The organism is Herpetosiphon sp. NSE202 (genome assembly GCF_042688385.1).
Taxonomy (GTDB): Bacteria; Chloroflexota; Chloroflexia; order Chloroflexales; family Herpetosiphonaceae; genus Herpetosiphon.
The window spans coordinates 57672-115342 of record NZ_JBHUPY010000018.1 but is presented as its reverse complement, the minus strand read 5'-3'; the positions used below and the strand labels follow the sequence as shown (position 1 = coordinate 115342).

The window sequence follows — 57671 nt, the reverse complement described above, 5'->3', positions numbered from 1 at the left end:
GCCAGCCCACGGTGCGCCAAGTAAACAGCTTTGCGAGCCAAGTTGTGGCGCAATATTAAAGCCGCCAGCAATTGCCAAATAGCAGCGTGCGCCGCTCCGCCGCTGGTTAAATGTCAATTCGCTATTGGGTCGCACTAACCATGCCATGCCAAGCGCAATTGGTTGACCATCAAGCTCTGCGCCTAAATCGGCTCCAACCAAACTAATGATTGTTAACTCGCTGAAATGCAGCCGTGCGCCTGCGCCAGTAATTTCGAGGCTAGCTAAATCGGCTGAATTACCAACCAAGCGGCTAGCGAGGCTATGCGCCAGCCAATCGAGTGCGCCGCTGGCAGGCACGCCCCAATGCCGCAGGCCAGCACGCCCCGTATCCTGCAAGCTTATCAACATGCTCGTTTGGCGAATCGTCAACATAGGCCTAAGTATAAGCCGAAATTAAAAGTCAAAAAGAACAGAGCGCAAAGAACATAGGATGAAATCAAAAGTCAAAAGTCAGAAGTCAAAAGTCATAGCTTTAACGCAGAGGCGCAGAGCGACCGAAGGATGAATTATGAAGGATGAGGGATGAAAGCAAAAGCCCATAGCCTATAGCTCTAATAGTTCATTGGGTTGGCAACCATGTGCATGCCCTCACCCCCAGCCCCTCTCCCACTGAACGCGGGCGAGGGGAGCACTGATTCAGCGGTTCCCCCGCTCCCGTCGAACGGGAGCGGGGGCGAGGGGGTGAGAGGATCAGGCCATGGTTAACGCAATGAACCATTACAGCTATGTTCTATGCTCTCTGTTTTTCGTGTCTTTCGCGCTCTTCGTGTTCTTCGTGGTTTCATTCTTCGTGTCCTTCGTGCCCTTCGTGGATCAAAACCTGATCCCTCGCCTCCCGAAAGATTGCGCGTATAATGATGCTACACATTGTTCTGTTAAGTTGATTATCTACTATCGAATGTCGTTTTTTTGGCGATTGTACTTGTTGGAGGCAAGCCCATGACTACTCGTACCCTTCGGATTGTGCTCCTGCTGGGGTTGTTGCTGCTTTTTTTTGGTGGCTCGTATACGCAAGCGCGTGAGCTGCAACGTCCAATGCTCCGACCACAAATTACTTTTGTCCCAACAATTTACATCGACCAAAGCTTCGATAGTCCCATTTTTCCCCCTGCCAATTGGGCAACCACGATCATCACCGCAACTGATACGCCTGAGCCTGAATGGACGCAAGTAACCAGCGCTACCCGCCCAACCGCTCAGTCCCACAGTGGTGCGGGTATGGCTCATTTCAATAGTTATTCGACGAGCAATGGCAATGCAGCGCGCTTATCAACCGTGCTTACGCCAACCACCAATGTGCTGCGGGCAAGTTTTTGGTATTACCATAGCGCAATTTTTCCAACCTCAGCTGATACGCTGTTGGTTCAAACCAGCAACGATGGCCAAAACTACACGACGCACGCTAGCTATCCACGCTATCGGGCAACTGATGGCTGGACGCAATATCAGCTTGATTTGCCATTTGCCAGCATCGGCCAGCCGTTTTACTTGGGATTTTTGGGTATCAGCGATTTTGGAGCCAATCTTTTAATTGATGATGTGCTGATTCAAGACACGCCGCCGATTGAAATCTTTGGCACGACCAGCAACCAAGGCTGTGCTGGCGATACATTGCTCTATCCATTAAGCGTGCGCAACAACTATCCCAATTCGCAAACGATCAACCTTAATCTTGGACCCAGTGCTTGGCCAAGCAGTTTACCTTTTAATACGCTGACGATTCCGGCTCAAAGCAGCCGGCCAATTACGGTGAGCGTACATATTCCGGCGACGGCCCAACCACGTACCAGCGATCAAACGACCTTACAGTTAAGCAACGAATTGGTTGAGCTTAATCAAGCTCTTGTGACCAATTGTAGCCTTGGTCATTGGCTTGATCGCGAAGATTCATTGCTTGCCGCCCGCTATTCGTCGGTTGTTAGCGCCGATGGTGCGCTGTTTCAAATTGGTGGGCAAGGGCCAAATAATAATTCTCCTGCCTTGCCCAATACGTTGCGCTATCAGCCAAATACCGACAGCTGGCAACAACGTGCGCCAATGCCGATTGCAACTTTTGGCACTGATGCGGCTACGCTGAATGGCGAAATTTACCTAGTTGGTGGCTATCGCACTGGCGGCGGCTCAACCACCACAGGTTTGATTAGCGACCTGCAAATTTATTCACCAACGCTCGATATTTGGCGCAGCGGCCCAAGTCTACCAACGCCATTGGCCTACTATCAATCGGCGGTGCTTGCTGGCAAACTATATATTATTGGCGGCTCGAATGGCACTAATGTCTTAGCCAGTGTTTGGATATTTGACCCAGCCAGCCAAGCATGGACTGCTGGCCCAGCGATGAGCACGGCGCGGGCGTTCGCCTCGGCGGGAGTGGTGGATAACAAAATTTATGTGGCTGGCGGCACGGCCACCATCAGCAACCAAACTGCCTTGGATACGATGGAATTCTATGATCCAAATGTAAATGCTTGGCTGGCTGCGCCAAACTTGCCCCGTCGCCAAATGCAGGGCAGCGATGCCCAAATTCTCGACCGCTTTTTTATCATTACAACAGGTTATTCGATGCCAGTCGTGGCATCAAACTCAAGCCTAATTTTCGATCAGCAGACCAACGAATGGTCGGAAGTGTTGCTCAACAGTTCGCGTTATGGAGCAGAAGCTGATAGCATCAACGATACAGTGTTTGTAGTTGGTGGTCGCCAATTTGCCAACAATAGCTTTACGATGAGCAGCCGCAATGAATCGTTCCAAATTTGTCGTTTTGTGCTAACGACGGCCACGCCAACTCCAACTAGCACTAATACTGCCACCGCAACCAATTCGCCAACCAACACCAATACGCCGACAATCAGCTTAACTCCGACCAATACCGCAACCAATTCGCCAACAATCAGCATAACCCCAACGATAACGACCACACCGCCAAGCAGCACGCCGACTCATTCGCCGACCGCGACGCTGAGCCACACCCCAACAACCTCGGCCACGCCGCCGACCAATACGCCGACCGCGACCCAACCAATTGGGCTGCGCAAGGTATTCTTACCGCTGATTGGGAGTCAGTTGCGCTAGTAAAGAGCATAGAACATAGAACATAGAGCATAGAGCATAGATCTATTGGTTCAGCAGGTTAACCACGGCTTGATCCCCTCACCCCCTGGCCCCCTCTCCCATCGAATGGGAGAGGGGGAACCACGCAACCCGTGCTTCCCTCACCCGCGTTCAGTGGGAGAGGGGCTGGGGGTGAGGGCATGCTTCTGTTGCCAATCCAATGAACCATTTCACATAGCGCATAGAAATTTAACGCAGAGGCGCAGAGGAATTAGGGCTATGGGCTATGGGCTATCGGAAGATAATCACAATAATCTATGCCAATCTGTGGCTAAAATAGCCTTCGCGCTCTTCGCGTTCTTCGTGGTTTCAAACTGCGCGCTTTGCATCCTACATGGCCCAATCGTCGTCCTATTTATAGGTGCTTAAATCGTACGATATTAAAAAAATAGGTTGACAATAAAAAGTTACGCATGGTACAGTTTGTGATATGGAGATCACGATTGACGCAATTCAATTGAATCGGCCAGGAGGAAAGAACGATGGATGATTTGATTGAGGATCTACTTGCGCATCCCAAAGTGCTGGAAACCCAAACCCATCTGCACCATGGGATTGCAAAATACGAACATTTAATGCGGGTTACCCGCTATTCATATCGTATTGCCCGTTTGCTCAAAGCCGATGTGCGGGTTTGTACGCGCGCGGCTTTGCTCCACGATATTGATTCGCGCTATGGCACGCTGGAAAATCATGGCGCTGTGGCGGCACGCTGGGCCGAAGAACAAGGCGAAGATTCGGCTGTCTGCCAAGCAATCGTTGGCCATATGTACCCGATTGGCCCTGCACCCATGACCCGCGAAGGCTGGATTTTGTCGTTGGCTGATAAGGCTGCTTCATTGGCCGATTTGACCGCCTACGTGCGGGGCTTGGTCAATGGTCGTTCGCAAAAAATGAAACGCGATCTGCAAGCCAGCGATCCATTTTATCGCCCACGGCGCAAACCAAAACGCCGCGAACAACTGCGCAAAATGCTCGATATTGATATTAGCTAAATTTAAATATTGAACGATAGATCGAATTGTGTAACAGTTTTGTTGCACAATTTTTGTATTTAAAATACTACGTTTAGTCTATGATTCCTCATGATATTTCTAGTTTATAAGGAATTATAGCTATGTATACTATTCCAAAAGCCGATAAAATGCCTAAAAGAAAATCATTTATTGGTTTTATAGTGAAAAATACGATTCTTATTTCATTAATGACATCAATTCCAATTGGGATATTGATGGTTTACGTCAATAACTATTTTCTATCAATATTGGTGTTTGTTTATTGTATGTATTTGTATGTTCCAATAGGTTTAGTTTTGGTAACTGCACATAGCTTGTTAACAACATTTTGCATTAAACTTCTTGGCGATAAGAATCGAAAACAATTAACTATCATTTGTACAATTATTGGAATGCTCTTAATCATGGGTGTCTCTCTTTATGGGCCACTTAAACAGCCAGCTTTGGGCGCAGAACTGGTTGTGTTCAGCAGGTATTTTGGCGGATTAATCATGCCAGCGTTGCTCTAAGTTGGCTCTGTTATCTGGGCTATTTGGCATGATCCAGACCCTTGGGATTTGTTGGGCGTTGGATCGCCCGCTGCTTAATCCAATGAGCATAATGTGCTTAAATAGAACTTAATATTTTTGACCGAATCTACGGAGCGGCGTATTATAGCACTATATGCTTGGATCACAATACGAGCATATCAGTGTTTTAGGAGGATTGAATGATGCGTTTGCTACGTGCGTTCGCGTTGTTGCTATTGGTGGCTGTTTTGGCTCCGCTCGGCTTACAGAGCGGTGTCGTCAAGGCCCAAAATGAGCAACGCACGGTCACAATTTTGGAAACCAGCGATATTCACGGCAATTTGATGGCCTGGGATTACTACACCGGCAAGCCTGCCGAATGGGGTATGACCAAGGTCGCAACCCTGATCAAACAAGAACGGGCACTCGATCCCAATCTGTTGTTGGTCGATAATGGCGATACGATTCAAGGCACGCCCTTGACCTACTACTACAACGCAATCGACCAAAATGCCGCCCATCCAATGGCTGCGGTGTTTAATGCGCTTAAATATGATGTTGCTTCGTTGGGCAACCACGAATTCAACTATGGCTTGGATGTGCTGAATCGTTATATCAGCCAAGCGCAATACCCCGTAATGAGTGCCAACGTGCGCAAACGCGATGGCAGCGAAGCCTTCAAGCCCTACATCATCAAAGATGTTAATGGGGTGAAAGTTGGCTTTTTGGCTTTGACCACGCCAACCGTGCCAACTTGGGAAAAGCCAGCCAACATTGCTGGCTTGCAATTCGCCGATCCGGTGGAAATTGCCAAGCAATATGTGCCGCAAATTCGCGCCGAAGGGGCCAACATCGTGGTCTTGTTGCAACACACTGGTTGGGAAAAACAGCCTGCTGACGCTACCAAGCCCGAAGCATGGCTGACCGACCCCAGCACATGGCGCGATACTGGCTCGTTGCCAGGTGAAAACGTCTCGATCAAATTGGCTCAAGAAGTACCTGGCGTTGATGTGATTTTGACTGGCCACTCGCACTTGAGCGTACCTAAAGCGGTGATCAACAACGTGTTGCTGATCGAGCCATCATACTGGGGCCGCTCGTTGGGCAAGGTTTCGATTACGGTTGAGAAGAATGGCGATAGCTGGAATGTGATCAACAAAGATTCAACCAACATTTCAGTTACTAATGTTGCTGAAGATCAAGAGATCAAAGCAATTGCCCAGCCTTACCACGACCAAACCTTGGGCTACATCAGCCAGCCAGTTGGCACAGCCAGCGCCGAATTTTCTGGCGGCCCCAAGGCTCGTTATCGCGATAGCGCCTTGGCCGACTTGATCAACAATGTGCAAAAGCAAGCTGCAGCTGACGCAGGCTACCCTGTCGATCTCTCGCTGGCAGCGATTTTCACCGATGGCGGCATGATTCCAGCTGGCCAAATTACCCTGCGCGATGCCTACAGCATTTACATTTACGACAACACGCTGTATGTGATGGAAATTAATGGCGATATTTTGCGCCGCGCGCTAGAACGTAACGCCGAATATTTCCGCCAACTTGATCCCAATGCCTTGCCAAGCGATCCCAAGGCTGTGGTCAACGATAATGCCCGCGATTACAACTGGGATTTGTATACCGACATCGAATATAGCTACGATTTGACCAAGCCAGCAGGCCAGCGCGTGACCAAGCTCCAATTAAATGGGGTTGACATTGCGCCTGAACAAACCCTGCGGATTGCAATCAACAACTATCGAGCTGGTGGCGGCGGTGGCTTTGCCATGTTCCGCGAGGGCAAGATTTTGTATCAATCGACCAGCGAAATTCGCGATTTGATTGCAGAATCGGTTAAAAACGCTGGCACAATTGACCCAGCGGTGGTGAATAAAGTTAACTTTACGTTGGTGCCCGATTTGTATGCGCACTATTTTGGCAACGCGACTCAACCAAGCGCTACGCCAGTGCCAGCAGCGCCAACCGCCACGCCAGCGCCAAATGTGCCAATTACCTTGCCTGATACCAGCAGCACTCAACCAAGCTATGGCTGGGTTTGGGCCTCGGTTGCCATGCTCTTGCTCGCGTTGGGCTTGATTGTGCGCCGTAAGTAAGGTCAAAAGGCAGAAGTCAAAAGTCAAAAAAGGGAGAGAGAGAGAGAAGGATGAGGGATGAAGGATGAAATTTAACCGCGAAGAACGCGAAGAGCACGAAGTTGTTGTTGATGCGATGCTTGCATAACCAAGTTTAACGCAGAGGCGCAGAGCGACCGAAGGATGAATTATGAGGGATGAAAGCAAAGCTAATAGCCTATATCCTAGATGTAATGGTTCATCAGGTTAACCACGGCCTGATCCCCTCACCCCAGCCCCCTCTCCCACGTGGCGGGCGAGGGGCTTTCATCCCGTGGTTCTTTCGCATGGCGTTGGTAAAAACGGCTGCTCCCCCTCGCCCGCGTCCAATGGGATCGGGGGCTGGGGGGTGAGGGAACACGGTTGCCAATCCAATAAACCATTACACCTATAGCCAACAGCCTATCGTCCTTCGTGCGCTTCGTGCTCTTCGTGGATCAAAACTCTGACTTCTTGCCTCCCTAAACCCCCGCAAGCCCATAGCCGATAGCCAACAGCTTATCGTCCTTCGTGCTCTTCGTGCTCTTCGTGGATCGCCAACCCCTATGCTCTATGTTCTCTGTTCTATGCTCTTCGCGCCTACACATCCTCTAGCAACAGGCGTAGCGAGGCCGCATCGAGGTCTTTTTTATCGAGCAAGGCTACTGCACCAACCGCCAAACCACGTCGATGAAACTCGCGATCAGGATAGGCGCTGACCAGCAAAACCCGCGTATTCGGTGATTGCTGCTTGATTTGAGCGGCACAGCCGATGCCATCTTCATCTCCCAAAACCACATCGACCAAGGCTAAATCTGGCGTGCGTTGACTGACTGCTGCCAAGGCTTCTGCTTGATGCGCGGCCTCGACCACAGCACAATTGGGCTGCATTTTGCTAATCATGCGGCTAACATGTTGGCGATAGCGCAAATTATCATCAACAATCAATACATTTAGGGCTTGACTGGGAACAAGATTTTGGCTGCTGGTTGGCATCATTGGCAATTGCGGATGTTGAGCTGCATAATGCACAGCTTCAAGTCGACTTTGCACCCCAATTTGGCGATACAAGCGGGTTAGGTGATTTTCAACGGTTTTGACGCTTAGGCCAATCCGGCGGGCGATTGCGTGATTATCGTCGCCCTGCTGCAAACACCAGAGCAATTCGCGTTGGCGCGGCGTGAGGCCAGTATCAACCAAGGGCACGCCGCGCATCAGCTTGGAAAGCAAGGGCGTGCAAACCCAGCGCTCGCCAGCAAGCACCCGTTGCAAGGCCAAACGAATATCGGCCAACGGTTGATCCTTGAGTTGGTAGCCATCAACGCCCGCTTGCAACAAACCCTGCACATACACATCGTCGTCGTAGGCGCTGACGACGAGAATTTTGAGTTGGGGATAGTACATGCGAATTTGGCGAATCGTTTGCAACGGCTCGAATTGCGGCATGCTCACATCGATCACTAAGGCATCTGGTTGTAGATCAAGCGCTGCTAAAACCCCTGGGCCATCGCCAACCTCGGCCACAATCTGCACATTGGGCAAATCGCTTAGGGCCGTAGAAATGCCCGCTCGCACCACAGCATGGTCATCAGCGACCACAATTCGGATCTGACGCTCGCCATTGAGTTGCATGAAATTCCTCGCTTTAGGGGAAATCCCCCCATTGAACTAGGGGAAAGACCCTAGGAAGATTGGGGGATTGGGGGTTTGGTTGACCAACGGCTTTGGCGTACACTTGGGTTACATCAGTCAGCACGGAATATCGTGCCATAAGCGGCGTATTTACGCAACTTAGGCAACCCACCATCAACCAACTATCCAGCATGGCAAAACTACACCTACAGAAAAAAAGCAGTGGTTCGCTCAACGTAGCTTTTGGTGCTGGTATAGGGCATTGGTGCGCTCCTGCAAGGCGCAGGTTCGGTCGATTTAGTTGGCTTTTTGTTCGGACAACTCGGTATCAATGATGATTGTAGGTCTTAACAGACGAAGGAGTCCACTCTATGAACGTGCGGCGTAGCGCATTCACCTCCCTCTTGCTTGTGCTTCTCTCAGGCGTGATTGCAGCCTGTGGCAGCGAAAGCGCAACCACTGCTCCAACCACGGGCACTGGTGGCACGACCAGCGGTGGCGGCAAAAAAGTTGTTGCCTTGTTCTTGCCCGATGCAAAGACAGCTCGCTATGAAACTGCCGACCGCCCCTACTTCGAAGCCAAAATGAAAGAGCTTTGCCCCGATTGCGAAGTACTTTACAACAACGCCAATCAAGATGCTAACTTGCAATTGCAACAAGCTGAAGCTGCTTTGACCAACGGAGCCCAAGTTTTGGTGCTCGACCCAGTTGATTCAGCTGCTGCTGCCTCGATTGCCGACAAAGCTAAAGCCCAAAATGTGCCAGTCATCGCCTACGACCGCTTGATCCTCAACTCAGATGGCGTGAGCTACTACATTTCATTCGACAACGAATCAGTTGGTAAATTACAAGCCGAAAGTTTGATCGCTGAATTGACCAAACAAGGCATTGCCAACCCAACCATCGTGATGATCAACGGCTCGCCAACCGACAACAATGCAAAATTGTTCAAAGCTGGTGCGCACAGCGTGTTTGATCCATTAGTCAGCGCTGGCAAATTGACGATTGCCAACGAATATGACACCCCAGACTGGAGCCCAGACAAAGCCCAAGACCAAATGCAACAAGCCTTGACCAGCCTTGGCAACAAAGTTGACGGCGTGTATGCAGCCAACGACGGCACTGGTGGCGGCGCAATTGCAGCCATGAAGGCCGGTGGTCTGTCGCCATTGCCTCCAGTAACGGGCCAAGATGCAGAATTGGCAGCCATTCAACGGATTTTGGCTGGCGACCAATACATGACCGTTTACAAAGCGATTAAGCCCCAAGCTGAAGCAGCAGCCGAATTGGCCTTCGCCTTGATCAACGGCAAAACCTCCGACAAGGCAACTGGTAAAGTCAACAACGGCAAAATTGATGTTCCTTCAATCTTGCTGACCCCAATTTCAGTGACCAAAGCCAACGTCAAAGACACGATTGTCAAAGACCAATTCCACAAAGTTGATCAGATCTGTGCTGGCGATTTCGCCAAAGCCTGTACTGATGCTGGAATTCAATAGTTAGCCTCCTCGCCGCTGGGTTGGCATGGCTCACAACGCCAGCCCAGCGGCCACTCCACTGACCCACAGCAAAAGGAATAGAGTCATGACAGCAACAGAAGCAGCGATGCCTGTCTTGCAATTGCGCCAAGTTAGCAAACGCTTTGGTGCGGTTCAAGCCCTCTCCAACGTCGATTTCGAAGTTTATTCGAATGAAGTGGTGGCGCTGGTTGGTGATAACGGCGCAGGTAAATCGACGCTGATTAAAACCATCGCCGGAGCCTACAAACCAGACGAAGGCGATTATATTTTTGAAGGCAAGGTCGTTTCAGTCAATAGCCCACGTCAAGCAACCGACCTCGGGGTTGAAACGGTCTACCAAGATTTGGCCTTGTGCGATAATCTCGATGTGGTTTCCAACCTCTACCTTGGCCGCGAAAACGTGCGCCGCAGCGGCCTCAAATCCATGGATTTGTTGAATGAAACCGAGATGGAGCGGCGGGCAACTGAAGTGCTGCGTGATCTGAGCGTCAAAATTCCTAGTGTGCGGGTTCAAATTGCCAATCTTTCTGGCGGTCAACGCCAATCGGTGGCGGTGGCGCGCTCGGTGATGTGGAACTCCAAAGTTGTGTTGCTTGATGAGCCAACTGCTGCGCTGGGCGTTGAGCAAACCCGCCAAGTCAAAGATTTGATTTTGCGTTTGCGCGAACGTGGCTTGGGCGTGGTCGTGATTAGCCATAATGTTGCTGATGTGTTTGAAGTATCCGATCGCATTATTGTGATGCGGCTGGGGCGGCGGGTTGCAACCTTCCACACAGCGCGCAGCACCAACGAACAAGTGATTGGCGCGATTACCGGGGCAATGCTGCCCGCCAATGCCTATGGAGAAGCTGAATGAAGACCCAACCAACTAATCTCGCTGCTGCGCCAAACAACTGGCGCGAAGCATTAACAGAACGCTTTCGCCAAGGCAATTTAGGCTCGCTGCCAGTCATTATTGGCCTGATTATTATTGCGATTGTGTTTCAAAGCATCAACAAAAATTTTCTTACGCCACTGAACCTGACCAACTTGATGGTCCAAATTGCTGCAATGGGCACCATTTCAACTGGGGTTGTGCTGATTTTGCTGCTTGGCGAGGTCGATTTATCGGCGGGCCAAGTGAGCGGCTTGGCAGCAGCAGTGATGGCGGTGTTGGTTTCGCGGCATAATCTGCCTGCTGGCGTGGCGATTGTTGGGGCAATTGTGGTTGGAGCCTTGGTTGGCCTCTTGCAAGGCTGGTGGATCGCTTCCTTCCGCGTGCCCTCGTTCGTGGTGACCTTGGCAGGCTTGCTTGCTTGGCAAGGGGCGCGCCTGCGGGTGCTTGGCGACACTGGCAGCATCAACATCACCAATAAATTTATTATTGATATTGCCAACTTTCGGCTGCCAATTTGGCTGGGCTGGGTGTTTGGCGTGGTTGGCGTGGTTGTGTATGCCCTGATTGTGTTCAACGAATATCGCAGCCGCCGCGCTGCCGAATTGCCAGTTGGCTCGCTGAACGGCGTGCTGTGGCGGGTTGGCGTGGTTGGGGCCAGCGTTTTGGCTGGGGTTGCGATGATGAACGTCAACCGCAATGCCAACGCTGCTGGAATTCCAATTCAAGGTGTGCCAACCGCCGTCATCATCTTTATGACCTTTTTGATTATCTTCGATTTTATTACCCAGCGCACGCGGTTTGGCCGCTATGTGTATGCAGTTGGGGGCAATACTGAGGCTGCTCGCCGCGCAGGGATCAATGTTAATCGCATCCGAATTACGATTTTTATGCTGGCTTCGGCCTTAGCTGCCTGTGGCGGGATTTTGGCGGCTTCACGTTTGAACGCAGCCAATCAATCATCAGGCGATGGCGATGTGCTGTTGAACGCAATTGCGGCAGCGGTCATCGGCGGCACGAGCTTGTTTGGCGGGCGGGGCCGCATTTGGTCGGCCTTGTTGGGTGCATTGGTGATTGGGGCAATTGCCAATGGCATGGATTTGCTGGCGCTCAAATCATCGATCAAATTTATTGTGACTGGCGCGGTGTTGTTGCTGGCAGTTACAATCGATGCGGCCTCACGGGCACGCCGCGAAAATAGTGGACGTTAGATCCAAAATCATTTATTAGAATTAAAGTCATTTCGCCACCCTTCCGTCCCTCCGCCGGAGGGAAACGCCGGGGGTTTTCAGCCCCCGGCACCTCCAAATATTTGTTTTATGGATTATTGTTGTGTGTCTAATACCCCATCCTTCGTGTTCTTCGTGGTTTCTGTCTCTCCGCTTCCTGACCCCTAGCCCTGACAACTAGTCCCTTAAGTTCCTGGTTCCGTGCTAAAGTGCTGATAGATGATTTAGCAGCGAGCGAGTGTATGAGCAACGAATTTTTGAGCGCAATTTATGAGACCCTCAAGCAAGTACCCACAGGCCGAATTGTGAATTATGGGCGTTTGGCCTTGGCGGCGGGCTACCCTGGCTATGCGCGGGCCGTTGGCAAAGCGCTCCACTCGTTGGATGAGCAATATCCTGACGTAGCATGGTGGCGCGTGGTGAATCGCGAGGGCCGAATTTCGACCAATTGTCCGGTGCATACGGCGATTGAGCAACGCCAGCGTTTAGAAGCTGAAGGCATCAAGTTTGATGATCGGGGCTATATCAGCTGGAAGCGTTATGGTTGGCTGGAAACCAGCGAACTTGAATTTTGAACTATCCCTCACCCCAACCCCTCGCCCGCGTTTTCGTAGGCTGGCTTTCAAGGGTCGGTTGTTAAGATCCCCTCACCCCAACCCCTCTCCCGTCCAACGGGCGAGGGGCTTCAACGCGCTGGTTCTCCCGCAATTCCTTGGCGAAAAATGGTCGGCTCCCCCTCGCCCGCGTTCAGTGGGAGAGGGGGCTGGGGGGTGAGGGAACGCTCCACCGCCGACCAATCGCTCAAAACCGACCCTTGAAAGGCTGGGGGGTGAGGGAATAACTTACTTCACCAATATCACGCCCGATTGAGCTGAAACGGGCACAGTTAGTTGGCCATTGCTAACGGTGTAGCTGCCGCCATTCAAGCGATCAGTCAATACCGTGCCATTGGCTAAGTGGCTCACGTCGATGGTGGCGGTTTGGTTGGCCGTGCCGTTATTGAGCACAACGACTGCTTCTTGCGTGCCTTTCCAACGCCGATAGCCATACAGTTTGCTTGCGTCATTAACCAGCAGGGTTGCAACATCGCCGCTGCTCAACACTGGATAGGTTCGGCGTAGGCCGATTAGTTTTTTGAAATGGGTATACATCGCTGTATCGGGGCTGCCGCCTTTATCGGCCCATGGATAGGTGCGGCGATTGTCGGGATCGCCGCCGCCAGTTACCCCAACTTCATCGCCATAATAGACCGATGGCGCGCCTGGCAAGGTCATTTGCAACAACACCATCAATTTCATGCGCGCTTTATCGTCGTTGAGCAAGCGCAAGGCGCGGGTCGAATCGTGCGAGCTGACCAAGTTCATCATGCCAAACCATGGCGTGGCAGGCATTTGAGCGCGGAAAGCATTGTAGCTACTGTCGAATGAGCTTGGCGCATTGCCATTGGCAAAGCTCACCGCCCAATCGCGGAAACAATAATTCATCACTGAATCAAGCTCGTTTTGGTTGAGATAGGCACGATACAAGCCCCAATCACAGCCGCCAGTCACCTCGCCAAGCAATAAACTTTCGCTATCGCCATAGCCATTTTTGACGTAGGGCCGCATATCGCTCCACCAAGCGTGGGTGATGTCTTGGGCGACATCGAAGCGCCAGCCAGCGATGCCGCGTTCGAGCCAGAAGCGGGTAACTGATTTGCCATTCGGGCTTTGGGCGCTGCCATCGCGATAGAAGAATTGCTTAACTGGGTCGTTTTCGATAAATTCGGGAATGGTTTCATACCCATACCAACCCTTCCAGCCCCAGCTGCCAGCACATGGATACGCGCCGCTCGTGCCTGCTGAGCCTTGGGTAAACCAGCTGCGGTAGGGCGATGCAGTCGATTCGCATGCACCGTTGATGCCTGTCCAGCGGTCGGTTTTATAGCCTGGGTATCCTTGCAAATAAATGCTATCCATACCTGCGTGGTTGAACACACCATCGAGAATCACTTTGAGGCCTTTGGCATCGGCGGCGGCAATCAGCTCGTCGAATTTTGCCAAATTGCCAAAGCGTGGGTTGATGCCATAATAATCGTTGGTATCGTAGCCATGGTTCGATGAAGCATCGAAAATCGGGTTGAGATACAACACATTTACGCCTAGATCGTTGAAGTAGCCAGCATTGATTTTATCGACGATACCTTGTAAGTCGCCGCCATAGAAATCGATGCCATAGCCGGGCGTGGTTGGGGTTTCGTTCCAATTGCTGTGAATCGAGGCCACACAATTAGGTGCGCCTGCGCCACTATAACCATTGCAGGTGTTGGGGCCATAGACGCGCACATTGTTGAAATTATTGGTGCTATCGCCATCACGAAAGCGATCAGGGAAAATTTGGTAGATAACCGCATCTTGCAGCCATGTTGGCACGGCGTAATCTTGGGGCGGGGCTGGCACAGTGCCCAACTTCCACGAACGATCAAGTTCCGTTGCGCTCCACACGCCCGGGCCAGTGTTGCTGGTGTTGGCAACCACATAATAGCCAAGCGTCGCGCCATCGTTGAGTTTGAATTGATACCACTGATCGGTTGAGGTGCTGGGTGCTGGCACGCTGGCCTGCCACATGGCGTAGGTTCCATCATTGCTGACCACGCTCAAGGGATAGTTGAATGATGGTTGGCTGTAGGGCGCGCCAGTTAACCACACCGACAAACTCACGGCGCTGACATCGTTGCTACAAGTGCGCAAACGAATGCTGGCCGCTTGGCCTGCTTGCAGCGAGCCAAGCGGATCGCGGTAGACGCTGTTGGTGCTATCGTGATAAACTGCGCTGCTGATGATGGTGTTATTGCCGACTGCTGCGCCGCTACAAGCCCCGGTTGGTGTTGCTGAAACCGTGGGGATTGGCGTGTTAGTTGCGGTTGGCGTGCGTGATGGCGTTGCAACCGTGGTTGGCGTTTTGGTCGCGGTCGCGCTTGGAGTTGGCGTGCGAGTTGCAGTTGGGGCAATGGTTGGCGTGGCAGTTGGATTCGTGCCACTTTGCACGATAAAACTATAATCGTCGGGATCGTAGTTTGTGCCGCGTACATGCTGGCCGCGTGGATTAACATAGGTGCCATTTTGGGCTTTGAGCAACGCCAAAACGCTGCCATCATAGACCCGAACCCGATAATAAACCGTCGTACCAGCGGCTTGGGCTGGAATTGTGCCGCGCCACAGATCGTAATTCGTATTGGCTGTATTTCGGAAGCTAGCGCTGAGGGTTTTGACTTTGGTCATCGCCACCAGCTGCTCACTGCCGTTCCAATAGCGAATTTGGGCACTGGTCAAATCGCCAGCCAGCGCCAAAATTGAAATTTGAACATTGGTGGTTGAAACAATCGTGCCATTGCTCGCCCCTTGTTGAAAGCTAAAACTCTCACCTGGCACAAGTTCGGTGCGTGGGTTGGCGTTGGGAGCAGCATGATACAGCTCATCCCAATGCACATTATTATCACCAGCAGCGACCGACTTGGGCGTTGGCAGCAATGCCAAAACCAACAGCACCAACGCGAGCAATCCGCCAAATCGTTTGTTGCGCATGAATAACTCCGTTTACATCGTTGTTAGAGTATTTGTCGTGAAACACCAACGTTTCAATAGGAGCCGTGCGCCAAATTTTAGGCACACCAAACCTAGCGTCGAGCGCTCGGCTTCCTATGCTCTCTGTTGGTGCTCGCAACGATGGCGGCCTAGACCATCCTCACAACAACCAACAGAGCCTCACCATTGAGCGGTGCAAAACGGGGTATCGCGCTGGCTAGGCCAGCGACAATACCCCGACACCATTATCGGTATTCAATTAGCGGGCAAGAATGAGAGTTAGTTGGTTCGTCCAACGATTGGCAGGAAGATTTTGAAGCCTTCGCGACCAACCGTGAAGCGTACAACGTAGCGTTGTTGCATTGGCGATGGATCACCAATGACCCGCCGAACATTGAATGCAGTTAGCGTGTAGGTTCCGTTTGGCAGTGGTGCTGCGGGGATGAAGCTGAAGGTTGTAGGGCTGGTAGCGACCACTGTTCCAGCGACGGGCTGATTTTGGGCGTTGGTCAAGACCAAGACGTTGCTAATTGGCATGGTTGCGGTAACAACTTGCGACCATGTAATTGAGAGATTGGCGGTTGGTGCAACCTCAACTGCGTTGTTGGCAATTGAGCTGCTGCTGACCAAGGGGTCGCGCCAAGCTTGAACAGCCTTGCGGTTGTCGTCGCCAGTGCCCCAGTTGGTATTGGTATCGTTCACGATGAAATGGCCGTCGTTGCCATATTCAATCGTCACACGGCGATTGTTGAAGCCTTCGATCGTGCCCCACGATTCGACCCGTTCCCATGTGCCACGCGTGTATTTGTAATCCAAGACCGTGCCTTCGAGAATTGGCTTGCTAAATTCCCAAGTATCGGTCAGCACCCGTTGCAGAATTTGGCCGTTGGCCGACCAAGCGCCGTTGAAGACCGCGCCATCGTTGCCAGCGATATACACGCTTTCGTTGGCGGGCGTTTCAGCGGGCACTTTGACCCGGAAGGTCACATCGACGACTCGTTGTTCAGCACGAATATCGACGCTATTCGAGAAGCCCGATTGATTGAACGAGCCATCAAGCGCCTTCAATTGATAGGTATAGGTAATGCCAGCCGTTACTTCGGTATCGGTGAAGATTGTGGTTGGGTGTAATACCGAGGCAATTGCGTTGCCATCGCGATACACATCGTAGCGATAGGTATCGTTTGAGCTTGAAACATCCCAGCCAATGACAATTTGTGCGGCTGAGCGGCGCACTTCACGCAAGTTAAGTGGCGCGCTTGGTGCGGTTGTATCGCTGCTGGCCTGCACCAACAAGCTTGCTGCTTGGGCTGGCGAGTAGCCATTGGCCGAGCCATCAAGGTCGGCGTAAATCCAGCTTGTGCCGCCATCGGTGCTATAGCGATAGGCAACATCGAAGCTACCAACGCTGGTGGGCAGCAGATTGCCGACAAATTCGTCGTTATTGCCATTTTGTACATTGAAACTGGCATCGAACCATTGCCAGCTAGCAGCGCTTGGCTGCGAGCCATCGGGGCCATAGCCAACTTCTGCCAACAAGCTCGGCGTTGCCCCAGCTTCGCTAGTCACACCTTCGATGTAGACCTGACCATAAATGTTGGTCGTTGGGTTGGTAATGCTGATCGTGTGGGTAATTGCTGCTGGGAATTGCAGATTCGACCAGTTAATCACATACGCTGGCAAGCCCGAAACTTCGTTGCTGGCGGCGCTTTCTAAGCCATTGCGCAGAGCTTTGACGACATAGTAGTAGCGTTGGCCTGGCGTTAGCCCAGCATTGCTAAAGTTGGTATTGGTGGTGTTGCCAACCAGTTCGTAGCCACCACCGCTGACAATTGAGCGATAGATGTTGTAGCTTTGGGCAGTTGCCACGCTATTCCAGCTAAGCTCGATGCTTTGTGACAATTGATTGGTCACTTGCAAGTTGGTTGGCGCAGCAGGCGCGCTCATATCAACGCTATCAGGAGTCAACCAAATGCCAACGCTTTGCGGCGCAACGCTGAAGGTATAGGTTGTGACATCGGTCGCTGGCAACAAGCCAGTTTGGCTCAATGGCATAGTCCGGGTCAGCACGGTGCCTGTTGGCACGTAGCCAGCCAAATTCAACTCGACCGTATGCGCTTGGCTATCGCGGTTGAAGACCACAATTGCCGCGCCATTTTCGTCTTTGCGGCCATAGGCCAAGACTTTGTTGGCATCGTCGGCGCTCAGCACATCGAACGAGCCAGTGCGCAAGTAGCTGTAGTCGCGGCGCAATTGACCGAGGCGTTGGTAGGTCGCCAACAAATTGGTGTCTGCTTTGCGCCATTCTGGCAAGCTGTTGTAGCCTGCTTGGTCAGTCCAAGGGTAGGGTTGGCGGTTGTATGGATCGTCGCGTGGCACATCGAAGCCATAGCCAGTTAAGCCAACTTCATCGCCATAATAGATGGTTGGCGCACCTGGCAAGGTCATTTGCAAAGCTGCAACCAACGACAAGCGATGGCGCGCATCAACAAAATTATCGACTGGTTGGCGATCGTAGCCCTCGCCAGTAAAGCCCAATTCGTTCAGCACATGCACGGCCCGATTGGTATCGTGGCTGTCGATCAAGTTCATTGCTGAATTGTAGGCTGGCGCTGGATAATCCTCGCGGATGGTTTCAAAGCTGTTGACAAATTGGCTTGGCAAAAGCGGATCGATCTCTTGGCCACCGTCGCCATCGACCCAGCGGGTATCGCGCAAGAAGCCCAAGACCGCGCGGCGATAGCGATAGTTCATGGTGCTGTCGAATTCATCGCCAAGCACCCGATCGCGCACATCGCCTTCGCTCCAAGTTTCGGAGTAGAGCACAGAATCGGGATTGGCGGCTTTCATCACGTCGCGCCACGTTTCGAAGAAGGTTGGGTTGACCCCAATCACATCGGGCACAACGTCGATGCGCCAGCCGTCGGCTTTGTTTTCGCCATCGACCCAGTAGCTGGCGGTGTTGGTTGGCAAGTTGGGGTTGCCGCCAGGCGTGCCAAACCAATAGGCCATTACTTCTGGGTGGTTGGTGTTGATTTGGGGCAGGGTTGCTACGCCAAACCAACCGCGATAGTTGCTATCGCCTGCACATACGCCCGTGCCTGGCTCAGCAGCTGGTTCAAAGAAGAACCATGTGCGATAAGGGCTATTGACGCTTTCGCATGCGCCAACTTCTGGGTGGCGGCCAAAGCGATCAAAGAATGGACTATCGCTGCTGACGTGATTTGGCACGCCGTCGAGCACCACCGTCATGCCCCGATTGTGGGCATCTTCGACCAAATCATCAAAGGCTTGTTGCCCACCAAAAGCTGGGTCGACCGTGCGATAGTTGCGACCATCGTATTTGTGGTTCGATGGGCTATCGAAAATTGGGTTGAGATAGAGCGTGGTTACGCCCAACTCTTGCAAATAATCGAGTTTATCTTGGACCCCGTTCAAGTCGCCACCATACATGGTGCTGCTGTAAGTCGACCACCATGGGTTGCTTGGGTCGGTAAATGGTTCTGGATCGGGCACAATCGAGTTCCACGGCGTGACTGGGAAGCGATGGCCGCGCTCGGTTGGGTAGAACCAGCCGCGCCCGGGGTAGGTCGTGTCGGTTGCTACACCGGTTGGGTCGTTGCCAACATCGCCATTGCGAAAGCGCTCGACGAAAATTTGATAAATCGTGGCGTTTTGCGCCCATTCAGGCGTGGTAAACGCTGGGTCGTAGATGTAGATATTCCACGAGCGATCAGCGCTGGTGTTGACCACCTCTCCTAAGCCACCATCGAACAAGCTATCATCTTCGTAGAAGACGGTTGTGCTACCATCTTCGAGGATGAAACGATAGTAAACCACGCCCAGCACAGTTTGGGCTGGCATGGTGTATTCCCAATAGTCGTAGCTTTCGTCGCTAGCAACTTTGGTCATACGTTGAATGCTTTGACCGTTGTTGGCGGTGTAATACAAACGAATCCGCGCTTGAGTGATGTCGTGAGCAGCGGTGCGCAAGCGCAATTTGACCGCTTGATTGAGCGGAGCAGCGCCGAATGGCACGCGATAGAGCGATTCGCGGCTATGGTGCTCGATTGCATCGCGATTGATCAAGCCATCGCCAATGACAGAATCGGGAATTTGGCCATCACGTTGCGGCGTAATCGCCACGCGGCCAGTGCGATTATCCAAATAAAACACAACGGTTTCATTCAATGTGGTTGTCGTAAAGCCGATTGGAGCCGGCTCACCAGCATCAAAAACCCGACCCTGAGCATTGTATTGCTCTGTCCAAGAGCCGGTGCGGGTGAACTTAGCGCCATAATCGCCAGGTGCGGCCACGGTGTAGCGTAGTACAAATTGATTGGATGCGATTTGGCTCATCTTGGTGGTGGGATTGTTATTGCTCCAGCCTTGGAATGCACCAACTACCGTGAAATCATTTGATGAATCGAGTGCATTGACAATGTTTTGGCTTGGCAGCAAATCCCAGCCGTTATCATTTGCGTGATTGTTGCTATCGAACAACAATTTTACGGTTTGATTTGGCTCGGTTGTGTAAATCCAAGCGTTGGCAGCAGGGAAGGCAGTTGCCCAATTACACGCATTAACCTTCCATTCGTAGGTGCCAGCGGTTGGCACGACAACATCGCGGCTGAAAACGCCGTCGCCGCTTACCAAGTCGCCTTGAGTGCCGTTATCGACCAATGGATTGCCAGTTTCTTGCCAGCCCGGGTTTTGGTAACTGCCTGGCGCACACCAAGGGCCAGTGTTGCCAGCAGTTTGTGGGCGAATCGTCAGGCGGCTGGTGTTGGTATCGAGCAAAAACGTTACTTTTTGATTGGCTTCGGTGGTGGTAAAGCCAATGTTGCCTTGATCAATGGCGCGGCCAAGGGAATTGACTTGGGTTGTCCAATCGCCAGTATGAGTTGCTTTACCTTCATACGTACCAGCGCTTGGCACGGTATAGACCAACGAATACCAGCCGTTGCCAATGTTGGCCATGGCTGTGGCAGGGTCGTTGTTTGTCCAAGAAGCACTTTGGAAGGTACCAACAGCCGTCCAATTGGCAAAGCCTGAATCGTAGGCGTGAACGATATTTTGGCTTGGCACGCCATGATTGCCAGCATTATTGCTGTAATTGTTGGTATCGAGGGTCAATTTGACTGTTTGATTAGCTTGGGTGGTATTCATCCAAGCATTGGGGCCAGCAGGAACCGAGGTTCCCCAATCGCCACAAATGACGGCCTTCCATTCTGAGCGGCCAGCAGTTGGTACAACAGCATCAAATGAATAGATGCCATCGCCAGCGACTAGATCGCCATTGAGACCTTCATCATTGGCTTGGGTTGCACTGTTGTTCCAGCCTTGGAACGCACCAGCGAAACACCAATTAACTTGAGCATTGGAAACAGTGGGAGCGTTGGTTGCGGCCAAATCAACCTTGCTGGGTTGAGCGGCAACCACGGGAGTTTGAGGACTAAGCGTGGGGATCATTAACGCCAATAGCATACTAATCAGCAGCATTCGGCTGATTAGGCTCCGACGATGGGCTGTGTCACGCATGGACGGCTCCTTTGGTAAGGGTTTTTATTTGAACTGCATTGTCCTTGATTTGTTGCGTCGTCAAACAAACTTTAGCGGTGCTGCGATCATAGCCTACTGCTAATACTTTGTCAACTGAACGAACGAGGTTTTAAATAACGTAAAAATGCTTACAATCAATATAAAAATAGATTGCTATAAAGGGATAAAACGATTTTAATTGATAGATGTTTTGACTGTTTTGAATGCTCAATTGGTAACTAAAATCTGATCGATTTTGATCGCAACTATGTTTCACGTGAAACCTTGATTGAATTGCAAAGTGCGTAAGAATGAAATCACGAAGAGCGCGAAGGGTTAATTGGCTACAGGCTATGGGCTATCGGAGATCCTTGGTATATAAACAATTGTTCCGCTGGCCAATAGCCATATGCTCTATGTTCTGTGTTCTGTGCTCTGCGTTAACGAAGGGCTGAAACCACGAAGGACGCGAAGGCTGTTTTCGCCACCGATTGTACAGATTGCTTTGATTATGTTCCAATAGCCCATAGCCCAAAGCCATCAGCCAATAGCTATCGTCCCTCTGCGCCGCTGCGTTAATCGTTGCCCTTTGCCTTCATCCTTCATACATTCCCCTGTGTTCTATGCTCTATGTTCTATGTTCTATGTGTACTGGTTCACTGCGTTAACCTTCGATTGTCCCCTCACCCCCTAACCCGCCTGCGAGGCGAGGGGGAACCGCTGAATCAGTGCTCCCCTCGCCCGCGTTCAGTGGGAGAAGGGCTGAGGGTAAGGGCATGAATCTCGTTGCCAACCCAATGAACCAGTACATCTATGCTCTATGTTCTATGCTCTATATTCTATGTTGTATGTTCTCTATTCCCACTATAATAGATTGCAACGACTGATCACTACCTGAGGTATTTATGGCATATACCCTTGAATCAACAGGCTTATTGGTGTTTCAACGCGATGATGAAGAGGTGCTGACGATTCAGCCCTATTTGGCTCAATATGGCTCGCAGTTTGCCGCAATGGGCGTGCAAATCCAGCCAGATACAGTGCAATACACTAGCTTCGATAACCAAACCTTTGAATTGAATCTCGAAACTACACCAACAGGCTATCGCTTGGTGTTTCACGTGAAACATCAAGTTGCCCAAATTGGCCTTGCAATCGGCATTCAGCCAGCAGGCTCGTGGTATGGCATGGGCGAACGCGTGATCCAAAGCTGGCCGCTCAATTTGGCTGGCGTGCAAAGCCAACCCTTCATTACCTACGATCACGCCGATGATGGCACGCTTAATATTGTTACGCCAGTTTGGATTGGCGCGAATGGCGTGGCGTTGATGGTTGCCGAAGATACTGGCCCATTGCACGTCACGATCGATAGCGATCCTGCTGGCCTCATTCGCCTATTGCAATTTCCTTCGCCAACTCCATTTGGTGCTGGCTTGGATGGCAGCGAAATACATTATGCAGGCACGCGCTTGGTACTCGATCTGGTGATTGCTGAGAATGTGAGCCTCGCTGCCCAACAGATTATTCAAAAACTTGGCTATCCCAAAGTCGCGCCGCCCTTGGCCATGTTCAGCAAGCCAATCTGGACAACCTGGGCACGCTATAAAATGGATATCGATCAAGCTCAAACCTTGGCCTTTGCCCAAGAAATCATCGATCAACAGTATCCCTACTCCGTGCTCGAAATCGATGATCGCTGGCAAACAGCCTATGGCGATTTAGAATTCGATCTGGGCAAGTTTCCCGATCCCAAGGCAATGGTCGATCAGTTGCATCAGCTTGGCTATAAAGTAACCTTGTGGATTCCTCCATTTTTCGATCCCAAGAGTGCAGCATTTGCCGAAGCAGCAGCCAACGGCTATTTGGTCAAACATCCTGGCAATGATCAACCCTATTTAACTCGTTGGTGGCAAGGTTGGGGCGGTCTGTTGGATGTTTCGAATCCAGCGGCATTGGAATGGTGGCAAGCAGGCTTAGAACGCTTGCAAAGCTTGTATGGCATCGATGGCTTTAAATTCGATGGTGCTGAAGGCAATTTCTTGCCAGCTGAAGCCAAAACCCATCTGCCAATGACTCCCAATCAATATAGCGATCGTTACGTTGCCTTCGTGGCTCAATCGTGGCAATGGACGGAGGTGCGCACTGGTTGGCGCTCGCAACAACAGCCAATTTTCTTCCGCGAATGGGATAAATGGAGCCGCTGGGGCATGGATAATGGCTTGCATGCGGTTGTCACTCAAGCGCTTACTATGAGCGTGATCGGTTATCCCTATGTTTTGCCCGATATGATTGGCGGCAATGCCTATAATGGCGAGTTTCCCGAACGTGAATTGCTAATTCGTTGGACCCAAGTTACTGCGCTCTTGCCAGCCATGCAATTCTCAATTGCGCCTTGGCAATATGATGCTGAAACCAGCCAAATTTGCCAGCGTTATGCGCAATTGCACGCTGAGCTAGAGCCATATATCGCTGAATTGTTGCAAGCAACCACAACCGACGGCACGCCGCTGGTACGGCCTTTGTGGTGGCACTACCCCGACGATGCCAGCACACGCTTTATTGGCGACCAATGGTTGTTTGGCGAGCAATATTTGGCTGCGCCGATTCTCCAAGCCAAGCGCTACCAACGTGACATCTACTTGCCCGAAGGTGGTTGGCGCGATTATTGGACTGGTGAGAAATTCGATGGCGAAACTTGGCTCTACAATTATCCTGCGCCCTTGGAAACCATGCCTTTATTCGAACGGCTGTGGTAGAATTTTAGCGAGTTAGCAGTATTTGGTGTGTAAGGAGATCATTTCATGGCCAACACGACCATCACTTGGCTTGGTCACGCCAGCTTTTTATTCGTCACGCCCGAAGGCAAACGGATTATTCTTGATCCTTGGTACGAACATAATCTAAGCTTTCCTGCTTCGGCTAAGGCTGAGCTTGAGCATGTTGATGCGATTTTGCTCACTCACGGTCATAGCGACCACACCGGTAACGCGGTTGAGCTTGCCAACCAAAGCAAAGCGCCAATTGCTGGCATTGCCGAATTAATTGGCTGGGTGCAAGGCCAAGGTGTCGCTGCGACACAATGTATTGGCTATAATAAAGGCGGTTGCATCGAGATTGCTGGCATCAAAGCAACATTAACCACAGCACACCATAGCAGCAGCATCACCAGTGGCAATATTTCACTCTATTTGGGCGATCCATGTGGTTTTATTCTCGAATTTTCCGATGGCTGTGTGGTCTATGTGACGGGCGATACCTGTATCCACAGCGATATGGCCTTGATGGGCGAAATCTATCAGCCCAACGTAACTATTTTGCCAATTGGCGATTTCTATACCATGGGGCCACGCCAAGCAGCTCATTCCCTCAAATTAATCGGCTCGCAATTCGCAATTCCAGAGCATTACGGCACGTTCCCTGCCTTGCATGGCAACCCTGAAGCCTTGCAAAATGAGTTGAATAAGCTTGAGTTGAAAACAGAAATTGTGGCCTTGCAACCAGGTCAATCTTGGACGTACCAGGCCTAAATGTTTCCCGTGAAACATTTAAAGTATTGAATCAACAGCGTGCTGCCTAAACAACAGCACGCTGTTTTTATAGCGTGCGAATTTACTCGATCACATGTGAAGATATGCACGACTATCCGCAATTGCTTAACCGCGAATCAACCTTAGCGCCTAAAATGGCCAAGTTATACACATTTCCCACAGCTTTTCCACATTAGCAATTAACCAAAGTTATCCACATGCTGTGGATAACTTCTTGATAACTAAGTTGCTTTAAGCCAAAACTTGATTGTTTCACGGGAAACAATAGAACATATTTGCGACCCAGAGGTCAAATTTAAGTAAATTGCTGCCCTGAGCAGATTGAGGTATCATGACGAACAAAATCGACACGAGAAGTCGAGAGTTTTTGGCAAAAGAAAAAACATTGATCTTGATGGAGTAAAACGGAAAATGACGTTTAGCGATGAGCAGTTATCTGCGCCTTCCGAGCGATGGATGCGTTTAGATTTACATATCCATACGCCAGCATCTGAAGATTATGCCGAACCTGAGGTAAGTTATCTCGATATTTTACGGGCCGCCGCCGCCCATCAACTTGATATTATTGCCTTTACCGACCACAACACGATTCGCGGCTATGAGCAATTTCGCGATGAATTAGCCTTACTCGAACGCTTTGTGCAAGCCGACCGCTGTACACCCGAGGAGCGCGAACGCTACGGCGAATATCAACAATTGCTGGCTCAACTGACTGTGCTGCCAGGCTTTGAATTTACCAGCCACTATGGTTCGCATATTCTGGCCCTTTTTGCCCCAACCACTCCGCTCAGCGTGCTTGAAGCAGTCTTGTTGCAATTGGGTATTCCAGCTCAAGAATTAAAGGCTGGCTCATGCTCAATCTCCAACACCAAACACGTTACCGAAGCCTATGAGATTATCAATCGGGCTGGGGGCATCGTAATTGCCGCCCACGTTAATGCCCATTCTGGTGTGGTCAGCGAATCAATTCGCTTTGGCAATAGCGGTCAATCGCGCGTCGCCGCAACCCAAAGCCCCTATTTACACGCTCTCGAATTTGTCCATTTCTACGCTTCACACGAAAGTTACCTCAGCCCAACCTTTTATAATGGCCAACATACCTACTACGAACGGCCAATGTTCTGTATTCAAGGCTCCGATGCTCATCGCATCAATCGCGCCGCTGCCGACGACCAAGAAAGCAAAAAACTCTATGGCGTTGGCGACCGCTATTTCGAGGCACTTTTGTCCGAAGCTTCATTCGATGCCTTGAAAACTTTGTTGAATAGCAAGCAAATCGATAAGGTGCGCGTGCCACGCCGCGACCAAAAGCAATGGGAGATTGATAACGTGCGACTGAATGGCGATTCGCGCCACTTAATTGCCCGTCCGGCAACCGAGGAGTATCTGGCGCAAGTTTGGCACGATGTGGCAGCCCTTGCCAATGCTGATGGCGGGGTGATCTTAATTGGCACCGATGGCGAGCAAACAGTCTCAGCAAGCAGCATAAGCGAGCAAATTAAGCAACTTGTGGCTCAAAACCTCGACCCGCAACCAAATCTCAGCCTCGAATTAATGCAATATCAAGAACGCGATGTTGTGCGGGTTGAAGTTAAGCCCGATGAATTGCCACCCTATGTTGCAAGCAATGGCGCAGTCTATGTGCGTCGCGACGATCAAACGCAGGTCGCCAACCGCGAAGAATTATTGCAACTTGCCCGCCGCGCTTTGGTTCGCAGCATGATGTCGCCACTTGATAATGGCGAAGATCTCGAATTGCCACGCTCAGGGGTCGAAATTGTGAGCGAGCAAAAACGCAACTCAGTTTGGACCTACGAAGTGCGTGATTTGCGCACCACCACCGGCGTTGAACGCGATCGCGCTCAAGGGTTGTGGGCTTATGCCATCTCGCGCCACGAAGAATTGCGCGATGCCAAAATTGACCTCAACGAAGATGTGCGTTGGTATGGACGGCTTGGCGTTTGGCGCACCTTCCAGCAAGGCAATCGCACCAAATACGATCTGATTCATCGCGATGCCTCAGGCGTAATCGACCATATTTTCTATGGCGTTTCTGAATGGGGCCTTGGCGAGGGTTGGCGCGCGCTGCTCGGCATCAACGATAGTTTTGCGGTCGATGCCAACGATAACGACGATCATGCGCCAATCAGCGCACCACGCAGCTTTAGCCCGCCAATCGACGATGCAGAAGCTGACAACGAAGACAATTGGCTGCCTTGGGGCGACCGTAAATATCGTTGGAAGGGCCGCGGCGGCTTATGGCGCATCTATGGCAACGACGAAAAAATGCGTTTCGACCTTGCTATGAAAAACAAAGAAGATGAAGATTTCCAAACCTTCAACGATGTAACCCGCGCCAAATTGACCGAAGCATGGCTCAATTTGATTCGGGTCAAGCCACCAACCACAGGCATCGAAGTTGTGGCAATGGAAGAAAGCGATTTTGGCCGCTCCTTCCGCTTCCGCAATTTGCGCAGCGGCGAGGTCAGCGACCCATGGCGCGATTTGGATCTTGAGCAAGGTACGGTGCGCGAATATGCCGCCCGCATGTTCCTCGAAGATCTGCCAATTGACGAGGCTTCGGTGCGCTGGTGGGGCAATATTGGCTATATGCGGCCAATGCGCTCGCAGGTCGATCTCGTCTATCGCGATGAAGATGGCGTTGACCATATCTACTATGCTGCGCGCCGAGAAGAGTTGGAAAACGAATGGCGTGAATTGCTGGAGCTTTGGGACGATGAGTAAGCGTTTGCCGGTGGTGGTTGGGGTTAGTGGTGCAAGCGGTGCGGCGCTAGCCAAGCGCGTGATCGAACGATTGATTGCGCTCGAACACCCAATTGAGTTGGTTGCCACCTCCTCAGCGCGGATCGTTTGGCGCCAAGAACAAGGCGAATCTTGGGCCGAAGCGGTTGCTGCTTGGCAGGCTTCGGGCCTAATCACCGAGCATAATCCCAACAATCAGGCGGCAACGATTGCCAGCGGCTCGTACCCAGTTTATGGCATGCTAATTGTGCCCTGTTCGATGGGCACGGTTGCGGCCTTGGCTGCTGGCCTCGCCAACAATTTGCTGTTGCGCGTGGCCGATGTGACCCAAAAAGAGGGACGGCGCTTAGTCGTCGTCCCGCGCGAAACGCCGCTTTCGAGCGTGCATTTGGAAAATATGTTGCGTTTATCGCAGCGCGGCGTGCGGCTTGTACCGCCAATGCCCAATTTCTACGCTCGCCCAACCACGGTTGCCGAAGTCGTCGATTTTGTGGCGGCCCGCGCTTTAGTTGCCTTGGGGCTAAGCCCTGAGCTTGATAGTGACCAGCAATGGGCTGGCTTGGAGCTTGAATAATGTCTGTCTTGCCACAATCCGCTGAGAAAGCAGTCTATGTTAATGCCATGTTCACAGCCATTGCCGAACGCTATGATCTGATGAATCGGCTAATGACCTTTGGGCTGGATCAAGGCTGGCGGCGTTGGGCAACCAAACGCATCAAGCAACAACAAGCTACGTGGGCCTTGGATGTTGGCTCTGGCACAGGCGATTTTCTGCCAATTTTGCAACGTGCCATGCCGCAGATTGGCGTAGTTGGGTTGGATTTTACTTTTGCCATGATGGCGGCGGGCCAAGCCAAACGCGACCAAGACACAACTGACCATAGTTTTGTTAATGGCGATGGGATGCAACTGCCATTCGCCGACGAATCGTTTGATATTGTGACTACTGGCTTTGCCATGCGCAACATCGTGGATATTCGCCAAGCGTTTAGCGAAATGGCACGCGTCACCAAGCCAGGTGGCAAATTGGCATGCTTAGAAGTTGCTCGGCCCAAAAATCCCTTGGTGCGTTGGGGCCATCAATTCTATTTCAACAACATTGTGCCGATTATTGGCAGCATCGTTGGCGGCAACAATCGCGCGTATACCTATTTGCCTCAATCTGCATCGATCTTTCCGCAACCACCTGAGCTAGCCCAAATTATCGCCGAATGTGGCTGGCGCGATGTGACCTGGAATCAATTGGGCTTGGGCGCAGTTGCCGTGCATATTGCCACCAAATAAACACCTTGCGAGGAGAGATGTTTAATTACCTATAATGCAAGTTCCATCTGGGTTGAAATAATTAGTTTGATCAATATAATCAAAATAGCAACTGAGCGGACTCTGGCAATCCTTCGGTGGCAACATCGGAATTTCAGCTACTGGATAGATGTTGTTAAGCTTTTGACATACAGGGCATGCTTCTGGGCTAGCCACAATCTCAACCGTGGTATCAATCCAATCCTTCGTATAGATCTGGATGGTTGCAATATGAAACGTATAGTCATTCAACAACTGAGCTAGCTGGGCAGCGCTAAAACGATTATCTCCAGCTATAGCATTAGGCAACCAGCGGGTTAACTCATTGCCCCATAAAAAGCGCATTGCCGTAGCAAGGCGAATAGCGTATTGATGGGCATCTTCAAGCTGATCGAAATAACTAAATGGATGGGTCATAAAGATGCTCAACAAGAGCGCTACGTCATCATTATAAAAATCTATTGGAAACACACCCGAATGATACTCATGCAATGCAATCTGCTCAGCTCGATAGAATTCACCCTCGTTCAATGCAGCCATACACGCTGCTTCTGCGATGACTCGCTGTTGGGCCTCATACTCAAGAAAGGGTTCAACCAGTGATTCCCCATAGTCGCTTAGGATAAGCAATGGGTTATCTGCTACAATCGCAGCCATTCCCGCCGGATCAGCCTCAATCAAGCGAGCAATAAGGTCAGCTTTTTGGCCAGATCTATCTAAATCCCGTTCTTGAGCCAATGTTTTGAGTTGCAGCTCAGTCAATTCGTCAAGTAACGTGTTGATTGAAGGGCGAACCAAGATTCCATCCTGAATCCAACGCTCAATCGTGAGTTTTGGAGGTTCGTCGAGGACTGAATACCAAAGTTCGCCTACACTAACCTCGGCAAAGATTTGTGGATTTGTAGCAGATCGAAATTCGTTCAGGAACATAAAGTGAGCAGGGAATTTGCGCCAATCATCAAGGATTGTTAGTTGATTAGGCTCAACGGGAGTTGGTTGGGCTGCTTGATTAGCGCTATTATCAAAAGGTTTTTCGAAAAAGTCCATACTATCCTCACTCAAAAGTAGCATTAAGTATAACAATCTATCGCGTGTTTTGCATCATGCAGCTCTATTTAATCCAACTTTCTGCTTCGGCCATAGCATTTGCGAGGAGAGATGTTTAAGACCTCAGCGCCTGAAATTAAAAAAAGCCCGCTGGATTCGTGAAGAATCCAGCGGGCTTTGGGTTGTCTGCCAAAAAAGTTGAAACCTAGGCAGCGCTTGGAGCAAATTGGCGTTCTTGCTCCATTTCGTAGCGCGCCTTCAAGATATTTTGAATCTCATCTTCGGAAATTCGCCAGCCACGCCCAAGTTGATACGCGCCAATCAACTTTTTGCTTACCCAACGCCGCACGGTATCTTCGGAAAGCTGCATTAATCCGGCGGCTTCTTCGATTGAATAATCATGGGAACGCATATGCGCCTCCTCTAGATAGCTCATCGTTAGAATCCACCACATTGGGGTTCGTTGCCACCGTTGGCATAGGCCTTACTATAGCATAAAAAGATTAAGCGCCTGTTATGCAAACTACACAAAAAAGCGCTTAATCGCTTGGCACTATTGCACAGTTTGGGCTAAAGTTTTTTTGTAAAACTCCATAATTTGGTCGCCAATCACTTGCCAGCTATAGCCTTTGGCCTGTTGGCGATTCGATTGGCCAATTTTTTTGCGCGCTGCTGGGCTGGCGATAAAGCTGGCAATTGCCCCAGCCATTGCCCGTGGATCGCGCGGTGGCACGGCTAAATTACCTGGATGATTGACCAAAACGCCTGCATAGCCCGCATTAGCTGCCGCCACGACTGGCAAACCAAGCGCCATCGCCTCGACAATCACATAGCCAAAACTCTCTTGACCAATTGCTGGCGCACAAAAAATATCGGCGCTTGCCATCAAATGCGGCAAGGCCAAATCGGTCACATAGCCAAGCCATTCTACATTTTTCAAGTGCAATTGGTCGGCTAGGGCATGCAATTCTTCGCGCAACGGCCCATCACCAGCAATTACAAGGCGTAGTTGGTTGGGATAATCTTTTTGCAGCAAGGCATAAGCGCGCAGCAAATACTCCACACCTTTGCGCTGCTCCAAACGCCCAAGCGTAAAGAGGGTAATTTTATCGTCATCATATTGGCGTAGGCGAGGCAAATTGGCTGCATCCTCAAAGCGCTCAAGATTGATGCCGCTCGCAATGACCGTGTATTCATCTTGCTTGCCAAAAATCGCATGCGCCGTCTCCATTGCTGCCTGCGAACCAGCAATTCGGCCATGCACATGGCGAAAGAAATCGGGCAAGATATGCTTGGCCATGCGCAAAGCCTGTAATTTCCATGCTTCATCAACCCGATTATGAAAGGTCGAGATATGGCAAGCCTTAGAATTGGCCAAAATTCGCCCACCCATTGTTGGCGAGTGCAACGTCTGAATATGCAAAATATCGCAGTTCTCGGCCTCTAACAGCTCGCGCAACCGCCGATTGGATTCAAGGCAGATTGGCAACGAGGTATTCGAGCCGCTGCCATAGGTTGGCAACGAAATGCCCAAAGGAATAATCCGCTCGGCCAATTTAGCGTTATCAAACTGGCTACCACCAGCAAAAATCACCACTTCGTGGCCTAGGCTCTCAAAATAATGGTACAAACCCCGAATATAAACCTGAATGCCACCAATCCGGTGCATGTGATCATCAAAGACAAAGCCAATTTTCATAGTGCAACCTCAACACAATTCTGGTTCAATCTTCGTCACGATCGCCAAAATGTCAAGCAGAAAAGTTAGGGATTAGGGGCAGGTGTCAGGGTCAGCAACCGGAACCACGAATGGGATGAGGCTAATGGCTTTTGGCATGAGTCTATCGGCTTTGGGGCTTCTGCCTTTTGATTTTGACTTCTGGTTTTCATCCCTCATCCTTCGGTTACTCTGCGCCTCTGCGTTAAGCATTTGATCCACGAAGATCGCGAAGCACACGAAGGCGAGGTTTTTTAGCCACAGATTGGCACAGATTCGTGGGATTATGATCGTGCCAGCCCAAAGCCAATAGCCAATAGCCAATAGCTGTACTAGTTCATTAGGTTAACCACGGCTTGATCCCCTCACCCCAACCCCTCGCCCACGTGGCGGGCGAGGGGCTTTAACGCCGTGGTTCTTGCGCAATCCGTCGGTAAAAACCAGTGCTCCCCCTCGCCCGCGTTCAGTGGGAGAGGGGGTTGGGGGGTGAGGGAACATGGGTGCTAATGCAATGAACTAATACACATAGCCAATAGCCAATCTTATGTTCTCTGTTCTCATCCTTGCCCCATTCTGCCTTTTGATTTTTGCCTTTTGATTTGTTCTCTGTTTTCTGTTCTCATCCTTGCCCCCAACTCCCAACAACCAATCCCTAGCACCCGATCCCCAATAACCAATTAACATTCTGCTAAATTGGCTGCCAATTTGATTGACAAGCCCTAAACAGCGTGTTATGGTTTATACATACCCCCCCTGGGTGGGGGGGTGATCAATAAGGAGTAAGCAATGAAAACCGAAAGCTTCAACGTTCCAGGCATCTCATGCCAACACTGTGTCAACGCAATCAACACCGAAGTAAGCGCCGTCGCTGGGGTTCAAAATGTTCTGGTCGATTTGGCTAGCAAAACCGTCAAAGTCGAAAGCAACGAGCAAGTGAGCCGCGACCAATTGGTGACGGCAATCAGCGAAGCTGGCTATGATGTTTCGCCATTCGCTAATTCAATTCCATTAAATTAGGGGCTTGTGGCTGGGTCGGGTTGCGCAGTCAGCCCGCCATCCCACTCACTACGCCAGATCTGAAGGTATAGTTATGGATACAAAGACTCTTACGTTGCCAGTGACCGGCATGACCTGCGCCGCTTGTGTAACTCGCGTCGAACGCAATTTGAAGAAAGTAAGCGGCGTTGCTGAGGCCAGCGTCAATTTAGCCAGCGAATCAGCGACCGTTGCGTTTGATCCGGCGGCTGTTACGCCGACCAGCTTAATTGCGGCAGTCGAAAAAGGCGGCTACGGCGTAATTACCGCCGAACGCACGCTGCCAATTACGGGCATGACCTGCGCCGCTTGTGTGACGCGGGTAGAAAAAGCGGCGCGCAAAGTCGATGGCGTATTGGATGCAACGGTCAATTTGGCAACCGAAAGCGCAAGTATCCGCTATTTGCCTGATCAGGCGAGCCTTGAGCAAATCAAAGCAGCAATTAGCAAAGCTGGCTATGGCGTTATCGATACTGGCGAGGATGAGGATGCTGAGGATAGCGAAACCCAAGCTCGCCAAGCTGAGCTCAAGCGCAAACGCACCAATCTGATGGTGGCGCTCGTGCTGGGCGTGCCATTGATGATTCTCTCGATGATGCATGACTTTAGTCTGATTAGCCCAATTTGGCTGGGTAGCGCTCGCGATATGGGCGATATGGGCCATCATATGCCAGCGTTCTACAATCTCTGGCCTTGGCTGTTTGGCCTGATGGCAACGCCGGTTGTGTTTTATAGTGGCCGCGATTTCCTGCGTGGAGCGTGGGTTAACCTCAAACATGGCAGCGCCAACATGGATACGCTGATTGCACTTGGCTCGCTTACGGCCTATGGCTTTAGCTTGGCGGTCTTACTATTCAAGCTCAGCGGCCACGTCTACTTTGAAACCGCCGCGATGATTGTGGCTTTGATTTTGGTTGGTAAATATCTCGAAGCCAAAGCCAAAAGCGCCACTTCGTCGGCAATTCGCGCCTTGATCAATCTGCAACCGCCGACTGCTCGGGTTTTACGTGGCGGGGTTGAGGTTGAGTTGGCAGTGGCTGATGTACGAGCTGGCGAGATTGTGGTGGTGCGGCCTGGCGAGAAAATTCCGGTTGATGGCGTTGTGACTATGGGCCAATCGGCAGTCGACGAATCGATGCTGACAGGCGAATCGTTGCCAGTTGAAAAGCGGGTTGGCGATAGCGTGTTTGGCGCGACGCTCAACAATGCTGGCAGTTTCCAATTACGCGCAACGGCGGTTGGCAAGGCCAGCGCTTTGGCCCAAATCGTCAACTTAGTCAAAGCCGCCCAAGGCTCCAAAGCGCCAATTCAGCGCCTAGCCGACCAAATTTCGGGCGTGTTTGTGCCGATTGTGATCGTGATTGCCTTGCTGACCTTTGGGTTGTGGTATTGGGTTGGCGGCGTTGGCTTCACTCAATCGCTGATCTTTGCTGTCGCCGTGTTGGTGATTGCTTGCCCATGTGCTTTGGGCTTGGCCACGCCGACGGCAATTATGGTTGGCACTGGGGTTGGGGCACAACATGGCATTTTGATCAAAAATGCTGAAAGCCTCGAACGTGCTGTGCGCTTGCAAACAATTGTGCTCGATAAAACTGGCACGATTACCGAAGGCAAGCCAACTTTGACCAATATTCTGGCCTTGGCTGATGAAGCCAATTTGCTGAGCCTTGCTGCAACCGCCGAACGTGGCTCCGAGCATCCGCTGGGCAAGGCAATTGTGCAAGGCGCAACTGCTCGCGGCGCAACCCTTGGTCAAGCTGCAAACTTCAAGGCAATTGTTGGTGGTGGCATCGAAGCCGAGGTCAATCAACAAAAGGTTGTGATTGGCAGCCCGCGCTTGGTTCGCGAGCAAGGCTACGATTTGAGTACTCTTCAATCAACAATCGATCAATGGCAATCCGAAGGCAAAACCGCGATGGTTGTGGTGGTTGATCAACAGCTTGCTGGCGTGTTGGCGGTTGCCGATACAATCAAAGCTTCTTCGCCAGCAGCAATCAAACAATTGCGCAATTTGGGCTTGAAAGTTGTGATGTTGACTGGCGATAATCAACGTACCGCCGAAGCGATTAGCCGCGAAGCAGGCGTTGAACATGTAATTGCCGATGTGTTACCAGCAGACAAAGCCGCCAAAATCAAGCAATTGCAAGCAGAAGGTGGCTTGGTGGCGATGGTTGGCGATGGCGTGAACGATGCGCCAGCCTTGGCTCAAGCCGATGTTGGGGTGGCGATTGGCACTGGCACTGATGTGGCAATCGAAGCCAGCGATATTACCTTGCTGCGTGGCGATTTGGTTGGCGTGGCTCAAGCAATTGAGCTTTCGCGCCGCACCATGACCACGATTCGCTGGAATCTGTTCTGGGCCTTCATCTACAATGTGATTGGGATTCCAATTGCTGCTGGCGTGTTCTACAACCTAACTGGCTGGCAACTCTCGCCGCTCTTGGCCGCTGGCGCGATGGCCTTCTCATCGGTGTTTGTCATTACCAACTCGCTGCGTTTGAAACGAGCAGCTACATTGCCGAATGCTCAGCCTAGCTCAACCAACGAGCCGCTGCAACCAGCTCGCGCTTAATCAACAGCAACAGGAGCTTCATCGCTTGATGAGGCTCCTACTGTTTTAGCCCCAAGCGCTGGCCAAAATGGCGTAGCGCCACCAAGCCCGCAAGCGCGGATCTGCGCCACCCAACAGTTTTTGGCTTGGCAATAACGTTTCTAAAGCCAGTTTGCGCCAAGTCTGCGGTTGCCAATGCCATTCAATTGCTGAATTAAACCATTGCTCGGCCAAGCGCAAAACTCCCCAAAGTACATGCGCCAACCTCCAATGTTGAGCTTCGTGCCAAACCTGCTGCCAATCGAAATCATAGGTTGCAATCAAGCGATCAATATCAGTCAGCATGCGGCCAATGCCAGCGCCAAATTGATTGCCAATCACCAAGTGATGGGCAGTATGCAGCAGTTGGCTTATCGGCTCCAAAACTGGCAATGCCAAGGCTTGATACTCTGCATGCTGAATTTGCCACGCTGGATAAGCATGCAAGCCAGCCCAGCGCGACCAATGCCCCGCAAACAGCCACCAATGCAGTTCCAGCGTTGCGCCGCTCGCAGTTTGCAAGCGTACCTCGCCACCGCTGCGCCGCTGCTGCGGCCATGTGTTGATTGTATATTCGCTGAGGCCGTAGCCAGCAGCAAACAACACCGCGCAAGCTCGTTGCAGCTCATCACGCCGAATCAAGAGATCAATATCGCCCATTTGGCGCTGGCCAAGCGAGCGATATATGGTTGGGGCGAAGGCCATGCCTTTGAGCAACGCCACCTCGATTGATTCAGCCTTGAGCAGTTGTTGAATGCGCTGAAATTCTTCCAAGCGCAAATCGTTGCGCAAAGCAGCCAGATAATAGCGTTCGCGCCAATGCTCAGCCAAGGCTGGCGGCAGGGCTTGTTGGCGCAATCCAAACCAGAGCAAGCCCTCGACCTCGTGATAATTGGCTAAGCGTCCGAGTGTTTGCCAATCGTTGGGGCCGCAGGCAGCACATAATTTGGCTAAATTTGGCTGTGGTTGGCTCGACCACGCCGCCAGCAACAACGCCAATGCTGGCTGGCTCATTGCTTGATTGATTCGCGCTGGTTGACCCATGGCGTTTCCAAGCGCAACAATGGCGCATTATCAACATTGGTCAAGAATTTATGGTTGTTATAGGCTGAGTCGTAATAATCGCCAATTGTGCCTTTGCGCAAGGCTGCTTCGATTTCGCGCACGCCATCTTCAACTGTGTACTGCGGGCTGAAATCGAGCACTTTGGCAATTTTGGCAAACGAAACGCGATAATTACGCTTATCAACATCGCTGCCTTGCAACACCAACTCAGCCTCAGGAATTAACTGGCCAATTAATTCGCCGATTGCGCTGATCGTATAGTTTTGCGCATCCGAGCCAACATTGAAAATCTCGCCTCGCACTGCTGCTAATGGGGCATTTAAGCTCATCACAACCGCGCGGGCTGCATCGTCGGCATGAACAAATGGCCGCCATTGATCGCCGCCAAAGACCGTAATTTTGCCTTCGCGCACAGCTTTGGCAGTAAGCAAATTGACTACTAAATCAAAGCGTGGCCGTGGCGACAAGCCATAAATCGTTGAAAAACGCAGAATTGTGGGGGCAAATTGCTGGTCGGCCAAGCCCAACAAGATTGTCTCGGAGTCGATTTTGGTTTGAGCGTAGAGCGAAACCGGATTGAGCGCCGACCGTTCGTCGAGCAATTCATCAGACGCGCCATAGACGCTACAGGTCGAGGCAAAAATAAAGCGTCGAATGCCGTAGCCTTTGCAGGCTTCAGCCAACATGCGGGTGGCAATCAGATTAATTTCGGTGCTGAAATCGGCATCAATCGCACAAGCCGGATCGCCAACAATCGCCCCAAGGTGAATCACCGCATCCATGCCAACCAGCGAGCGCACGACAGTTTCGATGTGGCGCATATCGCCATGGACAAACTCAAATTGCGGGTGGTTGTACAACTCGCGAATCGCCCCATCGCCATACATCAGCGAATCGACCAAGCGCACGTGATAGCCTTGATTGAGCAAGCGTCGCAGCACCAACGAGCCAATATAGCCCGCCCCGCCAATCACCAACACATGCTTAATCGGCTGATCAGTTTTGGGTGTTTGACGTTCCAAGGCATCGACGGCGAGCACAACATTGCGCGCAATCCGAATACCAATGATCAACCCCGAGCTAAAGACCCAACTCAGCACCACCACCCCACGCGGAACAAACGGCAAGAAGCGCAGAAAGAAAAAGCTGAATCCATAGGCAAGGTGGGCTAAGGTGGTGGCTTGGAGCAAGGTCATAATTTTGAAGCGCCGCGCATAACTGCGCACATGGTGATAAACCCCAAACATCCAGAGCAAGCCTAGGCCAAGGCTGGTCAATAACCAACTTGTGCTCAAAAATTGGTTGCGATAATCCAAGATCAAGCGTTCGGCTAAATGTGGTTCGTGCAACACAATCGTGATATAGCGCACCACAAAGGCCAAGAGCAAGCCGCCATTAATCAAGATTGCATCGACCAACAGCCTTGTTGCAATTGCACGTGAAAATTTCAAGGCAGTGCTCCTTTTCTAGTTGCAATAATTGGCTATAGGCTATGGGCAATAGGCTCTAGGAATGGTTTTGATTGCCTATCGCCCATTTATTTGAGCCTTAACCGTGTTTTTTGAAGCAAAGAAGCGTTTGGAACTCCCCAAAATAGCCCATAGCCTATATCTGTACTAGTTCATCAGGTTAACCACTGCCTGATCCCCTCACCCCAGCCCCCTCTCCCACGTGGCGGGTGAGGGGCTTTCATGACGTGGTTCTGCCGCACTCCATGACAAATGCGGGCTCCCCCTCGCCCGCTACGTGGGAGAGGGGCTGGGGGGTGAGGGAATATGGTTGCCAATCCAATGAACCATTCCATATCGCCTATAGCCAGAGCACTATTGCTTGGCGGCGATTTCCTCGCCATAGGCACAAATCAGCTTGATCGCATTGCACACAGTTTCGATTGTATCGAACTCCATTTCAGAGTGCATTGGCAAGCTTAAACTGGCCTTAGCCAACCAATCAGTTTTGGGCAGGCTACCCTCGGCTGGGGCAAATTGGGCATAGGCTGCGTGGCGATGAACTGGCGGATCGTAGTAGGCGCGGGTTTCAATTCCCTCGGCAGCCAGCGCTTGGCGCACCATGTCGCGGCTCAAACCAAAGTAGCGTGCATCGATGGTGATTGAATAATCTTTGTAGGAACAGCGATCGCTTGGACGCACTGCTTGAAAATCAATTCCAGGTGTGGCAAACAAGGCTGCCCAATATAATGCTGCATATTGGCTGCGCTGGCGGGCTGCTTGCTCTAGTTGATCAAGGCTATGGCGGCCCATAATAGCGTTGTATTCGGCCATGCGGGCATTCAGCCCAGCCCAATTGCTGCCATACTTGCCATCGTTGCCATACTCTCGGCCTGTACGAATTTTGTGGGCCAATTCGTCGTTGTTGGTGGCGACAATCCCGCCCTCGCCAGCAATCAAGAGCTTGGTTGGGCTAAGGCTAAAACATTCAGCGGTGCCAAATCCGCCGACAGGCTGCCCGTTGTATTGCGCCCCAAAGCCATGGGCTGCATCGAAAATTAAGGGAATGCCTGCCTCGTTGGCGAGGGCTTCAAGCTCGGCAATTGCTGCCGGATTGCCAAAATTGTGGACTGCAACGATTGCCTGAACCTCTGGCGTAAGCGCCGCCCGCACTGCCTTAACATCAATATTGGTTGTAGCAGGGTCGATGTCAACAAAGCGCGGGGTTGCCCCAGCCCAAATCAAGGCGCTGACCGTTGCCATAAAGGTAAAACTTGGCACGATCACTGGCCCGTTTAGGCCCAAGGCGCGGTAGGTTAAGGCTAAACCGGTTGTACAACTTGAAACCGCAATTGCATGGGCAACCCCAAGGTGGTCGGCAACGGCTTGTTCAAAGGCAGCCAAATGCTGGCCCTTGGTAACCATGCCGCTGATTAAAGTTTGCTCAACTTCAGGGGCGAGGGTTGCAAACTCAGGCAAAACAGGACGAACTAAGCGAATTGGCGACGTTGCCAAAGGCGTACCGCCAAGAATTGCAGGACGTAAATCAGCCATAAACGACACTCTTTCCTAGGTATGATTCACTTTAGGATAGCATAGCCGATCAAATGCTGGCTATCCCCTTTGGGTTTTGGGCAACGATTAGTGCTTTTATTATGGGAGGTTATCGAATGAAGTTTTTTGTGCGGGTTGCAGCGATTATTATCCGCGATCGCCATGTGCTGGTGCATCGCTCTGAGCAGCAAGGCAACAGCTATTGTGCCTTACCTGGTGGTCACCTCGAAGTGGGTGAGACGACCGAAGACTGCGTGATGCGTGAGTTTGCCGAAGAATTTGGGGTGGCAATTCAGCTTGAGCGGCTGGTGTATATTGCCGAGGGAATGTTTATGGCTGGGCGCAAAAAGCCCAAGCCCAAACACGAAATCGTGTTTTATTACCGAGCGCACTTGCAAGATCCCATGGTTGTGGTGCGCTCTCGCGAGGAACCAACAATTTATGCCGATTGGCTCAGCCTTGATAGCAATTTGGCCGAGTTGTATCCCCAATGGCTGCGCTCGATTTTAGCAAGCGATTATCAGCACAATTGGCAAGATTGCCCACGCCAGATTATTGCCAATGAATTGATTCAGCCAGCAACGACCATGATTCGCCAGCTTTATTCTGGCGATGGCAGCACAAAATCGTCGTCGCTAGGAGCTGGCGATGCTAATTCGTAACGCATTACCATGGCTAACCGATCAATATCGCTAATCAGCACTTCTTGCTGGCCGCGAGCTTCGCTGACCAACAGGCCGCTATCGCCAACTTTAATATCGTAGAGTGCTTGCGATTGCAACACAACCAAGCGATGATTGCCTGCGGAAATGAGCACTGGCACCTTGATTTTGTTGACCAACAAATCGCCATCAAGCAAAACCCGCGCCGTATTCGGAGGAGGAGTATCTACTATTGTCATAACCGGAACCCTCATTGCGTAATTGTTTCGCATCATACCATAAAGCTTTTTGGGCTTCGCAGGCTTGTATCCAAGTATCCATCAAACGGATCATGGGCTTTGTTTGTTCCCAAAGCCCTAAAAGCCAAGCCTTGACTTTAATCAAGGCCAGCAACGCTCTTTAAGATTCAATCAAAAGTCTGAGGATGGGGTGGATTTAGATCTCACCCTAGTCCTTACAAGGGTAGGGTTTAAAAAAAGCGTGGTGATTAACGTCCCCTCACCCCCCAGCCCCCTCTCCCACTGAACGCGGGCGAGGGGGAGCACCCGTTTTTACCGACGCATTGACGAAGAACCACGGCACGAAAGCCCCTCGCCCGCGCCACGGGAGATGGGGCTGGGGTGAGGGAACATTAACCCTCCTTCGTGCGCTTCGTGTTTTTCGCGGTTTCAGTAACTGATCCCTGATCCCTAACCCCCGATCCCCAAACATACCAATTCCAACAAAAGTCTTATAAATAGTCGTGATGAGTATGCTATAATGCAAAGACCTCGAACGCAGAGGCCTACTACCTGGGGATGCTTGGTTTCGACAGGGAGGGCCGATCGTAAGTGGCAAGCCGAGACGCTGAGCCTCGTTAAATCGGCAACGCCATTAACTGGCAAAAACACTTTCCGCGCTCCTGTAGCGCTTGCTGCCTAATTAAGGCAACACGCCTCTACTAGCCTCAGCCCGATGGGCTTGTAGCGGCGACATTTAGTCGGGTCGCTCCCTTAGTTATGTCTGTGGGCTAGGGGCTAAGATTAACAGGCTGGTCGTGGCCCGCTTTGTCTATCGGGTGGTGCTACGATAAGATTTAATCAATAGACTACGCTTGTAGATGCTTGCGGTTTAACTTTTTGGACGCGGGTTCGATTCCCGCCATCTCCACCAAGATCAAGCAAATCCAGCCACTCCAATGGCTGGATTTGTTGTTTTAGAGTTGTTTGAAAAAGTATTGATAGATGGCATTAAACCCTAAACTGCCACCTAAAGCATAAAAGAAGGCGGTTAATGAAAATGGATTAAAGGCTCCGAAAATATAAATCGCATACACGCTGCCTGCTAACAACGCCCCGCCAATGCTCAACAACAACTGAACAATCACATCATGTTTGCGCTCAGCGAACATCATTGCCCAAATAATGCCAATTAATGCGCCAACTGCTGCCTCAATCAAGAGGCTGTTGTTGGGATAATAGATTACCGCTAAAGCAGTGCTTAGAAATACAGCACCGCCGCCAAAGCCAGCGATCAAGGGCCATAAATCGCCGGTATCGGGCTTGGGGAGCGTGCCTTGGGCTAGTTGAATCTTCAATTTGCGCCGCTGCGGTTTTTCAGTGCCAATCCGAATTTCAAAGCTTACGCTCGCAGATTGACCAGGCATTGGGTTACGATCAAGATCGATGCCAAATTGAAACTGTTGGGGTTGATCGGGCACGACGTAAAGCTCTGATGGTCCAACTTGCAACCAGCCAGGTGCATCGACGGCCTTAATATGCGCTGCCCGATTGCGCGCTGTGACTGTCAATGGCGTGGCGGTCATACCATCCAAAGGCAACATCACGGTGTTGTATTCAAATTTAACTTCAGCAGCCAATAGATTCGGCGCTAAACTTCCAACCAAAAAATCAAGCACCCGCTCTGGGCGTTCATTTTGCACCAGCATGCGATGAACTTTGATCGCCAATTCCGTGTGTTGATGCTGACGCAACCATGTATTCAGATCGCCGTTGACCAAGGCATGCAGGCCATAGCCCCAATCGGCCTGAATCGCCTGGGCCAAATCATGGCCATTGTAGGGCGTGACTCCACTTGGAAACTTAAACGGCTGCACAAGCGTTGGCTCAAGTGTTTCCTCAAGCAAATCGCGGAAAATGGTGGCATTTGGCCGTTGGCTTAAATCTTCATGCAATGCGCGGCCAAGCACTTGTTGCATGCGTTGAGGCAAGCTCGCTAATTTCGGGAAGTGTAATGGGTGCTGGGTTGGATCATCGTCAGTGAGCAGTTGATAGATGGTGGCGGCTAAATTATAAATATCGCTGGCAGGATAGCGCTGATTGCGATATTGCTCAGGCGCGGCATAGCCAGGCGTGCCATAGGTTTTGCCAGCACCGCTAATTGCGGCTGCGCCAAAATCGACCAAAAATAGTTCGTTACTCTCACGATCACGAATCAAATTGGCGGGCTTAATATCGCCATGGACAATTGCTGGCTTGAGGCCATGCAAATATTCCAAAATTTTGCAAACCACAATCCCATCACGCAACACTTGCTCGAATGGCCGAGCCTTACCAGCCATAAAGCTGCCATCAACCAGAATATGGCTTAGCCCATACTCCAAATCACGACCTGCCACATATTCCATCACAATTGTGGCAACCCCGTCTTCCTCAAAATAGGCAAAAACTTGGGGAATTTGGGGATGGCGGAGTTTGGTTAGCAGCTCCGCTTCGGTGGCAAACATGCGCCGCGCTTCGCTGCCGCCTTGAAGTTGCGTGCGCTTCAAAATACATTGCCGATTGAAGGTACGGGTATCTTCGGCGAGGTAGATTTGGCCAGTGCCACCCTCGCGCAAGGGTTGAAGCACCCGATATTGACCCATAACCAACGCACCAGCTACCAGCAGTTGAGGTAGCGGTGCGTTACATTGATCACAGCTAGAGCTTTGGGCATTAGCCACGGTTGTGCCACACGCAGGACATTGCATAGATTGATCTCAATTAAAGGCTTTTGACGTATGATACACGTTTACGCAACTGTGCCCAAAAGGTGGCTACTGCTGGCGGCGCTCATTGGCCAAGATTGCCAAAACCTCTTGTTGCAAGGCTGCATTCGTCGCTACTGCATCTGGGCCCCAAATGCTGGCCTCGCCGGCCCAGGTTGTAAAATGGCCGCCAGCCTCGCGCAAAATTGGCAGCAATGGCGCACAATCCCACGGGTTCATAGCTGGATCAAGCATAATTTCGGCCCGCCCAGTTGCCACCAACACGTAGCCATAGCAATCGCCCCAGGTGCGCTGAAGTTTGGTTTTGCTCACCAGTTGCTCGTAGGCATCAGAGCGTTTCATGGCCGAAGTTACTGAGGTCGTTAGCAATGTGGCCTCAGCTAGTGTGTCGACCTTGCTCACATGCGCTGGCCGCCCATTCCAACTACAGCCCAAACCATCAGCCGCCGCTAGCATCTCATCGAAGGCTGGCAAATAGACCACGCCCACGCTGGCTTGGCCCTTCACTTCTAGCCCAATCAGCACGCCATAAAACGGCACGCCATGAATAAAGGTTTTGGTTCCATCAATTGGGTCGATAATCCAGCGATAATCAGCATCGCCCTGTTGCTCGCCATGTTCCTCGCCAATAATCGTATGGCTTGGGAAATAGCGCCCAATACATTCCCGAATGATCGTTTCGGCCTCGCGATCGGCGCGAGTAACCGGAGTCGAATCGCCTTTGGTTTCAACCTGAACATCGGCCCCAAAATAGGCCAGCGTGCGCCGACCACCTAAATACGCAGCTTCGCTCGCAACATCCAACAATTCGCGCAAACTTGGCATGGCTCGCATCCTTCCATAGCAACACAATTAGCGTGAGCCATGGTAGTTGGCAGCATCCAAACGAGCAAGTTCTTGCACAAAGCGCTGCACAATATCGGCCAAAAGTGCCAATTCTTGATTATCGAATTGCTCCATTAGCTGCGACATATCGCGATAGCGTTCTGCATTGATTGCTTCAATCTTTTTGCGCCCTGCATCGGTAAGCTCTACGAACACTACTCGTCGATCTTGCTCGTCGCGCTCACGAGCCACCAAATCGTTGTTAATCAGCCGATCAACAATGCCGGTTAATGTGGCTGGGGCGTGCTGAGTAATGCGCCCAAGGTCACTCATGCTGGCGCGGCCTTGGTGGGCATCGAGGGCAATTAATAAAATTGCCTGCGAAAGCGTCAAGCCCAAGCGTTCCATGGTTTGGCTGCTTTGGCGATGCGAGAGCCAAGTCAATTGGCGAATCATATCGGAGATTGAGCTGAGTAGTGAACTACGATGTTCATCTTCCATAAAGATTTCCTTGTTGTGAACAATTGTGAAAAACCACAGTACCATGCCACTTTAGGGCGATTGGCATCTTGACACAAAATTCACAAATCCTATAATAGTTCGCGTGCCGAAATATTATCGACATATATAATCGTAGCGACAAATAATCTTGCCGTCAAACATTTTCGTGCCGAAAGGAGCCACGTAGTGTTGTGGTTTACACGTCAATCGCTTAAGCGCTCGCCAATTACGATCATGATCTCAGTGGTCTTGATCATTGCGGGGCTGGTTGCTTCAGCAGGGCTGAAACGGGAACTCTTCCCGGATATTTCCTTCCCCATCGTCAGCATCACCACGATCTATCCGGGGGCTTCTTCTGAAACCATGGATAGCGAAGTGACATCGGTCATCGAAAAGGCCGTAAATGGCTTGTCGGGCGTTCAAGCAGTTCAATCAACATCGTCAGAAAGCTTTGCTTTTACCATTTTAACCTTTGATGTTGATGTTGACCCCAAAGATGCCAAGGTTGAAGTTCAAGAGAAAATTAGCTCGTTGAGCTTGCCTGAGAACGCCCAAAAACCAACGATTGGCACGTTTAACTTCAATTCGTTGCCAATTGTCGTGGCCAGCGTTAGCGGCGCAAACTTGAGCGACGTTCAAGCCAAAGTCGATGGCGAACTGGTGCCAGCTTTGTCGGCCATTCCTGGTGTGAACAATGTGGCGGTAACCGGCGGCGAGCAAGAAAAAGTTTTGGTCACACTTGATCCTGAGAAAATGGCGGCCAACAACTTAACCCAAGCCCAAGTTGTGCAATTCTTGCAAGCCAATAACTTGGTCTTTCCCGTCGGCACGATTACCGACGAAGGCCGTTCGTTGCCATTGCGGATTACCCACAAATATAGCTCAACCAACGAAATTGAAAACGTTGTAGTTGGTATCAAGGGTGTTGATCTTAGTGGTGGCGCAAGCGGTGGACTTGGTGGCGCAACTGGTGGTTTCGGCGGTGCGGCTGCCCAACCAACTGCTGCTGCAACACCTAACCCAACCCAAGCCCCAACCCAACCAGTCACAACCAGCTTAATTCCTGCTCCATTACAAGCTGCTGGTATTACGAGTCCTGATCAAATTACGCCTGCGGTAATTGGTCAATTTCCTGCTGCTGGCTTGAGCCAAATCAGCTTGCCATTGGCCTTGGCCTTGAGCGACGATAGCCAAGCTGCTTTGGCCGAACGCTTGCCCGAAGCCGAAGTGCCAGCAGAATTTGCAGCTTTTGGCATTACGGCACCTGACCAAATTACGCCAGCGGTAATTAGCCAATTGCCAGCTGCTGGCTTGGCTCAATTCCCAGTCAACTTGGCCTTGGCCTTGCCTGAAGCTAGCCAAACTGCTTTGGCCGAAGCTGTGGCTGCTGCGCCTTCAGCAACTCCAGCTCCAGGCAATGGCGCAAGTGCCTTGCCTGCAGAATTTGCGGCCTTTGGCATTACCAGCCCTGACCAAATTACACCTGAGCTGATCGAGCAAATTCCAGCCCAATTCTTATCGGCCTTTACGCCTGAAATAACTGCCTTGCTTTCAGAAGAAAGCCAAGCAGCTTTGGCGCAAAAGCTCAACAATCCCGATGCTGCTGGCAGCACTGGCGTTCCTGAAGCCTTGCTCATTCGCTTGAAAGATGTGGCGACGGTTGAAGTTGGCGCAGTTGGCGGCAGCACCGTAACCCGTACCAACGGCCAAGCCAGCTTGGGCTTGGAAATTTCCAAAGATACCACTGGCAACACAGTTGAAATTGTCGAAGCTGTTGAAGCTGAATTCGCCAAATTCAACGATGGTAGTTTGACGATTCAAATCGTCAGCGAACAAGCCACCCCAATCAACCAAGCGGTTAGCGCTGTGTTGACCGAAGGCGCAATTGGCGCAGTCGTGGCGATTGTGGTGATCTTCTTGTTCTTGCGTTCGTTGCGCACGACCTTGGTAACCGCAGTGTCAATTCCACTTTCAATTATGGTGGCCTTGATTCTGATGCGTTTGCAAGGTTTCTCGCTCAACGTGATGACCTTGGGCGGTCTGACCGTCGCGGTCGGACGGGTGGTCGACGACTCGATTGTGGTGTTGGAAAACATCTATCGCTACTTGAATAAAGGCGCGAATCGCCGCGAAGCAGTCATCGAAGGCACCAAGGAAGTTGCTGGCGCGATTACCTCATCGACCTTGACCACCGTCTGTGTGTTCTTGCCCTTGGGCTTGGTCGGCGGGATCGTCTCGAAGTTCTTCTTGCCCTTCGCTTTGACCGTTACCTACGCTTTGTTGGCTTCGTTGATTGTGGCAATTACGATTGTGCCGCTTTTGGCCTATCTGTTTATTCGCCAAACCAAAGAAGAGCCAGAAAACACTTGGATGCAACGCGCTTACACTCCAGCCTTGTTGTGGGCTTTGCGCAACCGCGCTTGGACGTTAGTAATTGCATTTGCCTTGTTGCTTGGTAGCTTTGGTTTCGTCAATTTCTTGAAATTCACCTTCTTGCCTGATAGCAGCGAAAAGTTGATTTCAATCCAAATCAACACACCATCGGGTACCGACCTTGAAACAACGGTTGCCAAAGCCGACGAAATTGAAAAATTGTTGTTGGTGCAACGTGATGCAGGCAAAGTGCGCGATATTCAAACCGTGATTGGGAGCGCCGGTGGGGCAAACGCAGCCCGCGATCAAACTGGCGGGGCCAGCGCTCCTGACAGCGCCCGTTTCAGCTTGACGATCGACAACGATAAAGTAACCGATCCAGCTGCCTTCGCCAAAGAACTGGAAACCCAAATCAAAGGCGTTGCTGGCCTCGAATCGGTAACTGCCGAAGTTGTTGCGCAAGGCGGCGGCCCTGGCAATGCTGGCCTCGATATCACCTTGGTTAGCTCGGATATTAACAAACTGCGCGAAGCCAACGATAAAATTATGGCCGCAATTGGTGGCAACTTAGCCAGCGATCGCTTCGATATTGCCAACGTCAAGAGCAGCTTGGCCGAGGTTCAGCCAGAGCTTGAAGTTGCAGTTGATCCTGCTAAGGCAATCAACAGCGGCACCAGCACGGCCCAAATTGCTTTGCAAATTCGCGCAATGCTGACTGGCGAAAATGCTGGGACTGTGCAATTGGATGGCACCAACAAACCGCTTGATATTTATGTACAAGTTGATCCTGCGGCCTTGGATGCTGAAAAATTGCGGGCGCTGGAAGTTGGCACAATCAACACCGTACCACTTTCGCAAGTTGCAACGATTAGCGAAGTTCCTGGCGCAAGCAGCATCGTGCGCATCAACGGCGACCGCGCTACCTCGATCTCAGGTCAATTTACCAGCGATGATACCTTCTCGACCCAAGCTGCGGTTGAGGCTGAAATTCGCGATAACATTGGCTTGCCCGAAGGCGTTATCATCCAAGCTGGTGCACAAGCCCAATCACAAACCGACACCTTCAACGATATGTTCCTCGCCTTGGGCGTGGCCGTTATCTTGGTGTATTTGGTGATGGTGCTCTCGTTTGGCTCGTTGATGAACCCATTGATTATTCTCTTCTCGTTGCCATTGGCGATTATCGGGGTCTTGACCTCGCTGTTCCTCACTGGCAAGCCACTGGGCATCACCACCATGATTGGGGTCTTGCTCTTGATTGGGATTGTGGTGACCAATGCAATCGTGTTGATTGAGTTGGTTGAACAATATCGTGAAGAAGGCAAGCCAGTCTACGAATCGTTGGTCCAAGCAGCTCGCGTGCGCTTGCGCCCAATCTTGATGACTGCAATCGCGACGATGGTTGCTTTGCTGCCATTGGCCTTGGGCCTCAAAGAAGGCGGCTTTATTGGCGCAGACCTTGGGATTGCAGTGATTGGTGGCTTGTTCACCTCGACCTTCTTGACCTTGCTGGTTGTGCCAGTTGTGTATAGCTTGGTTGAAAGCCTCAAAAAACGTTTTGGCTTTGGCGATAAACATGGCCATAGCGAAACCAGCGAAGCCGAAGCCGCTTAATCAGCTGCTTGGTTCTGCTTACGGCGTAGGTTACCGTCACGGTAGCCTACGCTTTTTGTTGGCAAGGCAACTTTCAGCGCTCCTAATGTTGCAATTTGAGTTATTTTGGCCTAAAAACTGTAGGAAAAATGCTTTACACTGGCCATTAGCCACGTATGTTTCCCAGCGTGCATAAGTATTGTGGCTGTCAATCAAGCTTGGATCAGTCAGATGCAGCTTCGGTTTGCATTCTAGGCCAGCTATGCGTACCATGCACTAAATCGATGTCCACAAACGTGCATTTTTAGCGTTGCACAAGCTTCACTCAAGCTACGTTTTGTTGTGTGTAGGAGTTATGGCTATGTCCAAGGGCTTTCGGAATTGGCTGATTATCTATGCGGGTTTATTTTTGTTCTTTGTTATTGGTATGATGTTTCTCGATGTGCCATGGTATGTGGCAGTGATTTTGACCGCCGTGGCCATGATCTATCAAGCAGGACGATATTTATTGTGGGATTAAATTTTGTTCCCTCGCCCCCCAGCCCCCTCTCCCACTGGACGCGGGCGAGGGGGAGCACGCGTTTGTTTTTACCAACGAATTGTTGCTGAACCACCGCATTAAAGTCCCTCGCCCGCGCCACGGGCGAGGGGTTGGGGTGAGGGCGTGACCAATCAGATTCAATCTATCAGAGCACGCAGCAAATTAAGATATTCGATCTATAATACTCGCGATGAATAGTGCGCCTGGAAAACTTATTTTAGCGGGCGAGCATGCCGTAGTGTATGATCAACCTGCTTTAGCTATGCCGATTGCCGCCCTGCGCGCGAGCGTCGTTGCCGAACCAGCTCCTTCTGGCGCTGGCATGACGGTGCACGCGCCCGATTTGGGCTTGGTTTGGCGTTTGCGCGCAACTGCGCCGCTCAGCGATTTGGCTCAGCGCACTTTAGATTATTTGCAATTGCCAGAGCCTGATTTGTGCTTGACGATCAGCTCGAGCATTCCAATTGCTAGTGGCATGGGCAGCGGGGCGGCGGTTGGTGCAGCCTTGGTGCGTGCCTTGGCCGAGCAAGCGGGCCAGCAGCTTGCAGCCCACGTTATCTCAGATTTGGTGTATCAGAGCGAAAAAGCGTTTCATGGCACACCCTCTGGCATTGATAATACTGTCGTTGCCTACGAACAGCCAATTCTGTTTCAGCGCCAAGCCCATGCTGATCCGATCATTGCGCCGCTAGCGGTGGGCCAGCAATGGCATTTTGTGGTCGCCGATAGTGGCATCGCCAGCGAAACCAAAGCGGTAGTCGGCGATTTGCGTCAGCGCTGGTTGGCTGAGCCAGATCTCTATAATGCTCAATTTGCAGCGGTTGGCAGTTTAGTGCGGCAGATTCAAGTAGCGCTCGCGGGCAATGCTGGCCCAGAATTTGGCCAATTGCTCAGCCAAAATCATCAATTACTCCAAACGCTCGGCGTTTCGTGCGCCAAACTCGATCACTTGGTGCAAGCGGCGCTTGAAGCTGGGGCTTGGGGAGCAAAAATGTCGGGCGCTGGCTGGGGTGGAATTATGCTAGCCCTCGTTCCCGCTGAGCATGCAGCCTTGATACAAAACCAATTGCGGGCCGCTGGGGCGGTGCAAACCTGGCAAACCAGCCTGCTGCCGACCCAGGCTGCTGAAGAGGTTACCCATGACCATGCTTGATGCTGCAATTATTGTTGTAACCTACAACCACGTTCGTTATATTAACGATTGCCTCAACTCGTTGTTGGCGCTTGATCCTGCACCCAGCGAATTGGTGGTGGTCGATAATGCCTCGCGTGATGAAACCGCCAAAATCGTCAAAAGCCAATTTCCTCAAGTGCGCTTTGTGCAAACTGGAGCCAATTTGGGCTTTGCAGGCGGCTGCAACCAAGGCGCGAGATTAACGTCCGCTGAATATATTGTGCTGGCTAATCCCGATTTAATTGTGCAGCCCGATTGGCTTGAGCAGCTAATTGCGCCCCTGGAACGCTGGCCAAATATTGGCGCGGTTGGCGGCAAATTACTCTACCGCGATGGTCTGACGATTCAGCATGCTGGTGGCGTTTTGCGCTTGCCATGGGGCTTGGGTCATCATCGGGGAGTCGGTGAGCTTGATCATGGCCAATATAATGCGCTAGAAACTGTTGATTATGTGACTGGCGCAGCCTTTGCTTGTCGGCGTAGCACATGGGAAAGCTTCGACGGGCTTGATGAGCAATTTTACCCCGCCTATTACGAAGAAGTTGATTTTTGCACCCGCCTGCGGCGCGCAGGGTTTGATATTCTGTATACGCCGCGCGCAGTTGCAACCCATATTGAAGGCTCAAGCGTGGGCCATCGTAGTGCTGTCTATTTGCAGCTCTATCATTTCAATCGCTTGCGCTACCTTTTTAAATATTTCAACAATACTTGGCTGATGCGCACTTGGCTGCCTGCCGAGATGGGCCATATTCGGGCTTGTGCGAGCGACGATGAGATTCAAGCGCTGAAGATTGCCTATTTGGCCTATCAATCAGCCTTTTTAAACCACGAATCGCAGCCTGTGATCAGCGAGCTTGATATTTTTCCTGATGAAACTGCCGACGGTGGCGAAACCGAATTGCAATGGATTGAACGCCAACTTCGTGCTAAAGTGAATGTTGCACCAGCGCCGATTCCAGCGCGGCGACCGTGGTTGGGGGCAATTCGCAACGGCCTATTACGTTTGGCCACTCGTGATTTTGTTGTGCCAATTGTGCAAGCACAAAACGACGCTAATGCAGCCTTATTAGAATCGATTCAAGCATTGAGTCGTCAACGGCGGGCCGCCGATGCGACGATCCTACTACAAGGCATGCTATTAGCTAAAAGTCTTGATCAACAACCAAAGGCCTAATCTTGCCCCTCTTGATCACCACGTTATGATAGTGTTAAGCCAATGTTTAGAGCATTGGATATTCTTTTGCTTTGGTCTGCGACGACTATTATTCATTTTTCGTTTTTAGGAGCGTCAACGATGACCAAGATCCATCCACCGAGCCATCGGGTAGCGGCATTTGCGCTTATTTTTAATTCCAATGGTGCAGTGTTGCTTTCACGACGGGCTGATAGCGGCTGGTGGAATTTGCCAGGTGGCGGGGTTGAAGCCCACGAAAGTGTCAGCGAAGGCATTATTCGTGAGGTGCGCGAAGAAACAGGCTTAGAGGTTGCCGTAAATCGGCTGGTTGGGGTCTATTCCAAGCCCCAAAAGCATGAAGTCGTGCTAACCTTTGAGTGCAATGTGCTTGGCGGCGAACTCCAAACAACCGAGGAATCTGCGGAACATCAGTGGTTTGCCCCAGAATCCTTGCCCACCGAACAATTTCTGCCAAAACATCGTGAGCGAGTGCTCGATGCCTTGAGCAATCAACCAGCAGCGATTCTACGCGAACAACGTTCACCTTCAGTCGGCGACCATCAACCCAATCACAATCAATGAGGTGAGCTGTGGCCATTCTCGATAAGCTCCTCTCGCGCTCTGATGATGCCGATAATTTAAAGGGCGTGGAGTTTAAAGTTGGCGATATTATCGACCAACGCTACTTGGTGCGCAATGTGCGCAAAGGTTTTATGGGCTTGGTCTACATTGCCCGCGATTTGCGTTCGGAGCAGACCGTGGCCATGAAAACCTTTCAAGCCAAATTCACATGGGTCGATAGTGCAATTGCCAATTTCACCCGTGAGGCCGAAGTTTGGATGCGGCTTGGTTCGCATCCCAATGTTGTCGAAGCAACCACCCTTGTGACAATTGCAGGTCGTCCGCACATCGTTATGGAGTTTGTTCCAGGTGTTTCGCTGCGCGAAATGATGCGGCGTGGCCGCTTGCGCTTCAAACACATTCTCGATTTTGCCATCCAAATTTGTTGGGGCATGCAATATGCCTACGATCGCTGTAATTTGATTCACCGCGATCTTAAGCCCGATAATGTGATGGTCACGCCAGAAGGCATTGCCAAAGTGACCGACTTTGGCTTGGCCCAAGGTGCCAGCGTTTCGAATAAAGTGCGCTGGGGCCACGATTCGCAACATAACGACAGCAAAATTGTGACCCATGCCAGCGATTTGTTTGGCGGCTCGCAACCGTACATGTCGCCAGAGCAACGTGCGCCGGGCACGCCGCTGGGCACAACCAGCGATATTTATGCAATGGGTGTGATGCTGTATGAGATGATGATTGGCGATTTGCCCTTCAAAGCCCCAACCGTTGCTGAATTGACCCATTTGCATTGTAACGTGCCACCGCCAACACCTTCAGAAGTGCGGCCTGACTTGCGCCGCGGTTGCGACCATGTGATTTTGCGCTGTTTGGCCAAAAAAGCCAACGACCGCTATCAATCGTTTGATGAGCTAGAGCACGATTTGCAGTGGCTGCGCAAATATCACTTGGGCGAAGAACTTGCCCGCCCAACCGTGACGATTAGCGTCGAAACCCAAGCCGCCGATCTGAATGCCAAGGGCATTGTGCATATGTCGCTCCAAGAATATAGCGCGGCGCTCAAATGCTTTCGCCAAGCCACCGAGCTAGAAAGTGCGCGCGCAACCTATTGGCTCAATTTGGGAATGTGCCAAGTGGCCTTGTTGGGCTACAACGATGCGCTCAAAAGCTACGAACATGCCTTGACGCTCTATCCAACGCGCGATGAAGAAGTGCGCTTGCACTGGCTTTCCGGCGAATCGCACGAATATTTGTATCAGCTGCGCGAAGCCTTGGAAGATTACGATTTGGCCTTGAACTTGGATAAAAAAGAACGGCGGGCATGGCTGGGCCGTGGCCGCGTTTATAGCGCGTTGGCCTTGCCCAAAGAGGCCTTCCAAGCCTATGAATACGCTTCCAAGCTCGACCCAAATGATCCAATTACGTGGCGCAGTATGGGCTATGCCTCGCTCGAATTAAATCAAGCCAAGCAAGCCTTATACTATTTCGATCAAGCGCTAAAGGTCAACCCGCGCGATGCTCAGGCATGGTGTGGCAAAGGCCAAGCCTTCTTTGATCTGCGCAAAAATAACGATGCCTTGCAAGCCTACGAAAAAGCCTATAAACTCGACGCGAATTTAGCCGAAGCCGTGATGGGCATGGCCAAAGTGCGTGGCCCTGGGGCAATACCGAGGTAAGCATTATGGGGCGTGAAGATCAAGGGATTAACAACAATTTGCATCGTTGGCAGGCCATTCCACGGACGCTGTGTTTTGTAACCTATGGTAGCGGAGCCGAGCGCCAAGTGTTGCTGCTGCGCGGTGCTCCTACCAAGCGGGTTTGGCCCAATCGCTTAAACGGCGTTGGCGGCCATATCGAGCGCAACGAAGATTTTCTGAGCGCGACGCTGCGCGAGGTGCACGAAGAAACTGGCTTGACAGTTGCTACGCCCCAGCTGGCTGGGATTGTGCATATCGATAGCGGCGCTGAGGTAGGCATCGTGATGGCGGTGTGGACTGCCGAAGCCAGCGAGCAAAATTTCGTTCCAAGTGTTGAAGGCGCGTTGGAATGGCACGCGGCAAACCAACTGCCAACCAGCGATTTAGTTGATGATTTGGCGATTCTATTGCCAAAAGTGTTGAGCATGCAGCCGCATGACCCGCCATTTTTTGCTCATTATTCCTACGACGAGCATAATCAACTGCGGATTGCTTGGCAAGCTTAATGCAGAAATAGCTTAATCAAACCCACAACAGGCACGGCTTAGCCCGTGCTTGTTGCATGCAGGAGATATATATGCCACTAACACCCTATGGTAACCCCAACGATGCGCCAGGTAAGGTGCTTGGCTCAAAACTACTGATCATTTTAGGGGCAATTTTGGCCTTGGCTGGCTTGTTGTTAAGCATCTTTGGCGATCTTTGGACGGGCCTGATGCTGCTTGGCGCTGGCGTTAGCTTTAGTTGCTTTAGCGTGATGCAATCGAACATGCCCGAATCAACCCGCAACCGAAACTTGCTTTTAGGCGTAGGTCTGATTGCGGGGATTGTGGCATGGCTGGCAGCAATCAAATTAGTGCTTTAGAAACGGCTCGTCGCGCCATGCTATAATTCAAGTTGGCGGCAATGCTGCGGCCACAGTTCGCAAACTACATTCTCAATCGCTAGGAAATTTAGGTATGGTGGCGGCGTTTTCGTGGACTAATTTTTTGCTAGCAGCCAATGACCTAACGCTAGCAGCAATTGTGGTCGTAGGGTTTTCGTTATTTGCCTATATTGCCCTGCACAATTGGCGCAATGGGGTAGCGCGTTCGTTTTGTTTGCTGATCGTTGGCTTGATGATTGTGCTTGGGGGCGCAATTCTACAACGGCAAGCACAAACTGAAGCTACTCGGCATGTGCTTTGGCGCATTCAATGGGCAGGGATTAGCCTTGTGCCTGCGGCCTACTACCACTTTGCTGAATCGTTGCTGCGCAGCACTGGTGATCCACGTATGTGGACGCGAGTGCTCTTACCATTATTCTATACATTTAGCGTTGGCTTTTGGTTGGTGGCACTCACCAGCAATCTTTTGGTGATCGATGTGCCCAGCCAGCCGTATGTTGGTTTTGGCAAAGGGCCGCTCTTTTGGTTTTTTATTAGCTATTTTGTGGCGGTCTGTTCATTGGGCGTGTGGTGCATTCGCCAAGCCCATCGGCGCTCGATCACGCCGGCCAATCGGCGGCGCTTATGGTATTTAAGTACTTCTTTTTTAGCGCCCTTTTTGGGGGTGTTTCCCTATTTAATCATCGCTGCCAATACTACGGTTGTGCCATCCTGGCTTTCGTTGATGTTACTAGGTGCAAGCACGACCGGCGTAGGAGTGATGATGACCCTCATGACCTATAGCGTCGCTTTCCATGGGGTGATTGTTCCTGATCGCTTAGTTAAGTATAATTTCTTAAGATACATTTTATATGGGCCAGTGGTTGGCGTGGCCTTGATTATTTGTTTGCAATTGGTCGAGCCGTTGAGTGCTTCAACTGGCTTGCCGCGCGCAACGATCACGATCTTTGGGGTGATGTTGATGACGGTGGTGATGCCAATTTTTATTGGGCGAATTCGGCCAACCGTCGATACCCTAATTTATCGTCAAGATAGTGATGAAGTGCGCTGGATGCGGCGTTTCGAGGAGCGAGCTTTTACGCGCCAAGATTTACGCCAATTGCTCGAAAATACCTTGGTGGCAGTTTGTGGCTCGTTGCGGGTTGAATCGGGTTTTGTGCTGGCTCCCAATGAAGATCAATTTACAGTTCAAGCCTCGTGTGGCCCGCGCCGCACGATCAAACAGTTTTTGAATGTCAATAATATTAGCGAGCTCTTGCAAAGCTTGCCGCATGGCGCGTTTCGCAACGATCGCATGCCCGAGGTCGAGGATTTTAGCATTCACGATGGGTTTTGTTTGTTGCCATTGTACAATAGCCAGCAGGAATTACTGGGCGCAATTGGCATTGGCTGTAAACCTGAACAACTGACCATCCCAACCCGCCAATTAATCGCAACCTTGGCGCATCAGATGGAATTGGCGCTGACCCATATGCAATTGCAGCAAAATCTATTTAGCTCGTTGCGTGGGCTAGCCCCGCAGAGTGCTTCGCTGTTACAATTGACCAGCGAAATTGAAACGCCAGCCTCGGAAATGGCCGATGCGATTGCTGATGTGGCGTTGCACCCTGAGTTTCCCCAATTGGTGAAAGATGCACTTTCGCACTATTGGGGCGGGCCGAAACTGAGCGATAGCCCATTGCTCGATTTGCGCACGGTGCGTCAATTGCTTAATACTCAAGGTGGCAGCCCAACCCGCGCCTTGCAAGGTGTGTTGCGCCAAGCAATCGAAAACATTCGGCCTGAAGATCAGCTTGATCCTTCTGCACCCGAATGGATGATTTACAATATTTTAGAGTTACGCTTTCTCAAAGGCTTACGGATTCGTGAGATTATAGATAAGCTCGCAATGAGCGAATCGGATTTTTATCGAAAACAACGGGTGGCGGTGGAAGAAGTGGCCCGTCAGTTGGCGCTGATGGAAGACCAAGGCGATCGCCCTGCCGGCTCGGTTGAGCGACAACGTCCCTAAGCGCAAGGCATCTGGAGACACCTGTATGGATAGCTACGAACGCCGTTCTCGTTTTGTTCACCGTTTTGCAACGCCGCTCACCACCTTGAACGCAGGTTTGGCCTTGCTTGAACGTTATTTAGCCGAAACCAACGCCAATTCGGCCCAAATTGCCGAAGTGATGGGCTTGCTCAATCGCTCGGCAACCCGCTTGGGTAGCGCAATTGATGTGTTGCAAGAATATATGTTTGACCATGCAACGGGTATTCAGGTGATTATCCCTGATGAAGTGCTGGCCCAACGTCCGCAACAAACCAACCAAGCGCCTGCAGAAGTGCCAAATTCGGCCTTGCCCAAATATCCGCCCGACATCGATACCAGCAAACCTTGTGTTTTGTTGATTGAAGATTCGCAGACCTATCGCGCCGTGGTTTCGGCTCGCTTAACGCAATCGGGCTATAACGTGGTTAGTGCGCCCGATGGCATGGCGGGCTTAGATTTGGCGCGGGCTTATCAACCAGTTGCGATTATTCTCGACCTGATGTTGCCGCACCTTAATGGCGAACAAGTGGCCTTTGTATTGGGCGAAGATCCAGAAACCAAGCATATTCCAATTATTATTTACACTGGTTTGGAAGCAACTCAAACCGAAAAACTAGAGCTTGATCCACGGCTGCAAATTATTCGCAAAGACGAAGCCTTGGATCGTTTGCCGATTATGGTTAGCGAACTGGTGACGAAAAGCCGCAAGAAAACCATCGCCGAACTTTTGGTCATCGAAGATGATCAAGAAATTCAACAAGTCGTCAGCCAAGGCTTATCGAATGCTGGCTATGCGATTACCGTTACCACCAGCGGCGAAGAAGGCTTGCGGCTCGCCATGCGCCAGCCCTTCGATTTGATTATGCTCGATTTGATGTTACCTGATATTGATGGCTGGACGGTGTTGCGCCAGTTGCGCGAGCGTACCCAAACTGCCACCACGCCGCTGATGCTGGTTTCGGCGCTGGGCAAGCCCGAGGAAAAAGTGCGCGGTTTTCAACTTGGCGCAGACGATTATATTACCAAGCCTTTTGATTGGAACGAACTGCTAGCGCGGATTAGTGCCTCGCTACGCCGCCGCGAAGTTGAAGGCAACGCCAACCCATCGACGATGCTGCCAGGCAATCGAGCAATTGAGCGGGCAATTGCGGCGCGGCTTGATCGCAAACAGCCATTTGTAGTAGCCTACTGCGATCTCGACCACTTCAAAGCCTACAATGATGAATATGGCTTTCTCAAAGGCGATGCGATTATTCACCAAACGGCGCGAATTATTACCGGAGCAGTTGAGCGTTCGGGAGCAGCTGGCGATTTTGTTGGCCATATCGGCGGCGATGATTTTGTGTTTTTGGCCCATCCCGATAATGTGGCGGCGATTTGTGAATCGATCATTCGCGAGTTTGATCAGCTTGCGCCGCTGTATTACGACATTGAATCGCG

40 protein-coding genes and 1 other RNA gene (2 of these 41 cut by a window edge) are annotated in these 57671 nt (G+C 51.3%); 27 read left to right on the top strand and 14 right to left on the bottom strand.

Annotation, left to right across the window (positions count from 1 at the left end; genetic code table 11):
* A protein-coding gene (locus ACFMKP_RS20830) for a biotin-dependent carboxyltransferase family protein (protein WP_382294724.1) crosses the window boundary here: on the bottom strand, positions 1-390 show its 5' end (the start). It extends 525 nt beyond the left edge of the window; the window shows 390 of its 915 coding nt (coding positions 1-390); it begins with the start codon at positions 388-390; its stop codon lies beyond the left edge, outside the window.
* A 591-nt stretch (positions 391-981) separates the two neighbouring features.
* Between ACFMKP_RS20830 and ACFMKP_RS20825 the strand changes: the two genes are divergently transcribed.
* From ACFMKP_RS20825 to ACFMKP_RS20810, 4 genes are all read left to right on the top strand, one after another.
* The gene (locus tag ACFMKP_RS20825) at positions 982-3114 is read left to right on the top strand and encodes a hypothetical protein (RefSeq protein ID WP_382294722.1); all 2133 of its coding nucleotides are present in this window, start codon (positions 982-984) and stop codon (positions 3112-3114) included.
* A gap of 521 nt (positions 3115-3635) precedes the next feature.
* Positions 3636-4148 carry an HD domain-containing protein gene (locus ACFMKP_RS20820; protein WP_110517719.1) on the top strand — a complete coding sequence of 171 codons (513 nt, stop codon included), beginning with the start codon at positions 3636-3638 and terminating at the stop codon, positions 4146-4148.
* A gap of 122 nt (positions 4149-4270) precedes the next feature.
* Entirely contained in the window at positions 4271-4678 is a 408-nt protein-coding gene (locus ACFMKP_RS20815; protein WP_382294721.1) for a hypothetical protein, read from the top strand.
* A gap of 200 nt (positions 4679-4878) precedes the next feature.
* Positions 4879-6783 carry a bifunctional metallophosphatase/5'-nucleotidase gene (locus tag ACFMKP_RS20810; RefSeq protein ID WP_382294719.1) on the top strand — a complete coding sequence of 635 codons (1905 nt, stop codon included), beginning with the start codon at positions 4879-4881 and terminating at the stop codon, positions 6781-6783.
* A 597-nt stretch (positions 6784-7380) separates the two neighbouring features.
* Here the strand turns inward: ACFMKP_RS20810 and ACFMKP_RS20805 are convergent.
* Positions 7381-8412, bottom strand: a complete 1032-nt coding sequence (locus tag ACFMKP_RS20805) for a response regulator (RefSeq protein ID WP_382294717.1) — start codon at positions 8410-8412, stop codon at positions 7381-7383.
* A gap of 371 nt (positions 8413-8783) precedes the next feature.
* Here ACFMKP_RS20805 and ACFMKP_RS20800 point away from each other — a divergent pair, with 371 nt between their 5' ends.
* The 4 genes from ACFMKP_RS20800 to ACFMKP_RS20785 all read left to right on the top strand — a co-directional run bounded on the left by ACFMKP_RS20800 (position 8784) and on the right by ACFMKP_RS20785 (position 12610).
* Entirely contained in the window at positions 8784-9911 is a 1128-nt protein-coding gene (locus ACFMKP_RS20800) for a sugar ABC transporter substrate-binding protein (RefSeq protein WP_382294715.1), read from the top strand.
* An 85-nt stretch (positions 9912-9996) separates the two neighbouring features.
* Entirely contained in the window at positions 9997-10788 is a 792-nt protein-coding gene (locus tag ACFMKP_RS20795; protein ID WP_204754045.1) for an ATP-binding cassette domain-containing protein, read from the top strand.
* Positions 10785-12017 carry a sugar ABC transporter permease gene (locus ACFMKP_RS20790; protein ID WP_382294712.1) on the top strand — a complete coding sequence of 411 codons (1233 nt, stop codon included), beginning with the start codon at positions 10785-10787 and terminating at the stop codon, positions 12015-12017. The genes ACFMKP_RS20795 and ACFMKP_RS20790 overlap by 4 nt, the downstream gene beginning before the upstream one ends.
* Positions 12018-12277: 260 nt before the next feature.
* Positions 12278-12610: an MGMT family protein gene (locus tag ACFMKP_RS20785; protein WP_382294710.1), complete on the top strand. Its 333-nt coding sequence runs from the start codon at positions 12278-12280 to the stop codon at positions 12608-12610.
* Positions 12611-12877: 267 nt separating this feature from the next.
* Here the strand turns inward: ACFMKP_RS20785 and ACFMKP_RS20780 are convergent, their stop codons facing one another.
* Together ACFMKP_RS20780 and ACFMKP_RS20775 are read right to left on the bottom strand one after the other, a co-directional pair.
* On the bottom strand, positions 12878-15598 hold the full coding sequence (locus ACFMKP_RS20780) for an alpha-amylase family glycosyl hydrolase (RefSeq protein ID WP_382294708.1): 2721 nt from the start codon (positions 15596-15598) through the stop codon (positions 12878-12880).
* 279 nt (positions 15599-15877) lie between these two features.
* The gene (locus tag ACFMKP_RS20775; protein ID WP_382294706.1) at positions 15878-21139 is read right to left on the bottom strand and encodes an alpha amylase N-terminal ig-like domain-containing protein; all 5262 of its coding nucleotides are present in this window, start codon (positions 21137-21139) and stop codon (positions 15878-15880) included.
* 905 nt (positions 21140-22044) lie between these two features.
* Between ACFMKP_RS20775 and ACFMKP_RS20770 the strand changes: the two genes are divergently transcribed.
* The 5 genes from ACFMKP_RS20770 to ubiE all read left to right on the top strand — a co-directional run bounded on the left by ACFMKP_RS20770 (position 22045) and on the right by ubiE (position 28734).
* Positions 22045-23895, top strand: coding sequence for a TIM-barrel domain-containing protein (locus tag ACFMKP_RS20770; protein WP_382294704.1), 1851 nt, complete (start codon positions 22045-22047; stop codon positions 23893-23895).
* A gap of 45 nt (positions 23896-23940) precedes the next feature.
* Positions 23941-24666, top strand: coding sequence for a metal-dependent hydrolase (locus ACFMKP_RS20765; RefSeq protein WP_382294702.1), 726 nt, complete (start codon positions 23941-23943; stop codon positions 24664-24666).
* 432 nt (positions 24667-25098) lie between these two features.
* Positions 25099-27432: an RNA-binding domain-containing protein gene (locus ACFMKP_RS20760; RefSeq protein ID WP_382294700.1), complete on the top strand. Its 2334-nt coding sequence runs from the start codon at positions 25099-25101 to the stop codon at positions 27430-27432.
* Positions 27425-28024: a UbiX family flavin prenyltransferase gene (locus ACFMKP_RS20755; protein WP_382294698.1), complete on the top strand. Its 600-nt coding sequence runs from the start codon at positions 27425-27427 to the stop codon at positions 28022-28024. Before ACFMKP_RS20760 ends, ACFMKP_RS20755 begins: the two co-directional genes overlap by 8 nt.
* Positions 28024-28734, top strand: coding sequence for a bifunctional demethylmenaquinone methyltransferase/2-methoxy-6-polyprenyl-1,4-benzoquinol methylase UbiE (ubiE, locus tag ACFMKP_RS20750; protein WP_382294697.1), 711 nt, complete (start codon positions 28024-28026; stop codon positions 28732-28734). Before ACFMKP_RS20755 ends, ubiE begins: the two co-directional genes overlap by 1 nt.
* Positions 28735-28755: 21 nt before the next feature.
* Here ubiE and ACFMKP_RS20745 read toward each other — a convergent pair whose 3' ends face one another.
* From ACFMKP_RS20745 to ACFMKP_RS20735, 3 genes are all read right to left on the bottom strand, one after another.
* Positions 28756-29799 (bottom strand): SAP domain-containing protein, encoded by a 1044-nt coding sequence (locus ACFMKP_RS20745; protein ID WP_382294695.1) that lies wholly within the window; start codon positions 29797-29799, stop codon positions 28756-28758.
* 205 nt (positions 29800-30004) lie between these two features.
* Positions 30005-30211, bottom strand: coding sequence for a helix-turn-helix domain-containing protein (locus ACFMKP_RS20740; RefSeq protein ID WP_164689660.1), 207 nt, complete (start codon positions 30209-30211; stop codon positions 30005-30007).
* Positions 30212-30352: 141 nt separating this feature from the next.
* Complete coding sequence (locus tag ACFMKP_RS20735; protein WP_382294693.1) at positions 30353-31498, bottom strand: glycosyltransferase family 4 protein; 1146 nt, start codon at positions 31496-31498, stop codon at positions 30353-30355.
* An 804-nt stretch (positions 31499-32302) separates the two neighbouring features.
* Between ACFMKP_RS20735 and ACFMKP_RS20730 the strand changes: the two genes are divergently transcribed.
* Positions 32303-32533: a heavy-metal-associated domain-containing protein gene (locus ACFMKP_RS20730; protein ID WP_054536187.1), complete on the top strand. Its 231-nt coding sequence runs from the start codon at positions 32303-32305 to the stop codon at positions 32531-32533.
* 73 nt (positions 32534-32606) lie between these two features.
* Positions 32607-35123 carry a heavy metal translocating P-type ATPase gene (locus ACFMKP_RS20725; RefSeq protein ID WP_382294690.1) on the top strand — a complete coding sequence of 839 codons (2517 nt, stop codon included), beginning with the start codon at positions 32607-32609 and terminating at the stop codon, positions 35121-35123.
* Positions 35124-35168: 45 nt separating this feature from the next.
* Here the strand turns inward: ACFMKP_RS20725 and ACFMKP_RS20720 are convergent, their stop codons facing one another.
* The 3 genes from ACFMKP_RS20720 to ACFMKP_RS20710 all read right to left on the bottom strand — a co-directional run bounded on the left by ACFMKP_RS20720 (position 35169) and on the right by ACFMKP_RS20710 (position 39208).
* On the bottom strand, positions 35169-36185 hold the full coding sequence (locus tag ACFMKP_RS20720) for a nucleotidyltransferase family protein (RefSeq protein WP_382294688.1): 1017 nt from the start codon (positions 36183-36185) through the stop codon (positions 35169-35171).
* A complete protein-coding gene (locus ACFMKP_RS20715; protein ID WP_382294686.1) occupies positions 36152-37657 on the bottom strand; it encodes an NAD-dependent epimerase/dehydratase family protein in 1506 nt (501 codons plus the stop codon). Before ACFMKP_RS20715 ends, ACFMKP_RS20720 begins: the two co-directional genes overlap by 34 nt.
* 372 nt (positions 37658-38029) lie before the next feature.
* On the bottom strand, positions 38030-39208 hold the full coding sequence (locus ACFMKP_RS20710; RefSeq protein WP_382294684.1) for a DegT/DnrJ/EryC1/StrS family aminotransferase: 1179 nt from the start codon (positions 39206-39208) through the stop codon (positions 38030-38032).
* Between the two features lie 116 nt (positions 39209-39324).
* Here ACFMKP_RS20710 and ACFMKP_RS20705 point away from each other — a divergent pair, with 116 nt between their 5' ends.
* The gene (locus tag ACFMKP_RS20705; RefSeq protein WP_382294682.1) at positions 39325-39870 is read left to right on the top strand and encodes an NUDIX hydrolase; all 546 of its coding nucleotides are present in this window, start codon (positions 39325-39327) and stop codon (positions 39868-39870) included.
* Here ACFMKP_RS20705 and ACFMKP_RS20700 read toward each other — a convergent pair.
* Entirely contained in the window at positions 39810-40109 is a 300-nt protein-coding gene (locus ACFMKP_RS20700; RefSeq protein ID WP_382294680.1) for a hypothetical protein, read from the bottom strand. The two genes, ACFMKP_RS20705 and ACFMKP_RS20700, sit on opposite strands and share 61 nt — an antisense overlap.
* 554 nt (positions 40110-40663) lie before the next feature.
* Between ACFMKP_RS20700 and ssrA the strand changes: the two genes are divergently transcribed.
* Positions 40664-41022: a transfer-messenger RNA gene (ssrA, locus tag ACFMKP_RS20695) on the top strand.
* A gap of 43 nt (positions 41023-41065) precedes the next feature.
* On the opposite strand, the gene ACFMKP_RS20690 is transcribed toward ssrA, so the two are convergent.
* The 3 genes from ACFMKP_RS20690 to ACFMKP_RS20680 form a co-directional block, all read right to left on the bottom strand.
* The gene (locus ACFMKP_RS20690) at positions 41066-42838 is read right to left on the bottom strand and encodes a serine/threonine protein kinase (RefSeq protein WP_382294678.1); all 1773 of its coding nucleotides are present in this window, start codon (positions 42836-42838) and stop codon (positions 41066-41068) included.
* A gap of 66 nt (positions 42839-42904) precedes the next feature.
* On the bottom strand, positions 42905-43681 hold the full coding sequence (hisN, locus tag ACFMKP_RS20685; protein WP_382294676.1) for a histidinol-phosphatase: 777 nt from the start codon (positions 43679-43681) through the stop codon (positions 42905-42907).
* 27 nt (positions 43682-43708) lie between these two features.
* On the bottom strand, positions 43709-44182 hold the full coding sequence (locus tag ACFMKP_RS20680; RefSeq protein WP_382294674.1) for a MarR family winged helix-turn-helix transcriptional regulator: 474 nt from the start codon (positions 44180-44182) through the stop codon (positions 43709-43711).
* Between the two features lie 186 nt (positions 44183-44368).
* On the opposite strand from ACFMKP_RS20680, the gene ACFMKP_RS20675 reads away from it, so the two are divergent.
* The 10 genes from ACFMKP_RS20675 to ACFMKP_RS20630 all read left to right on the top strand — a co-directional run.
* Positions 44369-48169 carry an efflux RND transporter permease subunit gene (locus tag ACFMKP_RS20675; protein ID WP_382294672.1) on the top strand — a complete coding sequence of 1267 codons (3801 nt, stop codon included), beginning with the start codon at positions 44369-44371 and terminating at the stop codon, positions 48167-48169.
* Positions 48170-48509: 340 nt separating this feature from the next.
* A complete protein-coding gene (locus ACFMKP_RS20670; RefSeq protein ID WP_382294670.1) occupies positions 48510-48668 on the top strand; it encodes a hypothetical protein in 159 nt (52 codons plus the stop codon).
* A 211-nt stretch (positions 48669-48879) separates the two neighbouring features.
* Complete coding sequence (mvk, locus tag ACFMKP_RS20665) at positions 48880-49842, top strand: mevalonate kinase (RefSeq protein WP_382294668.1); 963 nt, start codon at positions 48880-48882, stop codon at positions 49840-49842.
* Positions 49829-51037: a glycosyltransferase family 2 protein gene (locus ACFMKP_RS20660; protein ID WP_382294666.1), complete on the top strand. Its 1209-nt coding sequence runs from the start codon at positions 49829-49831 to the stop codon at positions 51035-51037. The genes mvk and ACFMKP_RS20660 overlap by 14 nt, the downstream gene beginning before the upstream one ends.
* Before the next feature lie 120 nt (positions 51038-51157).
* Positions 51158-51619 (top strand): NUDIX hydrolase, encoded by a 462-nt coding sequence (locus ACFMKP_RS20655; RefSeq protein WP_382294665.1) that lies wholly within the window; start codon positions 51158-51160, stop codon positions 51617-51619.
* Between the two features lie 8 nt (positions 51620-51627).
* Positions 51628-53292 carry a protein kinase gene (locus ACFMKP_RS20650; protein ID WP_382294663.1) on the top strand — a complete coding sequence of 555 codons (1665 nt, stop codon included), beginning with the start codon at positions 51628-51630 and terminating at the stop codon, positions 53290-53292.
* 5 nt (positions 53293-53297) lie between these two features.
* Entirely contained in the window at positions 53298-53819 is a 522-nt protein-coding gene (locus ACFMKP_RS20645) for an NUDIX domain-containing protein (protein WP_382294661.1), read from the top strand.
* Positions 53820-53890: 71 nt separating this feature from the next.
* Positions 53891-54178, top strand: a complete 288-nt coding sequence (locus ACFMKP_RS20640) for a hypothetical protein (RefSeq protein WP_382294659.1) — start codon at positions 53891-53893, stop codon at positions 54176-54178.
* A 94-nt stretch (positions 54179-54272) separates the two neighbouring features.
* Positions 54273-56210, top strand: coding sequence for a histidine kinase N-terminal 7TM domain-containing protein (locus tag ACFMKP_RS20635; RefSeq protein WP_382294657.1), 1938 nt, complete (start codon positions 54273-54275; stop codon positions 56208-56210).
* A 25-nt stretch (positions 56211-56235) separates the two neighbouring features.
* Positions 56236-57671: the 5' portion of a response regulator gene (locus tag ACFMKP_RS20630; RefSeq protein WP_382294655.1), read on the top strand. Its footprint extends 223 nt past the window's final position; 1436 of the gene's 1659 nt are visible here — the first part of the coding sequence; it begins with the start codon at positions 56236-56238; the stop codon falls past the right edge of the window.

What these genes read in the sequence shown, in the direction of transcription:
- ACFMKP_RS20825 (WP_382294722.1), top strand. Translation starts at nt 982, where the DNA reads ATGACTACTCGTACCCTTCGGATTGTGCTCCTGCTGGGGTTGTTGCTG.
- ACFMKP_RS20820 (WP_110517719.1), top strand. Translation starts at nt 3,636, where the DNA reads ATGGATGATTTGATTGAGGATCTACTTGCGCATCCCAAAGTGCTGGAA.
- ACFMKP_RS20815 (WP_382294721.1), top strand. Translation starts at nt 4,271, where the DNA reads ATGTATACTATTCCAAAAGCCGATAAAATGCCTAAAAGAAAATCATTT.
- ACFMKP_RS20810 (WP_382294719.1), top strand. Translation starts at nt 4,879, where the DNA reads ATGATGCGTTTGCTACGTGCGTTCGCGTTGTTGCTATTGGTGGCTGTT.
- ACFMKP_RS20805 (WP_382294717.1), bottom strand. Translation starts at nt 8,412, where the DNA reads ATGCAACTCAATGGCGAGCGTCAGATCCGAATTGTGGTCGCTGATGAC.
- ACFMKP_RS20800 (WP_382294715.1), top strand. Translation starts at nt 8,784, where the DNA reads ATGAACGTGCGGCGTAGCGCATTCACCTCCCTCTTGCTTGTGCTTCTC.
- ACFMKP_RS20795 (WP_204754045.1), top strand. Translation starts at nt 9,997, where the DNA reads ATGACAGCAACAGAAGCAGCGATGCCTGTCTTGCAATTGCGCCAAGTT.
- ACFMKP_RS20790 (WP_382294712.1), top strand. Translation starts at nt 10,785, where the DNA reads ATGAAGACCCAACCAACTAATCTCGCTGCTGCGCCAAACAACTGGCGC.
- ACFMKP_RS20785 (WP_382294710.1), top strand. Translation starts at nt 12,278, where the DNA reads ATGAGCAACGAATTTTTGAGCGCAATTTATGAGACCCTCAAGCAAGTA.
- ACFMKP_RS20780 (WP_382294708.1), bottom strand. Translation starts at nt 15,598, where the DNA reads ATGCGCAACAAACGATTTGGCGGATTGCTCGCGTTGGTGCTGTTGGTT.
- ACFMKP_RS20775 (WP_382294706.1), bottom strand. Translation starts at nt 21,139, where the DNA reads ATGCGTGACACAGCCCATCGTCGGAGCCTAATCAGCCGAATGCTGCTG.
- ACFMKP_RS20770 (WP_382294704.1), top strand. Translation starts at nt 22,045, where the DNA reads ATGGCATATACCCTTGAATCAACAGGCTTATTGGTGTTTCAACGCGAT.
- ACFMKP_RS20765 (WP_382294702.1), top strand. Translation starts at nt 23,941, where the DNA reads ATGGCCAACACGACCATCACTTGGCTTGGTCACGCCAGCTTTTTATTC.
- ACFMKP_RS20760 (WP_382294700.1), top strand. Translation starts at nt 25,099, where the DNA reads ATGACGTTTAGCGATGAGCAGTTATCTGCGCCTTCCGAGCGATGGATG.
- ACFMKP_RS20755 (WP_382294698.1), top strand. Translation starts at nt 27,425, where the DNA reads ATGAGTAAGCGTTTGCCGGTGGTGGTTGGGGTTAGTGGTGCAAGCGGT.
- ubiE (WP_382294697.1), top strand. Translation starts at nt 28,024, where the DNA reads ATGTCTGTCTTGCCACAATCCGCTGAGAAAGCAGTCTATGTTAATGCC.
- ACFMKP_RS20745 (WP_382294695.1), bottom strand. Translation starts at nt 29,799, where the DNA reads ATGGACTTTTTCGAAAAACCTTTTGATAATAGCGCTAATCAAGCAGCC.
- ACFMKP_RS20740 (WP_164689660.1), bottom strand. Translation starts at nt 30,211, where the DNA reads ATGCGTTCCCATGATTATTCAATCGAAGAAGCCGCCGGATTAATGCAG.
- ACFMKP_RS20735 (WP_382294693.1), bottom strand. Translation starts at nt 31,498, where the DNA reads ATGAAAATTGGCTTTGTCTTTGATGATCACATGCACCGGATTGGTGGC.
- ACFMKP_RS20730 (WP_054536187.1), top strand. Translation starts at nt 32,303, where the DNA reads ATGAAAACCGAAAGCTTCAACGTTCCAGGCATCTCATGCCAACACTGT.
- ACFMKP_RS20725 (WP_382294690.1), top strand. Translation starts at nt 32,607, where the DNA reads ATGGATACAAAGACTCTTACGTTGCCAGTGACCGGCATGACCTGCGCC.
- ACFMKP_RS20720 (WP_382294688.1), bottom strand. Translation starts at nt 36,185, where the DNA reads ATGGGTCAACCAGCGCGAATCAATCAAGCAATGAGCCAGCCAGCATTG.
- ACFMKP_RS20710 (WP_382294684.1), bottom strand. Translation starts at nt 39,208, where the DNA reads ATGGCTGATTTACGTCCTGCAATTCTTGGCGGTACGCCTTTGGCAACG.
- ACFMKP_RS20705 (WP_382294682.1), top strand. Translation starts at nt 39,325, where the DNA reads ATGAAGTTTTTTGTGCGGGTTGCAGCGATTATTATCCGCGATCGCCAT.
- ACFMKP_RS20700 (WP_382294680.1), bottom strand. Translation starts at nt 40,109, where the DNA reads ATGACAATAGTAGATACTCCTCCTCCGAATACGGCGCGGGTTTTGCTT.
- ACFMKP_RS20690 (WP_382294678.1), bottom strand. Translation starts at nt 42,838, where the DNA reads ATGCAATGTCCTGCGTGTGGCACAACCGTGGCTAATGCCCAAAGCTCT.
- hisN (WP_382294676.1), bottom strand. Translation starts at nt 43,681, where the DNA reads ATGCCAAGTTTGCGCGAATTGTTGGATGTTGCGAGCGAAGCTGCGTAT.
- ACFMKP_RS20680 (WP_382294674.1), bottom strand. Translation starts at nt 44,182, where the DNA reads ATGGAAGATGAACATCGTAGTTCACTACTCAGCTCAATCTCCGATATG.
- ACFMKP_RS20670 (WP_382294670.1), top strand. Translation starts at nt 48,510, where the DNA reads ATGTCCAAGGGCTTTCGGAATTGGCTGATTATCTATGCGGGTTTATTT.
- mvk (WP_382294668.1), top strand. Translation starts at nt 48,880, where the DNA reads ATGAATAGTGCGCCTGGAAAACTTATTTTAGCGGGCGAGCATGCCGTA.
- ACFMKP_RS20660 (WP_382294666.1), top strand. Translation starts at nt 49,829, where the DNA reads ATGACCATGCTTGATGCTGCAATTATTGTTGTAACCTACAACCACGTT.
- ACFMKP_RS20655 (WP_382294665.1), top strand. Translation starts at nt 51,158, where the DNA reads ATGACCAAGATCCATCCACCGAGCCATCGGGTAGCGGCATTTGCGCTT.
- ACFMKP_RS20645 (WP_382294661.1), top strand. Translation starts at nt 53,298, where the DNA reads ATGGGGCGTGAAGATCAAGGGATTAACAACAATTTGCATCGTTGGCAG.
- ACFMKP_RS20640 (WP_382294659.1), top strand. Translation starts at nt 53,891, where the DNA reads ATGCCACTAACACCCTATGGTAACCCCAACGATGCGCCAGGTAAGGTG.
- ACFMKP_RS20635 (WP_382294657.1), top strand. Translation starts at nt 54,273, where the DNA reads ATGGTGGCGGCGTTTTCGTGGACTAATTTTTTGCTAGCAGCCAATGAC.